Here is a 57,165-nt window from a genome sequence, read left to right on the forward strand (position 1 = left end):
CAGGTCCACCACCACGACATCCGAGAGAAGGTTCTGCACGGGGTCGAGCGTAGGCGAGGACGCCGCGGCGGGCCGTGACGCGGCTCTCAGGCAGAAGCCTTGCGAGCCGATATCGGGCTGGTGGGGTGGGTTTGCGAACGGCACAGGGAGGCGAGGCGGTGGGTGACGTCGCGGGGGCGTTCCTGCATGAGCATGTGGCCGGCGCCGGGGTAGATCCAGAGGCGCGCGGTGGGGAGTTGGGCGGCCATCCGGTTGGCGTGGCGGGCGGGAAGGAGGCGGTCCCGGGTGCCGTGCATGATCTCGACCGGCAGTTCCTCCAGCACCTTCAGCGCGTCACCGCGGTCGTGCTCGAGCATCGCCTCGAAGAACCCGCCGTACGACGCGCCCGGCACGATCGCCAGGTCCTGCAGGAACAGGTCGACCTCCGCGGGATCGGCCTTCTTCCCGAACACCACCTGCCGCAGAGCCGGCCGCTGCAACTGCGCCGCGACGGCGCCGGCACGACGCGCCACCTCGGCCAGCCGCGTCGCCGACCGCACATCACCGGCCGCCCGGGCCCGCACACCATCCGCCGCCGCCCGCGCGCCGGCCTCCGCAACACGCGCACCAGCCGCGGCGGCACGGGCAGCGGCGCGGCGGTCGATTCGTCGGCCGACCGCGTTCAGCACCCGTGGGGCGACCCGGACCGCAGCCGGGTCGAAGCGAGCGGGGAGGCCGAGGGCACCCTCCGTGAGGTGGCCGGACGTGGTGCTGACCAGGGCCGCGGCGCGGATGCGCGGCCCGAAGATCTCCGGGTGGCGGTCGGCGGCGGCCATCAAGGTCATGCCGCCCATCGAGTGCCCGGCGTACACGACGGGCCCGTCACCGACGACCTCGTCGAGGACCGTGAGCAGGTCGTCGGCGAGCTGCTCCAGCCGCGTGGAACCGGCCGGGGCAGCGTCGGACCGGCCGTGGCCGCGGTGGTCGTACGTGACGACGCGGACGGCGTCCGGCCCGAGGATCCGCGGCAGCTCTTCGACCTGGTTGTGCCAGGAGCGGGTCGAGCATGTCCAGCCGTGCACCAGCAGCACGGTCACCGGCGCGTCGGCCGGCCCGGTCATCTCGACGTTCAGGCGTACTCCGTCCGGGGTGGTGACCCCGGACCGCTCCAGCTGGATCGTCACGCAATCTCCCGTTCTCGATCATCGGCACTGCTCAGGTGGGCCGCTCGGAGACGTCCGCCGCGGGCGCCGCGCCCGACCAGCCAGGCGATCCCGGCCACTTCGAGCAGCCCGACCACGGCGAGCAGCGCGTACCCGGCGTTCCACATCCATCGTGGCACGTCGTCGCGCTCCTCGCGCCGCAGTACCTGCTGCTCGTCGACGAACGAGACGGTCTGCCCGTTCGACACCTGGACGGCAGGTTTCGCGATCGCGGCGTCCTCCGGCGCGTACACCCAGGCGGCGACCATGTCCCGCTGTCCCTGGTGCAGCCGCACCATCGACTTCCACTTCCCGTACATCGGCAACGCGTCCCGCGACCGGTACGTGCCGTCGGCAACCTTCTCCATCGGGTGGTACTCGAGCCCGCCGCCCTGCCAGGCGAGCGCCTCGAACCAGCGTGCCCGGTCGGCGGCGTCGGTGGGCGTGAGCGAGATCGTGACGTACGCCGTCGGCTCGGCCCCCGTGGCCACCCGCTCCAACGACACGACCCCGGTCACGCCCGGATCCGCGGACCGCGGCACGCAGAAGAACACCGTCGCCGCGACCGCCACCAACCCGACGGCGCCGAGCTGATGGGTACGCCGGACCGCGGCGGCGCGGATGTTCCGGATCCCGGTCGCCCGCTCCTCGCCGGCCACCTCGGCGTACCGGGTCGCGAGCCAAGCGCCGACGAGTCCGGCCCCGATCCCGACGGCAACGCCGTACCCGATCGCGGACGGCAGCATCGACGACGGCCAGGCGATCGGCATCCAGACGTGGCTCCAGGCGTACTCCGCGACCACGCCGACGGTCCCGACCAGCAGTCCGGCGACCGCGCCCAGCCGGAAGCGGTTCTTGTTGCCGAGGGCAAACGCCGTGACCTCGACCAGGACCGCCTCGACGACCAGCAGCGGGAAGTGCCCGACGATCTGCCCGAGCGGTTCGGCGACCGCGTACGCGATCCCGCCGCGGATCACCAGGTACACGCCGAGGGCAACGAACGTCGACCCCGGCCCACGCCGCGCGCGCAGGATCGTGAACCCCAGCGTGGCCCCGAACGCGATCAGGATCGGCTGCAGGATCAACGGGAACTGCGGTACGCCGTAGTTGAACTCGGTGCTGAACAGGTCCCAGGCGATCAGCAACGCCCCGACCGACACCATCTCCTGGAAGACCCGCCGCTTGTTCGGCCCGACGAGCTGCTCGACCTCGGCGATCGCGAGCAGCCGCGCGAAGATCGAGAACACCACGCCGCCGATCATCAACAGGTGCGTCGGACCCCAGAGCGTGACGTCCTCGCCGAACAGCCGGTGCCAGACGTCGTCGAGCGGGAACCCGACCAGCGCGAACGTCCCGCAGACCGTGACCAGCGCCGCGCTGCACGGGATCCGCCAGCCCTTGGTGAGCCTGACCGTGCGGGCCGGCACCGGCTTCCCGGCGAGCGCGATCGGCAGGACGCCCGACACGATCACGCCGAGGATGCCGAAGAAGATCGGGTAGTGCGCGGCGGTCCCGAACGGGCCGGTGTCGCGGCCGCGGTCGATGTGGATCGCGATGTCCCACCAGACCCCGAACGCGCAGGCGAGCAGTGAGACCGCATGCAGGTACGGCGTGAGCGCGGCCCATCGGGGGACTCCGTCCAGTCTCCCGATGGTGTCCGCGAGCCTCCCCACCAGGGTCCCGCGGCCGGTGCGTTCGCGCCACAGGAGGACGGCGAGTGCGAGGTACAGGCCGCCGACCACGCCGGTGACGATGGCGATCTGGCCGAACGTCGCGGTACCGGTGGTCGCGAGCGGGATCGCCATGGTGCGGACTCCTTCGGACATAAGGCATGCGCCATGGGGCATGTTACATCCGCTATGTAACGTGAAGTCTGGAAGACTGTCAAGGGTGGACGAGGAGCTCACTGTCGACCAGCTGGCCGCCAAGGTCGGGATGACGGTCCGGAACGTGCGTGCCTACGCCGGGCGCGGACTGATCAGGCCGCCCCGCCTCGTCGGCCGGACCGGGTACTACGGTGCCGATCACGTGGCCCGGCTGACGCTGGTCCGGGAGCTGCTCGACAAGGGGTACACGCTGGCCGCCGTCGAGCGGATGATGGGCGAACTGCCGGACGGCGAGCTCGCGCTCGGCGTGTTCGAGACCCTGGTGAACCCGTGGACCCCGGCCGAGCCGGAGGAGCTCGACGAGCACCAGCTCGCCGAACGGGCCGGCGTACCGCACGATCCGGCGGTGATCGCACAGATCGTCGAGCTCGGCATCGCGGAGCGGCTGGAGGACGGCCGGCTGCGGATCCGGAACCCGGACCTGCTGCGCACCGGCCTCGAGGTGATCAAGCTCGGCGTCCCGATGCAGGCGATCTTCGAGATGCTGCCGAAGCTGTTCGGCCAGGCCGACGCGGTCGCGAAGACGTACGTCGAACTGTTCCGCTCGACCGTCTGGCGCGACTTCACCAACGCCGGCATGCCCGCGGACGGCTGGCCCGACATCCAGCGCACCCTCGAAGGCATCATCCCGCTGGCCGGCCAGGCCCTGGTCGCCGCGTTCCGCGAGGCGATGGCCCGCGAGATCGAGCAGGTCGCCTACGAGGAGCTCGGCCTGAACCCGAACAACCTCCCCTCGACCGGCTAGCAGCCGTTTCCCCGCCGCCGGCCCGGGCACCGGATTGGTCCCCCGCCCTTCCCTGAGGAAAGGTCCGGGGTCGGATAGGTAGTTCTCCGCATGTGTGAACCGTTCCTCATGCGAGAGCGTGTAGCTGTCAGGACGGACCCCAGGCAGGAGGAAGAGGATGCGCCAGATCCAGATCCGTCGGCGGCCGAGCACCAGCACGACCCGGCGGCAGGAACAGAACCGGACTCTCGACCTTCGGACGCCGTCCGGACGCAAGCTCCCGTTCTGAGAGCCCGCGATGAAGCTCCGGCTGCACGTCCACCACGTGCGCCTGAGCGGCGCCTACGAACCGGTGCCGGCTGCCTGAACCAACGGGGAACGAGGTGAGGTCCGGCGGACCGCAGGGGGTTCTCCGGACCTCATTTCTTCGGCAGGTCGCCGAGGTCGGCGTCCCAGTCGTCCTCGTCGTCCGGGAGGATCGCCTCGTTCCGGCGGGCGATCCGGATGAACGCGACGATCAGCAGCACCGGACCGAGAACCATCGCGGTCTCCGGGATCCCGCCCATGTGCAGCGCGATCACGACGCCGTCACCAGCGCGATCCCGCCGGCGGTGAACGCGACCATCGCGGCCAGCATCGGGTACTGCGCCCGCCGCAGCTGCCGGCGCCGGAACAGCGCCGTCGCCCGGTCGTGCGCCGACACCACGCCGAGCACATGCCCCAGCACGATCGCGCCGATCTGGACGCCGGCGATCAGGCCGGTCCCGAGGAACGCGTAGTCGATCCGCGTCCCGCTCGTCCCGAACAGGTCCCAGCCGCGCCCGAACGGGTCGGTCGCGAGCAACCAGCCGTCCTGTCCCTGGAACATCGCGAACGAGAAGTAGTGCGCGACGGCGTACCCGATCGCGATCGGGACGAGCGAGTGCACGAACGCCCCGGGCAGTCCGGCGGCACCGACGGCGCCCGGCCGGATCTGCGCCGCGCCGGTCGTCCGCGCGGCGAGCAGGAAGAGGCATGTGACGATCGCGACCGCGACGATCAGGCCGAGCGTGTAGACCACCAGGTGCTGCGGCCGGTCGAGCTCCGCCGTCCGCTGCGACCACTCCGACCAGCGGGAGATCCCGTCGAAGGCCGTTGACCCGAGCAACAAACACAGCAGTCCGACGAGACCGGGTGCCTGCGGCAAGGTGGCCAGTCCGGCGAGCGGATGACGCAGTACGAGCTTTCCGTTGGCGCGGCCAACCGGACTCAGCCGCGCGAGAACCTCGGCGTACACCTCGAAGCTGTCGCCGATCGCGAACCAGGACGGGCCATAGACGATGCCCGCGGCAACGTTCAGGACGGCGTACCCGGTGACGGCGATCGCGACCACCCGCGGCTCCGAGCCGTCCGGGTAGACCAGCTCCAGCCAAAGGAAACCGGCCAGCCCGGCGACGGCCGGCCAGTACGCGATCCGGCAGGGCAGTTCCCGGTACGACGTACGCCCGATGAGTCCGGCGATCGTCCGCAACGGGTTCGCGAGTCGCCAGATCGGGCCGCAGAGCAGCGAGAGCGGGATGATCCCGACCCAGATCCAGACGTACAACCACGTCGGCGCCGGCCCCGGATCACCGCGCCAGGCGGCGCCGAGCAGGATCGCGAGCGCGGCGATCCCCACGACCTTGAGCAGGATGCGAACGACCCGGCCGTCGACGATCCGGGACAGCGCGACGAGCGGCGCGCCCGCGGTCCCCTCGAACCGCGGGCGCGACCAGAACGCGGCGAGCGCGAAGAACGACACCGCGACCGCGGCGCCGGCGGAGTAGATCGCCAGCCACAGCGGCACCGGCAGGTCCCCTCGACCGCCGATCCCGTGCAGCGCCAGCAACTGGACCACCACGCGGCGCGCCTCCGATCATCGAACCGATCGAATGTAACACGCGCGATGTCACATAGCGAGCGTCTGATACTCCGTGGCATCGAACCGCCGGGTGAGCTGCCGGAACCGGAACGTGAACGACGGCCAGAGCGTGGTGTTCCGCCCCTCCGAGTCCAGGTACCAGCTGCTGCAGCCGCCGCGCGTCCAGACCGTGTTCCGCATCGACGACCGGACGCCGTCGACGAACGCGCGCTGCACGTCCCGCCGGACCTCGACCTGCTTCAGGCCCTGCGCGTCCATGGTCCGCAGCGCATCGACGATGTACGCGATCTGGGACTCGATCATGAACACCATCGAGCTGTGCCCGAGGCCGGTGTTCGGCCCGATCAGCATGAAGAAGTTCGGGAAGCCGTTGATCGCCGTCCCCAGGTGCGCCTCCATGCCGTCGGACCAGGCGTCCCGCAACGAGGCGCCGTCGCGGCCGTGCACCATGTCCATCACCGGCAGGTCGGTCACCTTGAAGCCGGTGCCGTAGATGATGGTGTCGACCTCGTGCTTCACGCCGTCGGTGGTGACCACGCCGGTCGAGGTCACCTCCGCGATCCCGTTGGTGACCACCTCGACGTTCGGCCGCGCGACCGCCGGGTAGTAGTCGTCGGAGATCAGCACACGCTTGCAGCCGAGGGTGAAGTCGGGGGTGAGCTTGGCGCGCAGCAGCGGGTCGCGGACCTGGTGGGCGAGGTGCTTCTCGGCGACCTTCTGCGCCTGCTTCATGATCGCCGGCAGCTTCGCGAACCCGAGCACCATCGACTCGCGACCCCAGTAGATGCCGGCCCGGACCGCCTTCTGTACCAGCGGGAACCGCCGGTACACCGCCTTCTCGGCTGCCGAGATCTTCCGGTCCGGCCGCGGCATCACCCACGGCGGCGTCCGCTGGAACAGGTGCAGCTCCTCGACCTCGGGCTGGATCGCCGGCACGAACTGGATCGCCGACGCGCCGGTACCGATCACGGCGACCTTGCGGCCGCTCAGGTCCAGGTCGTGGTTCCAGCGGGCGGAATGGAAGACCTCACCCTCGAAGTCCTCGATCCCGGGCAGCTTGGGGTACGACGGCTCGGCGAGCGGGCCCATCCCGGACAGCAAGACGTCCGCGGTGAAAGTGCCCTGGCTCGTCGTGACCTGCCACTTGCCGTCCACCCAGTCGGCGGTCTCGACCGCGTGGCCGAAGCGGATGTGCGGGCGGACGCCGAACGCGTCGGTGACCTTCCGCAGGTAGTCCTCGATCTCGGGCTGCGGCGAGAACGTCGACGACCACTCCGGGTTCGGCGCGAACGAGAACGAGTAGAGGTGCGAGGGTACGTCGCACCGGCAGCCCGGGTAGGTGTTGTCCCGCCAGGTGCCGCCGACGTCGTCCGCGCGCTCCAGGACGACGAAGTCGTCGTACCCGGCCTGCTTCAGCCGGACGGCCATCCCGATCCCCGCGAATCCGGTACCGACCACCACGATCCGGTGCTGCTCGCTCATCTCCGGCCTCCGCTCGATATTGAACTTACTCCCAGTAAGTTACTCGGAGTCAGTTAGACTGCGCAAGTGACGTCCACCACCGCACCCAAGCGCCGCCGTGACCGGGCCGCCCGCGAGCGGGAGATCCTCGAGGCGGCGGAGCGGATCTTCGGGGAGCGCGGCTACCAGGGCACGTCGATGGACGACGTCGCCGCCCAGGTCGGGGTGTCGAAGCCGCTCATCTACCAGTACTACGGCTCGAAGGACGGCCTGTTCCTCGCCTGCCTGGCACGCCTGCGCGGGCAACTGCTGGACACCGTCGCCGACGCGGTGATGGCGGCCGCGGACGCCGAGGACGCGCTGTACGCCGGCTTCCTGGCCTGGTTCCGGTTCCTCGACGAGCATCCGCAGGCGTGGTCGGTGCTGGTCGACGAGGGAATGCTGAGCGCGGGCCCGGCCGCCGCGGCCACCGACGAGGTGCGCGCGGCGTTCATCGAGCTGATCGCGACGATGGTCCGGATGAACGTCCCGGCGGACCGCCCGGCCGACGACGACGAGATCCAGATTGTTGCCCAGAGCATCTCCGGCGCCACCGAGCGGCTGGCGATCTGGCGGACCCGGAGCGCGCATCCGCCGACACCCGAGAAAGTCGCCCGTACCCTCCAGGACCTGCTCTGGCAGGGCCTGCAGACCCTCAGGTCCAGCTGATGCGGATCGAGTCGTACGCCGTCGTCCCCGAGGAGCTGCGGCGCCAGGTAGCCGCGCTCCAGGACGAGGCCTGGCCGGGTGATCCCGCCGACGGACCGGTCCACGATCCCGCCCTCGACCCGGTGTCGATGCTGCTCGTAGACGAGGGCGTGGTGATTGCCGCGCTCGACATCCTGCGCAAAGAGATTCAGCACGCCGGAGACACCTTCCGGGCCGGCGGCCTGAGCACGGTCGTCACCCGCGCGGCCCTCCGCGGCCGGGGTCACGGGCATCGCCTGGTCACCGCCGCCCGCGCCGCGATGATCGAGCTGCGGCTGGACCTCGGCATCTTCACCTGCGACGCGGAATTGTTCCCGTTCTACGAGTCGGCCGGCTGGCAGCAGCTGCCCGGCACCGTCCTGATCGGTGGTACGCCCAACGATCCGTTCCCGAGTGATCAGCCGGGGTTCGACAAGGTCACCGTCGGCGCGTTCTTCACCCCACGCGCCGATCCGGCCGCGTTCCGGCAGACGCGGATCGCGCTCTACCCGGGGCAGATCGACAAGCTCTGGTAGCTCAGAGGATGTCGTACGGTTCGAGGGTCGGGCCAACGGTCGAGCGGCCCTCGACGAGCGTGGGCTGGACGTAGTGGATGCCCGGCGTGGTGGTGCCGCCGATGGCCTGCAGGAGGCGTTCGGCGGCGCGTTCGCCGACCACGCTCAGGTCCGGGTCGAAGGTGCTGAGCGGGTGGTCCGGGCGCATCACGCCGGCCAGCCGGTTGTCGTACCCGATGATCGCGATGTCGTCGGGGACCCGGACGCCGTGCCGGTGGAAGGTCGCGAACAGACCGATCGCGATCTCGTCGTTCGCCGCGAAGATCGCGTCCACCGGCTGCCCGCCGGCCATGCTGTCGAGGATCCGCTCCCCCGCGTCCTTGCCCCAGCGCTGCAGGTAGCTGCCGTACAGCGGGCCGCCCATCGCGATCGGCATCCCGGCCGACCGCATCGCCTCGGTGAACCCCTCGACCCGCGCGTCCACGGCCGGCTCGTGCACGGCCGCGGTGACGTGCGCGATGTTCCGGCGGCCGAGCCCGATCAGGTACTCCGCGGCCGCCCGCCCGGCGCCGCGGTTGTCCGGCGCGACCACGTAGTCGGTCTCCGGCGTCGCGGACGAGGACGCGAACACCACCGGTACGGCGAAGTCCTCGGACAGCACCAGGCTGGCCCGGTTCGGGTCGTCGCCCACCACCAGCAGACCGTCGATCCGGCGCGACCGGAGCCGCTTCAGGTAGTCGTTCAGGACCCGGGGCGTACCCTGCGCGTCGAGCGTGACGGTGGCGATGTTCTCCCGGCCGAGGTAGTTGGTGGCGCCCATGATCAGCGGCATGCTGAACCGGCCCAGCGCGGACTCGGCGAGGACGCCGACGATGAAGCTCTTGCCGGTGACGAACGACCGGGCGAGCATGTCCGGCTGGAACTGCAGCCGCTCCGCGGTCTCGATCACCCGCGCGCGGGTCTCCGCGGACACCCGGCCGACCCCGTTCAGCGCCCGCGACGCCGTGGTCAGCGAGACGCCCGCGACCCGCGCGACGTCGCTCATGCTGGCCCGCTTCGGCATCGTTCCTCCCGTCGACTCGTCTCGAAGCCTGAGTGTAAACAGTTGCGCATAATCGGCCCCTGACCGGGGAGAATCGGTCGCGAAAATACTTGCGCACACGGACTGGAGCAGCGATGCCGGACCTACCACCCCTCGGGCCTGAGGTCGTCGAGGAGTTCACCCGCACGATCTACGGCCGGACGCCCGACGGCGGCAAGCTCACCGAGGTGATGCTGCAGGCCGGCGAGGACGGCGTACTCGACGGCGCCGCGGACCGGCTCCGGTACCGCGCCACCGTCGCGTGCCCGCTCGGCGACCTCGAGTTCGACACCCTCCTGCACCTCCCCTCCGGCGCGACCGCCGCGCCGGTCGTGGTGATCCTGAACTTCGACGGCAACGAGGAGACCTTGACCGGTTTCCCGTACCGGAAGATCGCCGAGGCCGGGTACGCCGTACTCACCGCGCACTACCAGCAGATCGAGCCGGACGACCCGAACCCGCCGGCGCCCGGCGTCCGCGGGCTGTTCCCCGGGGACACCTGGGGCGCAGTCGCAGCTTGGGCGTGGGGGCTGTCCCGGCTGCTCGACATCGCGGCGACCGTCGACAGGATCGACCCGAGGCGGGCGGTCGCGCTCGGCCATTCCCGGCTGGGCAAGGCCGCACTGTGGGCCGGCGTACAGGACGAGCGTTTCGGACTGACCGTCTCGAACGACTCCGGCTGCTGCGGCGCCGCGCTCTTCCGGCATCCGGGCGGCGAGGACATCGAGGCGATCACCCGGAGGTTCCCGCACTGGTTCGTCCCGTCGTTCGCGCAGTACGCCGGGAAAGAGGACGAGCTGCCCGTGGACCAGCACCAACTGCTGGCGAGCATCGCGCCGCGCCGGGTACTGGTGCTGAGCGCGGAGGACGACGCCTGGGCCGACCCGGACGGCGAGCGGCTGGCGATGGAGGCCGCGCGACCGGCGTTCGGGCCGGGTGGGATCGGGTACCACATCCGGCCGGGTGGGCACGCGTTGCTCGAAGAGGACTGGTTGCAGGCGCTCGCCTTCTGAGCGGCCGCCCTCCTGGGCGGGAGGGCGGCCCACCGGCGGTCAGTTCTGCTGCAGGGACAGGTAGAACACGTCCTCGTTCTCGGTCTGGTTGAGCGCCTTCACCGTCGCGTCCGGGTCGATGATCGGGACCTCGACCTGGACCTGGTTCTGGCCGATCGTCTTCCACTGCAGCGGCGTACGGTTGCCGTAGAGGTCGACGCGGTCCAGCGACTTCACGTTGCCCACGTTCCGGAACGTGACGGTCATCGTCGGCTCGCCGAAGTTCAGGTGGATCGTGTCACCGGTGTTCGGGTCCTCGAAGATGTCGGCCTGGTTCTGCCGCTTCAGGTCGATCGCGAGCACGACGTGCTTGTCGTCCAGGCGGAAGCCGTTCGCGGTGGACAGCATCTCGTTCAGCTCCGGCTTCAGCTCCGGGGTGGTGGAGAAGTTGTCGTACGTCTCGGCCTTCGTACCGCGGAGCAGGCTCGCCAGTGTCGTCAGCGTCTTGCCCTTCGGGCTGAGATTGCTGCCGGTTCGCAGCGTCCGGTTGTAGCCGAACGCGTTCGGGTCGTCCGGCGCCCACTCGGCGAAGTACATCAGCTTGAACCGGTCGAGGTTGTTGCCGCCCTTGCTCAGCGCCCAGTGGAACGCTCGCGGGTAGACGTCCGCGACGAACTTGTCCTCGGTGGTGAAGCCGAGCTCGGTCTGCCAGACGGACGGGTCCTTGACGCCGCGCTTCTGCGCCGCCGCGTAGATCGTCTGCATGGTGCCGATCGGCATGTAGTGCATGTCGAAGACGTCGATGCCCTGCCACGCGTGGTACTTGTCCAGCAGCGCGATGTACTCGCTCAGCGGGGCGCCGCAGATCCAGCCGCCGTACACGGCCTTGACGCCGTTGTCGTGCAGCACCTGGACGGCCGGCAGGTGGACGTCGGTCATGTACTGGTCCATGCCGCCCTCCCAGAACCCGGAGCCGGGGTACGCCTCGTTCCAGATCTGGTAGTACGTGATGCCGAGCGGCTTCAGGGTGTCGACCGCGAGCTTGACGTAGTGCTTCCAGTCGTCCGGGTTCTGCGGCGGCGTACGGCCGATGTTGGTCTGCACGTCCTTGGACGACAGCACCTTGCCGCCTTGCGTGATGGTCAGGTGCCGCGTGAACTGGCCGTTGTTCTCCGACGTCACGGCGCCGTACTCGTAGGTCTTGCCGTGGAAGTCGTACGAGTACCCGGTGCGGTTCGCGGCCCAGTCGGCCGTGTACGAGAGCACCGGCAGGATCGTGATGCCGTGCGACTTCGCGAGCTTGAACTGACGCACGTACTCCGCGATCGCGGCCTGGTTGACCTGGCCCTTCGCCGGCTCGATCGAGCCCCAGCTGAAGTCCATCCGGTCCCATTGCATGCCGGCGACGAGACCGGTCTGGCTGCCCTGGTTCTCGCCCGCGAACGCGCGGAACGGCTCGCTCAGGACGAATGGCAGGTCGGCGACGACGCTCGGCGCATCACCCGTCGCGCCGGCGATCGCCTTGACGTCGATGTCCGCGGTGATCGCGATCGGGCCGGTGTACGGCTGCGCGGTGGTCGACGTACTCGGGTCGCTGCCGTCGGTGGTGTAGGTGATGCACGCGTCCGGGGTGGCGCTCGCCAGCTGGACGTTGGTGCCCTTGGTGACCGAACCGGGGCCTGGCGTCGCGGTGACCTGAGCCGTCTCCGGTGCCAGTTCGGTGGTGATCGAGGCCTTCAGCTTGCCGGGCACCCACCAGGTGGCGACCCCATCGCTGACGAACAGGATGTCGTCACCCTTCGCGGCGACCAGGTTCAGATCGAACGTGGTCGCGGTTCCTGTGTACGTATACAACTCGGTGAACGGGCCGCTGACCTTGGCCGGGTCGCCGTCGTGGGCGAGCAGCACCCGGAACCGGCCGCCCGGCGAGGTGAACGAGCCGCGGACGTGCACGGTCTTGCCGTCGGCGTTGCCGGCGACCGTGTACGTCTCCGCGATCGAGCGGTAGTCGGTACCGATCGAGCCGTCGGCCTTCACGAACCAGGCATGCTCGGGCTTCTTCACGTCGGCGGCCCACTCGTCGGCCGCGAACGCGCCGGAGCCGCCCTTGTTCAGCAGGCCGGTGGCGTTGCCGTCGATCGACTGGTACGACCAGCGGCCGGGCGCGACCACGTTCGTGTCCAGCCGGTAGTCGGCGACGTTGTCGGTGGTCGGGTTGGCCGCCGCGGGCGTGCAGCCGATCGGCGGGGCAGCCGCGGCGGCCGCCTGCACGCTCGCCGGGTCGCTGAGCGAAAACGCTTGCACGGTCGGTGGGGTAGCGATTGCGCAGAGCACCACTAGGGCGAGCCCTGCCGAGAGCGGACGAATCTTCACGAGGACTCCGTCGTTCGAGCGTGATTCACGCGTGAACAGGTGATGATCGGGGACGGTAGAGCCGTCGAGACAACCTTGTCAACGGGGTAGGCCGAGCTCTTGACGGCGCCCTCCCGACGGCGCAACCTAGGTGCGCACACGATTGCGCAACTGACCCTCGTCCGCACCCCGAGGAGTTTCCGCATGCCCGAACCCACCCCGATCTCCCGCCGGCTCCTGCTCGGCGCCGCCGGCGCCACCTCGATCGCCCTCGCCGCCGGCCTGACCACCGCGACCGCCTTCGCCGGCGACTCACCCAACGCCTCCCCGGACGGCACCTCACTGCCGCCGGCCACGTCGTTCACCGACAACGGCGGCAACGTCTGGACGCTGTCCGGCGGCGTCATCTACCGCAACGGCAGCACCGTTGGGAACACCTACAACGTGACGGTCGTACTCTGGTACGGCGGCATGGTCTACCACAGCGGCACCGGCGGCCAGTGGTACGTCGTACTCAACGACGTTTGGCGCCCGTGCAACGACCCACGCCTGTCCCTCTACGCCCCACCCGGCCTGATGTACGGCGTCAACGGCCACTACGACACGGCGCTCTCACCGGCCACCATCGCGGACCGGATGTCCGGCCTCGGCGCGACCGTCTTCCGGGTCAACACCGGCGGCAGCTCGAACACGATCGCCGCGGCCGCGAACATCGCGAGCTACCTGAACGGCGTCGGCAAGAAGACCTTCCCGGTCATCGACGCCGGCCTCCGCGACGGCGCCGGAAACCTTGCCTACGGCAATGAATCGGACGCGTACTACGCGGCGCGCGCGATCGGTACGCAGGTGGCTCAGGCCTGCGCACCGCACGGCGTCACGATGTACGAGTGCGGCAACGAGCTCACCCGGGACCCGTACATCATCCTGCCCGACCACAAAGCCGACGCCGGCACCAAGGTGATCGACTTCAACAACGCCAACTGGCCGATCATGCGCGGCTTCATGAAAGGCCTCATCGACGGCGTGAAGACGGCCCAGCCGAGCGCCCTGTGCGGCATCAACTTCTGCAACTCCGACGTCGCCGCCGCGGACGCCCTCTGGGACGGCATGCAGCCCGACGGCACCGGCGGCTACCCGCAGATCCGCTGGGACCTGACCACCTGGCACAACTACGAGGGCGACGGCGACATCTTCCACATCGGCACGGACGGCGCCGGGCCGTCGTTCAACCTGCCGGTGTACGTGAAAGCACGCTTCGGCAAGCCGTTCGTGATGAGCGAGTGGAACTCCGACCCCAACCAGGGCACGACCCACCGAGCGTCGTACATCCAAACCCAGCTCGCCGAATTCCAAGCAGCCCGCACCACCGAAGGCTTCCTGTCCTCAATGATCTACGAACTGGACGGCGGCACCCAATGGGGCCTGACCGAAGCCGACGGCACACCACTCAACCCGCCCTACACCGCCTTCCAGAGCTTCGTCTCGTCACACCCAGACGCCTAGAGCCCCTTACAAAAAAGGCCTCCTTTGAAAACTGTCGGAGGCGTTGTCTAGGCTTCTCTCCATGGACATCCTCGAGGGTCGGCAGGTGATTGCCCTAGGCAACCACGACCTCCTGCCCGCCCTCGACGCCCTCAACACCGAGATCCTCCGCCTGGAATCCCTCCGCCTCCAAGTCATCGCCCGCATCGAAGAGTCCGGCCTCCCCCAGGAGTTGGGCGCCCGAGACACGGTCGAGCTCCTCACCTTCCGCCACCACCGCAACCGCCCCGAAGCCTGGCGTGACGTCCGCCTGGCCCGCACCCTCCCCAAGTACAAGACCGTCCAAGCAGCCCTCGATACCCTCCAAACCGCCCACGCATCGGCGATCGTCACCGAACTGGAACGCGTCCGTACCCGCGTCCCGGTAGAAGACCTCGACATCGCCGAAACCCAACTCGTCGGGCTAGCGGCCCACCTCACCCCGAACGAGCTCCGCACCGCCGCCAAACAACTCTGCAACCTCCTCGACTCCGACGGCCCCGAACCCGAAGAGCAAAAGGCCTACCAGCGCGAGTCCCTCACCCTGACGGCTGCCGAGAACGGCGTGAAGTTCCGCGGCTACCTCGCCAACGAAAACGCAGAACGATTGCGCACCGTCATCCACACCGGCGCCCGCCCCCACAAAACCACCGACGGCGAACACGACCCCCGCCCCCGCGACAAACGCCAAGCCGACGCCCTCACCACCGCACTGACGGTCGCCACCAACGCCTGGGACACCGCCACCCCAGGCCACGGCGCCAAAGCCAACATCACCATCACCATCGACCTCGACGACCTCCGCACCACCACCGCGAACACCACCGCGAACACAACCGCGAACGCCGCCGGCCAAACCCACCAGCCCAGCCGAACCAACCGACCCGGCGGAACCGACCGAACCGGTGGAACCAGCCAGCCCGGCGGAACCGACCGACCCGACCGAACCGGCGGAACCGGCCAGCCCGGCGGAACCGGCCAGCCCGGCGGAACCGGCCAGCCCGGCGGAACCGGTCAGCCCGGCGGAACCGGCGGAACCGGCCAGAGCGCGGGGACCGGTCGGATGGTCTACGGCGACGACCTGTCCGCCGCCACCGTCCGCCGTCTGGCCTGCGACGCAGGCATCATCCCCCTCGTCCTCGGCTCCAACTCCGAACCCTTGGACGTCGGCCGCCGCGAACGCCTCGTCACCCGACCCATCCGCCACGCCCTCAACGCCCGCGACCGCGGCTGTGTCGTCTGCGCGGCACCACCGGTGATGTGCGACGCCCACCACCTGACCTCCTGGCTCGACGGAGGCCCCACCACCCTCACCAACCTGGCGTTGCTGTGCCGCCGCCACCACATAGACCTCCACGCCGGCCGCTGGCACCTCACCATCACCAACGGCAAAGTCCACGTAGCCCGCCCCACCTGGGCCACGCCAACCACCACTCACCCAACCGAGTCCCACCCCACCCAGCCCCAACCCCAACCCACCAAGCCCCACCTCGCCCAGACCCAACCCACCAGGCCCCAGCCCGCCGGCCCCACACATCCAGCAGCCACGACCCACGGCACACCTCCGCCCGCACCAGTGTCACCGGGTGCGGAACCCGCACGCCCGCATCACCTCGACACCACCCCACCCCCACCACCCAACCCGTGGGGCTACACAGACCCGCCCACCCAACGCCGCAGCCGTTGGAAGGCCGACGAAGCAACCCTCACAGCCGCCGCCCACTTCGCCGTCTGGGGCACCCACACCCCCACCACAGATCGCACCAAAGCCCCAGCCACCGACCCCGCCACCGGCCCGCCCTCCTTCGCCACCATCTGACCGCCCCCGGTCCCCCGCCAGTCCGCAATCAACTCGCGGACCGCCTCCCCCTGCCCACCCCCAGTCACCCCACCAACCACCCACCGTCTTCCACCAAATCCCCCACCCACCCGCCGCGTACGCTGACCCCCATGACCGCGAGCGAGGACACAACCCAGCAGCCAGTAGACCCGGCCGTAGTAGCCGAGCTAGGCCGCCTCCGCGACAGCATCGACAACATCGACGCCGCGGTAGTCCACATGCTCGCCGAACGCTTCAAGTGCACCCAGCAAGTAGGCCGCCTAAAGGCCGACCACGCCCTCCCACCCGCCGACCCGGCCCGCGAGTCCCGCCAGATAGCCCGCCTCCGCGAACTGGCCGAAAACGCCAAACTCGACCCAGCCTTCGCCGAAAAGTTCCTCAACTTCATCATCAGCGAAGTAATCCACCACCACGAACAACTAGCCAACGCCCCCAAGCCCTAACCACCCGCCCCACGCCCACCGTCTCCACCGCGGGTTGGGCTCCCGCCGAGGCATGACCCCAAGCCGCCCGCGCCACGAGCCCAAGCCGCCGCCCCCAAGCCCTGAGCAGCCACCCACCCCGCCGGGCCCCACCCGCCCGCCAGGCCCACCCCGCGAAGCCGCGCCGCCACCGCAATGCCCCGCCCTTCGCAACCCTCAATTCCCTAGTCCGCGAACAATTCGTGGATCGCCGCCTCCTGCTCATCCGACAGATTCGACCGAATGAGCCGCGCCCGAAGCCCGGTCGCCCGGAAGGTCTCCCGCACCTTCTCCGTCATCTCATCACTGGACAACAGGAACAACGCCGAAGTCCCCGGCGTCACCTCGTCCCGCACACTCTTGATGAACTCGTCATCGATCCCCACATCCCGCAACGACCCCGCCAACGCCCCCGTGGCCGCCCCGATAGCGACCCCCGCCACCGGCCCCAAAAAGATCGTCCCGAACAGCAACCCCCAAAACATCCCACCCACGGCCCCCGCTCCACTCATCCCCCGCAGTTGCCGAGTCCGAGGCCGCCGCCCCTCCGGCTGCCACGACACGGAAGCCGCATCATGCACCCGAATCACCCCATCCTTGGCCAACCCCTCCAACGTCCCGATCGCCTGATTGGCCCCATCCCAACTCCCAAACTTCCACACCGTCAAAGTCCCCATAACCCACTCCTCTCCCCCCAACCCGTACTCCCCCAATCCCCACCCCGCCACCCCCAACCACACATCCACCCCACCCAACCCAAAGGAGCACCCACCAAGCCGACATCAGGCAGCCGTCCTTCGCGGATGCACCCACCCCCACCTCGGGCACCACAACCTCCGCACAGCACCACCTTCCGCCCAGCGCAACAGCAGCACGCCCGCCGGCATATCCCCTGCCTGCGCCATCACCTGCACACCGCACCACCTCCCGCGCACCCGCCGAAGGCGGCAACAGGCAGCCGGCGTGGAGCGTTGGCCTTTGGGGGTGGGGGTGAGGGGGACCCTGAGGAATGGGGTCGGGGGGTGGGCTGACTTATGTCATGGGTGGGTTGTGACGGGTGGTCCAGGTGGGTGGGAGGTGGGTTCGGGATGCTTTTGGTATGACGACAACGACTGCGGTCAGCCTGCGGGGTGTGACCAAGAGGTATGCGGACGTGCAGGCCGTCGCCGGGGTGGATCTGGATATCCGGGCCGGTGAGGTGGTGGCGCTGCTGGGGCCCAACGGGGCGGGGAAGTCGACGACGATCGAGATGCTGCTCGGGTTGGTGCGGCCGGATCAGGGGACCGTGCAGGTGTACGGGGGTACGCCGACGGACGCGATCGCGAAGGGGCAGGTCGGGGTGATGCTGCAGAGTGGCGGCATCATCGAGGACGCGAAGGTGGGCGAGCTGCTGAACCTGGTGGCGGGCCTGCACAAGGACCCGATGCCGGTGCAGGAGGCCCTCGAGCGGGCGGGGATCGCGGACCTGACGGGCCGGACGATGAAGGGCCTGTCCGGCGGGCAGAAGCAGCGGGTGCGGTTCGCGATGGCGATCATCCCGCAGCCGGATCTGATCGTGCTGGACGAGCCGACGACCGGGATGGATGTCGAGTCCCGGCGGGACTTCTGGGCGTCGATGCACGCCGAGACGGCCCGTGGGCGGACGGTGCTGTTCGCGACCCATTACCTGGAGGAGGCGGACTCGTACGCCGATCGCGTGGTGCTGATGCGGAACGGCAAGGTCGTTGCCGACGGCACCGCTGCGCAGATCAAGGCGAGCGTTTCCGGTCGTACGATCCGCGCGACCGTTCCCGGTGCCGACCTGGCCGCCCTCGCGGCGCTGCCCGGCGTACGGAATGTGGAGACGCGCGGCGAGGTGGTGCTGCTGCAGTGTGCGGACTCCGACGGCACGCTGCGGTACCTGCTGGACAACACGAAGGCGCACGACATCGAGGTGACCTCGGCGGACCTCGAGGACGCCGTACTCGCGATCACCGACCAGGACAAGGCACAGGAGACGCTGACATGAACCGGGACTATCTGATCTTCGACATCCGCCGCACCCTGCGGAACCGCCGGGTGATGATCTTCTCGATCCTGATGCCGGTGGTGCTGTTCCTGATCTTCGGGCTGACGATCCCGAAGGAAGCCACCGAGGGCGGGATCTCCGCGATCGCGTACGTGATGGTGAGTATGGCGATGTTTGGCTCGATGTCGGCGGCGATGAGCAGCGGCGGCGTGATCGCGGCCGAGCGCGACGGCGGCTGGAACCGGACGCTGCGGCTGACGCCGTTGAAGCCGCAGGCGTACGTCGTCAACAAGGTGATCCTGAGCCTGCTGCTGGCGATCCCGCCGCTGCTCGTGGTGTTCCTGTTCGGGATGACGATGGGCCACGTGCACCTGAGCGTGACGCAGTGGGTGACGGTCGCGCTGGTGTCCTGGCTCGGCGCCCTGCCGTTCGCGGCGATCGGCCTGGTGATCGGCTACATCGCGAAGCCGGACAGCGTGCAGCCGATCACCGGTCTGAGCACGATGCTGATCGCAGCGTTCGGCGGGCTCTGGCTGCCGGTCGACCAGATGCCGAAGGCGATGAAGTACGTCGCTGAGCTGACGCCGGCGTACTGGACCGGGCAGACGTCGCGGAGCGCCCTCGCCCAGACCGGGCTGGACACCCACGCGCTGCTCGTGGTGATCGGCTGGACCGTCGTCCTCGGGTTCATCGGCCTGCGCCGGTTCCGGGCCGACACCGCCCGCGCCTGAGCCGGAGCGGGTCCCGAAGGTTTACCGTGACGACCGTGAAGACGAATCCGACGATCCTCGACGGGGTGGCGACCCGGGTCGGCAGAGGCCCGGGCCGCTGGGGCTGGGTGGCCGGCGCGATCTGGCTGTTCTACCTGTCGCAGCCGCTGCAGAGCGTCGCCGACAAGCAGCACGGCGTCGTCCGGATCGTCGGGTTCCTCACGGTGCTGCTGTTCGCGGCCAGCTATCTCGGGTTCTTCGGGCTGGTCCGCTGGGCCGTCAAGCACGGGGACCTGCTGCCCTGGCAGCGCTTCGGGTACCTGGCCGTGATGCTCGTTCTGTGCCTGCTGATGATCCCGACCGCTGGGCAGACCGCGCTCACCGGGCTGGTGTACATCGCGGCCTGCGGGATGATGCTGCTGGAGCTCCCGGCCGGGGTCGCGCTGGTCCTGACCTTGCTGGCCGGGGCGGAGATCTCGATGCGGATCGTGCCGGGCTGGAGCGACGACGGCAGCTACGGGTTCGCGATCTTCCTCGGCGCGCTCGCGGTGTTCGGGATGCGGCGGGCGATCCAGCGCAGTATCGAACTGGACGCCGCCCGCCGGGACATGGCCGAGCTGGCCGTCCAGGAGGAACGGAACCGGTTCGCCCGGGACCTGCACGACATCCTCGGCCACTCGCTGACCGTGATCACGGTGAAGGCCGAGCTGGCCGGCAAGCTGATCGCGGCGAACCCGGACCGGGCGGCGACCGAGGTCGCGGACGTCGAGAGTCTGGCCCGGGCGGCGCTGGCCGACGTACGGGCGGCAGTCGCCGGGTACCGCGAGCTCAGCCTGGCCGGTGAACTGGTGTCCGCGAAGGCGGCGTTGCAGGCCGCCGGGGTGAAGGCGGACCTGCCGACGACGGTCGACGAGGTACCGGAGGGCAACCGGGAGCTGTTCGCCTGGGTGGTCCGCGAGGGCGTCACGAACGTCGTCCGGCACTCGGGCGCGAAGCGGTGCACGATCAAGCTCGGCGCCGCCGAGATCGAGGTCCTCGACGACGGCAAGGGCCCGACGCCCGGCGGCGGTGCGTCCGGCCACGGGCTGATCGGATTGCGGGAGCGCGCCGACCAGGCAGACGCCGCCGTACAGGTTGGTCAGGCGCCCGGCGGCGGCTTCCGGCTGGCCGTCAAGGTCGGAATGTGAGGATGTCCGGGTGAGCATTCGACTGCTGATCGCCGACGACCAGGCGCTGGTCCGCGGCGCCCTCGCCGCCCTCCTCGACCTGGAGCCCGACCTGGACGTGGTGGCCGAGGTCGGTCGCGGCGACGAGGTGCTCGACGCCGCGAAGACCTCGCGGCCCGACGTCGCGCTGCTCGACGTCGAGATGCCCGGCCTGGACGGGATCGAGGCGGCCGCGGCGCTGCGGACCGCCGTACCGGGGGTGCGGGTGCTGATGGTGACCACGTTCGGCCGGCCCGGGTACCTGCGGCGCGCGATGGAGGCGGGCGCGGCCGGGTTCGTCGTGAAGGACACGCCCGCGACGCAACTGGCGGACGCGGTACGGCGGGTGCACCAGGGGCTCCGCGTGGTCGACCCGTCGCTGGCGGCGGAGACGCTGGTGGCCGGGACGAGTCCGTTGACCGGTCGCGAGTCCGACGTACTGCGGGCCGCCCGGGACGGCGGGACCGTCGCCGACATCGCGAAGGAACTGCACCTGTCCGAAGGCACCGTCCGCAACCATCTGTCCTCGGCGATCGGGAAGACCGGCGCCCGGACCCGCGCCGAGGCCGCGCGGATCGCGCTCGACAACGGGTGGTTGTAGCCGGTCCCTACCACTAGGGTTTGTCCTAGGGGAGGAGACTGAGATGTCTGTGAGCGATTTCAGTGTCCGGGGGCGGTTGGCGGACACCGGTGAGGGGATCACGCCGGACGAGTTGCAACTGGCGGCGCGGAACCACGCGATGCCGCTGGAGGGTCTGCGGTACGACGTGACGCCGCCCGGGCTGCACTACGTCCTCGTGCACTACGACATCCCGGCGACGGATGCCGGGGACTGGCGGCTCGACCTGGACGGGTGCGTCGAGGAGCCGTTGTCGTTCGGGCTGACCGAGCTGCGCGCGATGGGCCGGCGGACGATCCGGGTCACGCTCGAGTGCGCCGGGAACGGCCGCGCGACGCTGCAGCCGCGACCGATCAGCCAGCCGTGGTTGTCGGAGGCGGTCGGCACCGCGGAATGGACCGGCGTCCTGCTGGCGGATCTGCTGCGGGCCGCCGGGCTGCGCGAGGGCGCGGTGGACGTGGTTTTCACCGGCGCGGACCACGGGGTGGAGCGCGGCGTCGAGCAGGACTACCAGCGGTCGCTGACGGTCGCGGAGGCGCTCGACTCCGGCGCGATCGTCGCCTGGGAGATGAACGGTACGCCGTTGCCGCCGCAGCACGGGTATCCGCTGCGGCTCGTCGTACCGGGGTGGTACGGGATGGCGAGCGTGAAGTGGCTGCGGTCGATCGAGGTGATCGACCACGCGTTCGACGGGTTCCAGAACGCGGTCGCGTACCGGTACCGGACCGCGGCGGACGAGCCTGGACTGCCGGTGACCCGGATCGCGCCGCGGGCGCTGCTGGTGCCGCCCGGGTTCCCGGACTTCATGAGCCGCCACCGATTCGTTGCCGCAGGCTCCGTTCCGTTGTTCGGCCGGGCCTGGTCCGGGTGGGCGCCGATCGAACGCGTCGAGGTCAGCACGGACGCCGGCGTGAACTGGCACCCCGCCAGACTGGATGCCCCCGGCAACGACGAGTTCGCCTGGCGGGCGTTCGCGTACGACTGGGAGGCGACACCGGGCGAACACGTGCTGACGGTGCGTTCGTACGACGCCAGCGGCCGCGAACAACCCATCGAGGCCGAGTGGAACCGCGGCGGCTTCGCGAACAACACCGCCCAGCGCATCACCGTCCTGGTCACCTGAGCGCACCGCGTGTCGCTCGCGAATTCCGCCGTACCGCCGTCACATCCTGGAGTTGGGTACACGGTCCTCACTCCAGGAGTGTGACGGTGAACGACAACCAGCTGCACGCACGCATCTTCCGCACCACGGACGAGTGGTACGCCGACGTCGACGACCAACTCGACCCCCAGCCGGACAACCCCCTCTGGCACGGCACCTACACCACCCAACCAGCCGCCCTGCAAGCCGCCTGCGCCCACCTCGCGGTTCACAGGAACAGGAACGCCATCAAGCCGGCGGCGAACAGCGCCGCCACCACGAACAACGGGTAGATGTACCAGGCAACATGCCAGTCGGCGTCCGCGGCGAGCACATTCGACGGATCGCCGGGGTCGACGATCACGCCGATCCGATCGCCCTTGCGGGGCAACGGATCGAGCTGATCGGCACCGTCGATCTCGACCTTCGATCCGTCGCGGGGGTGGGCGACGGCGATCGTGACGTCGCGGTTCTTCGACCACTTGTCGACGCTCACCGACAGCACCACCGCCTGCTCGACCGGGGTGTGCTCGGCGATCCGCTGGTCGTGGCGAGCATCGGCGATGCCGAACGGCGCGATGCTGAGCCCGCCGAGAACCAGCGTGCCGCCGACGGCCACGCGCAGCAGGCCCAGTACGCCGAGCCCGGCCAGCCAGCGCGGGCGGCCGGGGCCGGTGGAGCTGTGGCGGCCGGTGCCTGGCGGGTCGGGGTGGAGGCGGCGGCGGGCGGCGGCCTCGCGGGCCCGGGCGAGGGCTCGGGAGCGGGCTCGTTCGCGACGGGCGAGGGTACGGCGGGTCGGCTGCTCGAGGCGGTTCCACCACGCGAACCGCTCGACCAGCCAGCGGGCGGGGTAGCAGGCGCCGCCCGCGATCATGCCGCAGACGAGCGGGTTGTCGTACAGGAAGCTGGGGCGGGTCAGCCAGCCGACGAAGTACAAACCGGCGCCGGTGGCGACGAAGAACAGCAACAGCAGGACCAACTGCCGGCCGTGCAGATCGTCGTCGCTCACCCGGACATCATGCGGGATTTCACTCCGGTTCGTTGTGTGAGTTTCCGCCCACTCGGTACGGGGTGGTGATGCCTTCGTACATGAGGTGGGTCATCAGGCCTTGGGAGGCGTGGGGGAGGTTGTGGCAGTGGTCCATCCAGAGGCCTGGGTTGTTGGCTACGAAGGCTATTTCGTAGGTTTCCTTGTTGCCCACCTCGAGGGTGTCGGTCCACCACGGGGCGCCGGTGGCAGCTACGCCGTTGCGGGAGAGGACGACGGCGTGGTGGCCGTGGAGGTGCATGGGGTGGGCCTGGCCGCTGGTGTTGGAGATCTTCATCCGGACGACGTCACCCTCGGCGACCATGAACATCGGGACGTCGGGGAACTTGTGGCCGTTGATCGTCCACCACAGGCCGGGTTTGCCGTCCAGGAAGCCGGCGGTGCGGCCGATGCGGTAGTCGAAGTTGCGGTTCGCTGTGGCAGGGTCGAAGCCGAGCGGCGCGGGCGTGCCGTACTTCAGCAGGTCGACGGTGTCGCCGGGCAGGTTCCCGCTCGGCGGGTCGGTGCCTGCGGGGGCGATGCCGAGCGACAGCGCCGACGCACCCGCCACCAACCGGAGACCGCCCGCGGGGACGACGGCTTCGAGGTCCACCCGGCCGCCCGCGGGTAGTGCGTAGGCGGCAGTCGTGGGAGTGGGTCCGTGGACGTCGTTTCCGTCGACCGCGACGACCTTGTCCGGCGTGCCGAGCAGCCCGACTCGGAGGACCGTGTTGTCGGTGTTGATCACCCGCACGCGCGCCGTCGTACCGGCCGGGAGATCCACCCGTGCCGTCCCCGTGCGCCCGTTGATCGTGCGTTTGCCGTCGTACGTGTGGATCGTCGCGAGCACCTCACTGCGCGAAACCTGGGTGGCCGGGGCGATCACGATCGGGCCGAACAGCCCGCCCTTCACCTCGTCGCTCGACACCTGGTGCGAGTGGTACCAGTACGTCCCGGCCTGCTCCGCCTTGAAGCGGTACACATGCTTCCCGCCCACCGGTACCGCGTCCTGCGTGACCCCGGCGACGCCGTCCTCGGCGTTCGGTACGTCGATCCCGTGCCAGTGCAGCGTGGCACCGTCCTTCACGGACTCGTTCATGAACGTGACCTGCACCAGGTCGCCGACCTTCGCCCGGATCAGCGGGCCGGGCGACGTGCCGTTCACGGTGTACCCGTCGACGGTCTCGCCGGACGCGAGCTTGTACGTCTGCTTGCGCGCAACCAGCGTCACGTTCACGTCCGGCGTACCGGTCTTCGGGCCGGTCAGGTCGGCGACGCTCATCCCACCGTGGTGCATGTGATCCATCGAGCTCGGCCCGCCGCCGTAGTCGGCGTACCCCATCTCGGCCGGGTTGTACTCCCCCGGGACCAGGCTGGTCGCCCAGAGGTAGCCCAGCGGTACGAGTACCGCGAGGACCACCCCGAGGGCGACCAGTCGACCCCACCGACGTTTCCGGACCTCAGGCACTGGTCACGGATTCCTTCGGTACGGCGGCCCGCCGGGCGCCGGCGCTCGCGATCCCCGCGATCACCAGGCCGTTGATCCCGTGCAGCACTCCCAGCGCCGGTATGCCGAACGACACCACCGCGAGCACGAACTGCACGACCACGAGGCCGACGACGATCCCGGCCAGCACCCGGCCGCGCGGTACGTCGGTCAGGAACGACACGATCAGGAACACCAGCGCGAGCAGGCCGATCACCGAACCGGCGATGCTGTGGTACGCCTCGCCGAAGTTGCTGTAGTCGGCACCGATCGACGCGCCGTCGTTGGCGTCCTTCGCGATCGTGAAGCCGGACAGCGCGATCGACGCGATCTGCAGCACGACCGCGATCGCGATCGTCAGGCCGACGATCCGGTACACGTTCCTCATGCCCGGCGCTCCATCCGCCGCTTCCGGATCACGAACACCGCGGCCACGATCAACGCGATCGGCAGGATCGGCGGGTGCCCACCGCCGAACACGCAACCGATGGACGCGAGTACGCCGAGCACACCCAGCGCGATCAGCAACGGCAACGGCACCCGGCTGATGAACCCTCGCGAAGCCCACGGCGGCCGCCCACCAGGACCAGGAGCGGATTCAGCAGCAGAGTTCTGAGGTGCGGTCCACGGCGGCTTGCTCCAACCCCACGGACCGGCCCAGTTCTCACCGTCACCGGCGGTCGGCTGCTGCTGACCAGGCAGGTCCGCGAACAGCTCTCCGAGATCTGCCTCGGTTTTGGCTTTGAGGGCCTGCTCGACGCGATCGGAGTGCTCCTCCGCGGTCAGCCGGCCGGCTTCGTAATGTTCGCCGAGGCGCCGGACGGCGTCCTCGCGTTCACGGTCGCCGATGCGGATCGGTCCGCCCGGCCTCTCCTCGTTCATGACTCTCCCTGATGGTCGAAGGTTCTCCGATGCCACCAAGGTTGTCGTTCCGGCCCCCCGATCCGCGTCGCCTCAGCGGCGACACCTCCGCTACCCCCGGAGGAGCACACTGCACCGCTCGACGCAGTACGGCGTACTCCCCCGGGCGTAGTCGCACCCAGGGTCAACCCTTAGCTGTTGACCGACAGGATCTGGTTGACGTCCTTGTTCGCCTTCGCCAGCGACGACGGCGCCGCCTCGAACGACATCACCGCGTCCATCGCCGGCGTCATCACCGCGGTCACGTCCGCGGCGTTCGGGTTCGCCGGGTACGGGAAGACATCCCCGGCCTCGACCGGCTCCAGGAACGGCGTGACGTCCCACCCGGTCTTCGCGAACGCCGCCTTCGCGGCCGGCATGCTCGCCGCGACCGCCGGGAACACCACGCCTGCCTTGGCGACGATGTCCTGCGCGGTCTGCGATCCGAGGAACTTCACCCACGCCCACGACGCCTCGCGCCGGGTCGTCCCCGCCCAGATGGTGTCGGCGAGCCCGTTCATCATCGACATCCGCTTGCCGACCGGCCCGATCGGCAGCCGCGCCAGCTTCGTCTTCACCTGCTTCAGCGTGCCGTACGTGCCGAGCATCCAGGACCCGTTCGGCGTGATCGCGTACTTCCCCGCGCCGAACGAGGTCGTCACGTCGACCCCGGACTTCGCCTGCGCGTACGTCGGCATCAGGCCCTTGGTGATCAGCCCGCGCCACCACCCGATCGTGTCGGTGAACTTCGGGTCGCCGTAGAAGAACTTGGTCCCCCACGGTTCGCCTTCGGAGTACTTCCAGCCGTTGGTCGCGGCGTACCAGCTCCAGCTGGTCTGCCCGTCACCACCGCCGGCGTCGGCGTACCCGAGTCCGTAGACCTTCACGTTGCCCTTGTCGAACCCGGGCTGGTCACCGCGGCGGCCCTTGGAGTCGACGGTGAGTCGCCGGACGATCTGCTCGAACGTGCCGCCGTCCTGCGGGTTCCACGTCATCGAGTTGAGCTGCTCGGTACTGATCCCGGCGGCCTCGGTCAGCGCGCTGTTGTAGAAGTACACCTCGGTGTCCCAGTCCTTCGGCAACCCGTACCGCTTGCCGTCGGCACCGATCCACCGATCCGCCAGGCCCTTCTGGTAGATGTCCAGGTCCACCTTGTCCCGGGACACGAACTCGTCGATCGGCAGCACCTGCCCCTTGGCCGCGAACAGCGGGTACTTCGACGAGTGCCCGGTGAACACGTCCGGCGCGGTGTCCGAGATGAACCCGGTGACCAGCTTCGACCAGTAGTCGTTCCAGCCGTACTGCTCGATCGTCACGGAGTACTGCGGGTTCTGTTGGTGGAAGACCTTCGCGCACTCGGTGTACATCGGCAGCTGCGCGGAGTCCCACAACCAGTAGATGATCTCGCCGTCGCCGCGCGCGGTGGCCCCGTTGTTGCAGGCGGCAACGGCCGGGACGGCGAGCGACGCGAGTCCTGCCTTCAGCAGGGTCCTTCGGGATAGGTTCATTTGATCCCCGAGAAGCCGATGGAGTTCGTGATCCGCTTGGCGAACGCCAGGAACAGGATGATCATCGGCAGCGCCGCGATCAGCGTCGCCGCCATCAGCCCGGCCCAGTCCGGACCGCCCTGCGGCGTCTGCGAACGGAACACGCCCAGCGCGACCGTCAGCACCCGGACGTTCTCCTGCTGCCCGACGAGCAGCGGCCAGAAGTAGTCGTTCCAGGAGTTGATGTAGGTCAGGATCGCCAGCGTCGCGATCGGCGCACCGCTCATCGGGATGATCAGCCCGAAGAAGATCCGCCGGTGCCCGGCGCCGTCGATCATCGCCGCCTCTTCCAGTTCCCGGTTGATACCGAGGAAGAACTGCCGGAGGAAGAAGATCGCGAACGGCGTCATGAACGCCCCCGGAAGGATGATGCCGGCGAAGCTGTTCAGCAGCCCGAGGTTCTTGATCAGGACGAAGTTCGGCAGCGTGGTGAAGATCGGCGGCACCATCAGCGCGGCCAGGAACAACGCGAACACCTTGTCCCGCCCGGGCCAGCGCAGCCGGGCGAACGCGTACGCCGCCATCGCGCTGAAGAACACCTGGCACACCGTCGTGACCGTTGCCACGACCAACGAGTTCCGCAGGTACAGCCAGAAGTTCACCGCCGCGCCGGAACCACCCTGTGCCTGCGCCTCCTCGATCGACGCCAGCCCGAGGACCCGCTTGAACGCACCGAGCGTGGTCTCCACGGGCAGCAACGAATGCGGGTGCCCCGGCAGCTGCGTGTTGTCGGAGAACGCCGTCCGCAGCATCCAGTAGAACGGGAAGAGCGTCACGATCAGCAGGATGAACAGCATGACCCAGGCAACGGTCCTGCCGACACCGAGTCGCCTCATGCGAGATCACTCTCCTTCGCCCGCAGCAGCCGCAACTGCACCAGCGACACCACGGCAAGGATCGCGAACAGCACCAACGCCATCGCGGACGCGTACCCGAAGTCGAACCGGGTGAACGCGCGCTCGTAGATGTAGTAGTAGATGACCCGCGTCGCGTTGATCGGACCACCCTGAGTCGTCACCGCGACCGTGTCGAAGATCTGGAACGACCCGATCATGGTGACCACCAGGACCATCACCAGAACGGGCCGCAGCAGCGGCAGCGTGATCCGCCAGAACGTCTTCCACTCGGTGGATCCGTCCACCTCCGCGGCCTCGTAGACGTACGACGGAATCGTCTGGAGTCCGGCGAACACCAGCAGCGCCGTGTACCCCATGTGCCGCCAGACGTTGATGCCGGCAACGGTCGGGATCGCCCAGTGCGAGTCGCCGAAGAACGCCACCGGGTCGACCCCGAACCAGCCGAGGAACGTGTTCACGACACCGACCTGCACGTCGAGCATCCAGTACCAGACCAGCGCCACGACCACGTTCGCCACCAGGTACGGCGCCAGGATGATCGCCCGGACCGTGATCGACTTGGTCAGCCGGTACATCAGCATCGCGATCCCGACCGCCAGCACGGTCTGCAGGCCGATGTTGATCACGACGTACTCGACCGTGACGACGAGCGCGTTCCAGAAGAAGCTGTCGTGGATCATCCGCTCGTAGTTGGCCAGCCCGTTGAACTTGGGCGGTGTAAGGAGGCTGTACTGGGTGAAGCTCAGGTACGCGCCGCGGAGCGTCGGCCAGATGTAGAAGACCACGAAACCGACCGTGGCCGGGGCGAGGAAGATCATCGCGACCTTGAGGTCTCCCAGGCTGCGCCTCTTCCCCGGCGGCGCGGCCTGTCCCCCGTGACTCGGCGCTGATCTAGGTGGTGCGTTGGTAGTGGTCACGGGGGATCTCCTTCTGTTGGTCGCGATCGGGCGGGCTTACCCGATCGCCGTCACGTCCAGCAAGATCGCGCTCTCGGGCCATTGCGCGGGCATCAGCACACCGACCGAGGCGAGGGCGGCGCCGTTCAGCTCCACGCTTCCACCGTCGGCCGACCACCCCGCGGACCGCGACTCGGCCCCGGGTGTCGCGACCAAGCCGGCGCGGTACGTCGTCTGCGGGTCGAGTCCGGGCAGCCGCACCCGGCCGACCGCCGAGGTCACCGACTGCGCGACCTGGACGACGCCGAACACGCCGCGGGAACCGTCCTGTGCCACGACGCCGTGCACGAGCACGTCCTCGGGACCGCGGTCCGCGCGGACCACGCGCCCGGTGTGCAGCAACGGCCGCAGCTCCTTGTGCAGGGCGACCCAGCCCTTCAGCTCTTCACGCTCGGCGACCGACGCCGAGGCGATGTCCCACTCGATCCCGAAGTGCCCGAACAGCGCGGTGATCGCGCGGAACGACAGCGTCTGGGTCCGGCCGGTGGTGTGCGCCCGCGGCGGGCCGACGTGGCAGCCGATCAGCTCCGGCGGCAGCAGCAACTGCGTGTACCGCTGGATCGTCTGACGCTCGAGCGCGTCGTTGCTGTCGCTGCCCCAGACCCGATCGGTGCGCTCCAGGATGCCGAGGTCGACACGCGCGCCACCGGACGAGCAGGACTCGATCTCCAGGCCCGGGTGCCGGCGCTTCAGCTCGTCGATCAGCCGGTACACGGCCGCGGTCTGCTCGTGGATGCCCGCCGTACCGGTGTGCTGGTTGCCGCCGTCGACGAAGTCGCGGTTGTGGTCCCACTTCAGGTACGCGATGTCGTACTCGCCGAGGATGCTGTCCAGCCGCTCGAGGATGTATTCGTACGCCTCCGGGATACCGAGGTTCAGGCCCTGCTGGTTGCGTGCGGTCGGCGGCATCCGGTTGCCGGTGGCAAGGATCCAGTCGGGGTGCTTGCGGGCCAGGTCGGAGTCCGGGTTCACCATCTCCGGCTCCACCCAGAGCCCGAACTGCAGCCCGAGACCGCGGACGTGGTCGACCAGCGGGTGCAGGCCGTTCGGCCAGATGCCCTCGTCGACGTACCAGTCGCCGAGCCCGGCGTGGTCGTCGCGGCGGCCGCGGAACCAGCCGTCGTCGAGCACGAACCGCTCGGCCCCGACCTCGGCGGCCGCGTCCGCGAGCGACTTCAGCTTCGCCAGGTCGAGGTCGAAGTACACGGCCTCCCAGGTGTTCAGTACGACGGGACGCTCGGTCGTCGGGTGCTGCGGACGGGCGCGCAGGTAGTCGTGGAACCGGTGCGACACCTGGTCGAGGCCGACGCCGTACGAGCCGTAGATCCACGGGGTGCTGTAGGTGCTTCGCGGCTGGAGGCGGCCCTCGCCGGGGAGGAGCAGTTCCCCGCCGCCGATCACGCCGTACCCGGTCATGCCACGCTCGGCGTACGAGCGGTGGTTGCCGCTCCAGGCGGTGTGCACGCCCCAGACCTCGCCGGTGCGGAAGCCGAAGCTCTCGGTGCCGGCCAGCAGCAGCAGCGTGGCGTCGGCGCCGGTGCGGCCGCGGCGGTTGTCGCGGATGTGCGCGCCCTGCGTGAACGCGTGCCGCTGCGGGTGCCGCTCGCCGATGTGCCGGCCGGTCAGGTCGAGCAGCTCGGTCGCCTCGGTCGGTACCGGCAGTGCGAGGAACAGGCCGTCGACGGTGTACGGCGACGTCCCGGTGTTGGTCAGGTCGGCCTTGGTCTTCACCAGGCCGGAGTCGGTGAGCTCGATCGTGAGCTTCAGCTCGAGCCCGGCATCGGCCGCCTCGACCTGGACGACGTTGCCGGTCTGCGCGACGTTCGTCAGGCGGAAGCTCGCAGAGAAGTCCTGGCCGTCGCGGTGCCCGTTCAGCCCCGGCAGGCCGAACCAGCCGGCCGAGTACTCCGGCACGATCGCGACCGGGCGGTCCTCGTTCAGCCCGCTGCCGCTCTGGACGGCTCCGGCGCCGCGGCGCAGTTCCAGCAGAGCGTTCCCGGTCAGCTCGCCCAGGTCCGCGCCCCAGTGCAGCACGGACGGCAGTCCCGGACCGGAACAGTCCAGCACCAGGCTGACCCCCGCCGCCCGGAGCTGCAGAATCTCGATGTTCGCCACTGTTGATTCACTCTGCTTTCTGATTGATTTCAGGACGGAACTATTTCCCTTGCTGAGCCCGTTGTCAATGCTTCACGAAGTTAAGTAAATAGGCTAAGCCCGTCTACAACGAAGGAACAGAGGGAATTCAGCGCCCCAGCCCCACCCAAACCGCCAACTCGTGCAGCCCAGCCTCCACCGACGGGCGATCCGGCAACTTGCTCACTGCCACCGCCTCGTCGAGTACGCCGTGCAACCGCGCCACGTCGTCCGCGAGCAGCTCGCCACTCGGCCCGTCGAACCCGCGGTAGTGGTGCGCATGCCACTTGGTGATGCAGCCGTCGGCGAGCGCGACGAGCTGTTCGTGTTCCCGCGTACTGCGGACGACGAGCGGCGACAGCACCTGCTCGATGACGTAGCCGTTGCGGCGCCGCATCAGGCGGGCGAACTTGGCCAGGTCGTGGGTGACCAGGTCGACCTCGGCCCCGTTCTCGAACCAGGTTCGGCGTAGTCGAGCTGCCGTATGTCACGCGTCATCGAGGCTTCTCCTTCGTACCGATCGCAGCCAGTTGTCGACGGTTGCCACGTCTGGCGTCGCCGGGAGCACCGTGTGCCGCAGGGCCTGGTCGAGGTCGGCGTGTAGTTGCAGGCGCCAGCGTTCCACCTCGTCCCACGGAACCTCGCCGTGCCGGATGGCGAGCAGGCGTTCCCGGTGTGGGCCGACGTCGACGACGAGGGTTGCTTCCAGCAACAGTTCGCGGGCCGACAGCAACAGCCGGATCAGGTGCATGACGTGCTTCCACTTCGGCGTACCGTCACGGCGGAAGTCCGTCTCGAGCTTCTTGAACTGACTGAGTACGTAGCCGGAGTACGTCTGGTAGGCCACCTGGGACAGGAAGGACCGCCGGAGGTTCGTGAGCTCCTCCCCCAGCGGCGTCTGCCGGACCACCAGCGGTGAGTGCAGGACCTCGAGAAGGTTCGGGTTCGACTTGAGCGCGAGCTCGCAGAACCGCTCGACCTCCCAGGAGAACCACTCCGGCTCAGGACCGTCCACGTGCATCGGCGGCTTCACGAGCGACCAGAACGCCTCCGTCGGCGCCACGTACACCCCACGGGTGTCCGTGTCCGACCCGTCCGTGTCCAGCCCGAACGCCCGCGACCCGACCACGGCCGCGTAGATCGTGTGCTCGCGCACCAGGCGGTCGCCGTCGGGCTGCTCCAGTCCGAGCGCCTCGTCCTGGTACGCCGTCCGAAGACTGAGCTGATCCCGCCGCACGACGGTCTCGCGCCCGTCGACGAGCCGCACCGTGTACCGCCCGTCCGCGGTGATTCCCGCCACCGTCCCGGTCGCCCCGCGCTGCGCCGTACCACCCCGATCGTCGGGCCCCGCGACCCGCACGACCACCTGCGTGCCGACCGGCAACTGCGGACCAGGCGTGGACATGGGCCCCATCCTGCCCGACCGCCGGACCTCCGCCACTCAGCAAACAACCCGCTCCACCCCCTCGGCCGGCTTGACACAGCAGTGACAGCGCGCAAACGCGCCAGTACGCTGTGTCTACCCAGCATTGTTACCGGGAAGTATCTGGTCGGTGGTCAACCGATCACCTAACTCCGGCGAGAGAGGCCTTCCGGTGGTTGGAACCAGAGGTCGTCGAGTGTCCGCAGCAGTTCTCCTACTCTCCTTGACCGGCCTAGGGCTGGTCGCTCCCCCGGCGCACGCCGACGGTCCCGGGTCGGGGACGCCCTACGTCGTGACCGTTGGGGACTCCTACATCTCGGGCGAGGCCGGCCGTTGGGCCGGGAGCTCGAACGACTCCGAGGCACCGGCCGACGCGCTCGGTGCGACCGCGTACTACGACAACGCCGCCCACACCGCCGAGCAGATCCCGCGCTGCCACCGCAGCCAGTCGGCCGAGGCGTACGTCGGCGGCGGCGTCGGCGGGCTGAACCTGGCCTGCTCCGGCGCTCGCACCACGACCGGCACCGGCGACTACTTCAAGCCGGGCCTGGACTTCTACGACGACGGCGCCGGGCATCTCGGGCAGGCGAAGATGCTGCAGCAGTTCGCGGCGACCCACAACGTCAAGCAGGTCGTGGTCTCGATCGGCGGCAACGACTTCAACTTCGCGTCGATCGTCAGCCAGTGCGTGCAGGACTTCCTGCTGTCGCCGTCCTGGAACCCGGACTACTGCAAGGACGACTCGTCGGTCGTCGCGAACTTCACAACCTCGAACATCACCGCGGTCCGGGCCAAGATCGTCACCGCGTTCCAGAACCTGCGCACCGCGATGCGCAACGCCGGGTACGGCGACACATCGTGGAACCTCGTCGTACAGACGTATCCGTCGCCGATCCCGTCCGCCAGCGGGTTCCGGTACAGCCAGAGCGGCTACACCCGGCAGAGCACCGGCGGCTGCGGCTTCTGGAACGCCGACGCCGACTGGGCGAACAGCACCGCGCTCGTCACGATCAACAACACCGTCCGGGACGCCATCGGCCAGTCCGGCCTCGGCAACACCCGGCTGCTCGAACTCCAGTCCGCGTTCAACGGCCGCCGGCTGTGCGAAAAGGGCGTCGGCCTGTACGAGGAGGTCGGCCTGAGCTCCTGGAAGCAGCCGGCCGCCGTCGACAGGACCGAGTGGATCAACCAGATCCGCACCGTCACCACCGTCGGCTCGAACTACTACATCCAGGAGTCCCTGCACCCGAACTACTGGGCCCAGCTCGCACTCCGCAACTGCGTCCGCCAGACCTACACCCAGAATCGCGGCGGTACCTGCACGATCGCCGGCACCGGCCTGGTCAACGGCGAACCACAGATGGCCCTCGGCTAGACAAGCGCCGGCCGCCGCACCTTCACGCGGTGCGGCGGCCGGTTCTGTTCTTCAGGTCAGCTCAGGTTGAGGCCCGTGTCGTCCACGACGAACGAGGTCTGCAGCGAGACGTCCTCGCTGCCACTGAAGCTGATCGTCACCGTCTGGCCGGCGAACGACGACAGGTTGAACGACTTGAGCGAGTAACCGCTCGCCTTGTTCAGGTTCGAGTACGTCGCCAGCGTCGTCGAGCCCGCCTTCACCGTGAGCGTGTCGTACGCGGTCGAAGTGGTGGTCTCCGCCGAGTCGACGTGCAGGTAGAAGGAGAACGTCGCCGAGCACCCGGCCGGGATCGTCACCGACTGGCTGAGCGTGTCGGTGTGCGTCTGGCCGTAGCCGTCCATCCACGCCTTCCAGGAACCGCTGTGCGCGGGCTGGGAGGTGGTGTTGTCGACCACGCCGGTCGACGCCGTCCACGGGGCCGCCGTACCGGTCTCGAAGCCCGGGTTGCCGAGCTTCTGGCCGGAGCAGCTGCCGGTGCCGCCGCTCACGGTGATCGTGAACTGCGCGGAACCCGAACCACCCGCGCTCGCGGTCGCCGTCGCGGTGACGTTGAACGTGCCGCTCGCGGTCGGCGTACCGGACACCGTGCCGGTCGACGAGCCGATCGTGACACCGGCGGGCAGGCCGGTCGCGGACCAGGTGTACGGCGAGGTGCCGCCGGACGCGGTCAGCGTGAACGGCGTCAGCGCCGTGTTGACCGTACCGGTCTTGTTGCCCGGGTTGCTGACCGTGACACCGCCGGTGGCGGAGCAGGTCGGGTCACCCGACTGTGCCGGTACGCTCACCGCGTCCCACGCCGCCTTGACCGAGTTGAACTCGGCGCAGCTGCCCGGGTACAGGTTCTTCGCGGCGGTCAGCGTCCAGGTGCGGTACTTCAGGTACGACGCGCTGCTGGTCTTCATCAGCATCGCGTTGTACATGATCTTGATGGCCTTCTGGATGCCCAGCCCGGCCACCGACGAGCTGTTGCAGGTCGGGACGTTCGGCGAACCGCCGCTGCCCTGCGAGAGCAGGGTGAACCAGTGGTTGCCCGGGCCGGCGGCCGCGTGCACCTCGGTGGTCGGGATCGAGCTCGAGTAGCAGTTCGGGTCGCCGAGCGCCGACGGGTTGTACATGTTCCGGATCGGGCCGCTGCCGACCAGGTTGATCTGCTCGCCGACCAGGAAGTCCGGCGTGTCGTACGGCGAGGGCTCGTTCGCGTACCACTCGGTCGCCGCACCGAACGTGTCCGCGACGAACTCCTGGGTGCCGTTGCCGGAGATCCCGCCCGGCGTGTGGTCGTCGATGCCGTGACCCATCTCGTGCGCCACCACGTCGATCGAGCCGATCCACTGGTTCGCGGAGTTGTGGCCGATCTGCACCTGCGAGCCGTCGTAGTACGCGTTCTCGTCGGCCAGTCCGACCCGGATCGGCCAGGCGCCGCCGGAACCGTCCATACCGTTGCGGCCGAGCCAGTCGGTGAGCATCTTCTTCTCGGTCTGCGCGGCGAACAGCGCGTCGACGCAGCCCGTCTCCTTGACCGTGGCGGTCCCGTTGCCCCAGTTGTCGTCCGGACCGGTGAACGTGGTGTTGTTCGCCGCGTCCTGGCAGGACAGGTTGGTGGTGTTCGGGTCCTTCATCGAGTACGTGCTGCCGGACAGCGTGGTGTCCAGGTGCACCGGGTTCGGGCCGTTCCAGGCCGACGTACCGTTGCCGAACATCACGTGCTCCTTGGTACCGAGCACCTTGCCGGTCTGCGCGTCGACGTACACCGACAGGCTCGACGGCTCCTTGCCGTTGCTGCCGCTCACCCGCGACTCCCAGGCGAGCTTCGGGGTGCCGTTCAGCGCGTACACCGCGAGCGTCGGCGTGGTCGAGGACTTGACCACCTTCAGCTGCTTGTTCGCGGACTGCTTCGCGGCGGCGGCCGACACCTTCGCGGTCGTCGACAGGTCCGGTACGGCGGTGGTCTGGGCGACCGAGGTGGACTTCACGGCCCCCCTGCTGTCGGTCACGACGACGAAGTCGCCGCCGACCACGGGCAGACCCTTGTACGAGCGCTCGTACGGGACGTACTGCAGCCCGGACTGGTCCGAGATCACCGGCTTCGCGGTGAATTTGTCGTCCTTCGAGGCGTGCAGGGCGCTCGGCCGGCCGGCCACCAGCGAGGACGCGGAGCCGGCGGCGAACGCCTTCGACTGCGCAGCTGACGGACGGGGCGGCGGGGCCGCACTCGGGGCGGCGCCTGCGGCCGACGTACCGAGTCCGGCGAGTGCTGCCGCGGCGAGGCTGGTAACCCCGAGACTGGCTATTGCCAGTTTGGCGGCAGGCTTGCGGGAACGCTGAGACATGGTGGTCCCTTCGCGAAAGGTGCTGGGCGGGTTGCGCGCTGAGCCGGACTGCAGGGGGTGCACCACGCCGCCTGGAACCTCCGGCCGCTTCATTCGGGAGCTGCCTCGGACAGTCCCCTTCCATTCGATCCCGATGAATCGCGCGGCGAGACACTATGTCCGGCGCCCGGGGCGAGCAAGGCGCTGTCGTGCCGTTGGCACGCCGATGACAACTGACCGCGTTGTCATCGCTACCAAGCGCTGACATGGGCCCCGCGAAGCTGAGAATCATCACGGCCCGCCCGGTCTCCGACGCACACAGTCGTCAAGTTGCGCAGTCAGCGAACTGCTGGTGTCCTGGGGCAGGTGTGAATGGCAGAATCGCGCAGACGAGCCGGCTGCCGCGGGGTGCGACGCCTCGCGCGGCGCCGACGGATCGCGACCAGGACGACGCCGCTGGGGAGCAAGTGGAAACCGAATTCGTGCTGTCCCTGGGCGACCAGCGCTGGCCACTGCCCCCCACCGCCACCACCGTCACCATCGGCCGCGCCTCGAACGCCGACATCCGCCTCCAGGCCGACGACCAGATCTCCCGCATCCACGCCCGCCTGACCCGCGAGTCCACCACCTGGACCCTCCACGACGCCTCCCGCAACGGCACCGGCCTCAACGGCCACCGCCTGACCGCCCCCACCCCCCTCAACCCCGGCGACCGAATCCACATCGGCCGCTCGATCCTCACCTTCCACACCATCCCCCAATCCCCCACAACCCCACCCCCAGCACCCCCCACCCACGCCGCCCCCGCACCCGCCGCCGCCGCGCCCGCGGCCTCCGCCTCCGGACCGGCCGCCGCCTCCGTGGCCGCCCTCTCCGGACCTGCCGCCTCCCCAGCCGAGCCAGCCCCGTCTGGCGCCTTCCCCGCGCAGACGGACGACAACCCGCCCGTTCACGCAGGCGGACACCCGTTCTCAACGGACACCCCCGCGTCACAACCCAGCCTGCACGCGGACGACCACCCCGCGGGCGATCCCTCCGACGCACCTCCGAACGACCACTCCGCGGGCGCCCAGACCAACAGCCCGTTCACGCCGACCGGCTCACCTGCGAATGAGCGGTCCGGCGTACCAGCAGACGACTACCCGGCGGGTGGATACACGGCACACGCCCCGGGCGGGAACCCGTTCGCGGCGGGCGGATCGGCGGCAGGTGAGCGGTCCGGCGTACCGGCAGACAGCTACCCGATGGAGGCTGGCGGCGACGGCTCCGGCGTACACGCGGGCGTCTACCCAGCGGGTGATGCAGACGAGAACCCGTTCACAGCAGGCGGCGCCGCTGCAGCTGACGGATCCGCTGAACGAGCAGGCGACTACCCGGCGGGTGGCTACCCGGCACACGCCCCGGGCGACAACCCGCTCACGGCAGGCGGATCGGCTGCGGGTGACGGATCCGCGGTACGAGCGGACGACTACCCGGCGGGTGGATACCCGGCGCACGCTGCGGGCGGGAACCCGTTCGCGGCGGGCGGTGCGGCTTCGGCTGACGGATCCGGCGTGCGGGCAGACGACTATCCCGGGTACGACGCTGGTGGCGAGGGCTCCGCGGGCGGCTACTCGGCAGGCGAGGCGGGTGGGAACCCGTTCGCGGCAGGTGGCTCGGCTGTGGGTGAAGGCTCCGGCGTACCGGCTGACGGCTACTCGGCTGGTGATGAGGTCGGGCACGGGCCTGTTGGGCTTGTGCCTGGGTTTGAGGGGCGGGATGGGGCGCCTTGGGCGGCTTATCCGTCGGCGGACAATCCGGAGCCGGTGCGGTCCCCGTGGGAGGTTTCGGGGCAGATCGATCAGTCGGAGTCCAACTGGAACGAGTCGGACAGTTGGCCCGGGCCGACCGATCGGCGGGCTCCAGCCGGTGATCGCCGCGGCGATGGTTTCGCCAACCAGCAAGTGGAAGGGCAGCAGGCCGGCGGGTTGCAGGCCGGCCAGGAGGCTGAAGGGGACCTGCCCGGGCAGGAGCTGGGTGGGCGGTCTGGGCAAGAGGCGGATGGGCGGTCCCCGGGGCGGGGTGTTCGGCAGGGTGATGGGGATCCTGAGGCGGTGGGGACCGTTCGGTTGCCTCGGGTTTTGGTGGTGGCGGGTGGGATTGTTGTTGTCGGGCTGGTGGTCAATCTGGTGGCGAGTTTCTTCTCCACCGGACCGGGCGGCATGCTCCGGTGGCTGATCGCGCCGAGTATTGCGCTGGTGGCCGGCATGGTGCTCGCGTTGATCGACGCGGCCGCGCCCAAACCGCAGCGCCCGGGACGCTTCGACGTCTCGGTGTTGATCGCGATCGGCGTCGTCCTTGTCGGCATCGGCGTCGGTGGGTTCGCACTCACCGCGGGGACGGAGTACGTCGCCGGCTACCTGACCGGCAACGAATCCGGTGCCGACCGCCTGGTGAAGCCCGTCGCGAAGTCCGGGTCGGGCATCACCGTCACCGTCGAGAACGTCACCTACACCAGCCACTTCACCCGCATCGAGGTCCAGGTCGCGAACCGCGGCAAGCAGGCGTTCTCGATCCCGATCGACGGTACGACGTTCACCGCCGCCGACGGCACCGCCCTGCGCGCCGACCCGGGGAAGAGTTCCTGGCCGAGCCGGATCGACGCGGGTGGCAGCGAGCACGGGACGATCACGTTCAAGGGCAAACTGCCGGACAGCGCGACGCAGGCGGCGCTCACGTTCAAGTCGGGCAGTACGACGTTCACGGTCTCCGGAGTGACCCTCAGCAAGTAACATCGAAAATCGATGTATAGTCGGGTCCGTGAGTGATCTGGACGTCGACCGGCTGACCACGGTCATCGAGGACTTCAACACGATCTTCATCCGGCTGCCGTCCGTGCGCCGGCTCAACTTCTCCGCCCTGTCGGTCCTGCACACCCTCGACCGCAACGGCCCACTCCGCCTCACCGCGCTGCTCGCGACCGAGCAACTCAAGCAACCCGCGCTCACCAGCCTGGTCGCGAAGCTCGAGCAGGACGGCCTGCTGCAGCGCGCCCCCGACCCGACCGACGGCCGCGCGAGCCTGCTCTCGCTGACCCGCGACGGCCGGCAGATCGTGCATTCCCGGCACGCGAACCGCGTCGCCGAGCTGACCGCGCTCGTGGACCGCCTGACGCCGGCCGAGCGCGCCGTACTCGCCGGCTCGATCGACGTACTCCACCGGCTGACCGAAATCGCAGAGGACCCCCGATGATCCCGACCCCGATCGCCGTCTCCGACGAGGTGCTCGACGACCTCCGCCGCCGTCTCCGCGCGACCAAGTGGCCCCGCGACGCGGGCAACGACGACGGCTTCTACGGCGTACGCCGTACCCGGCTGCAACCACTGGTCGAGTACTGGGCCGACGGCTACGACTGGCGCGCCGCCGAGCGCGCGATCAACTCCTACGACCACTTCCGCGTCGACGTCGGCGACGTACCGGTGCACTTCCTGCGCCGGCCGGGCGTCGGGCCGGATCCGGTGCCGTTGATCCTCAGCCACGGGTGGCCGTGGACGTTCTGGCACTGGTCGAAGGTGATCGACCGGCTCGCGGACCCGGCGGCGTACGGCGGTGATCCAGCCGACGCGTTCGAGGTGATCGTGCCGTCGCTGCCGGGGTTCGGGTACTCGACGCCGACGCCGCCGGACATGAACTACTGGAAGATCGCCGACGTCTGGCACGAGCTGATGACCGGCGTCCTCGGGTTCGGAAAGTACGCCGCGGCCGGGTGCGACGTCGGCGCGCTGATCAGCGGGCAACTCGGGCACAAGTACGCCGACGAGCTGTACGGGATCCACATCGGGTCGGCGCTGAAGCTGACGCTGTTCAACGGCGACCGCGGCTGGGACCTGAGCGGCGGGAACCCGATCCCGGAAGGACTTCCGCCGGAGATCCACGACCGGATCGTCGAGATCGAGCGCCGATTCGCGGCGCATCTCGCGGCGCACGTCCTGCACCCGAGCAGCCTCGGCTACGGTCTCGCGGACTCGCCGGTCGGGATGCTCGGATGGATCATGGAACGCTGGCTGAGCTGGGCGGGGAGCGAGGACGCGTTCACCGACGACGAACTGCTCACGCACGCGACGATCTTCTGGACCGGGAACGCGATCGACACGTCGATCCGCACGTACGCGAACAACAACCGCTACCCGTGGACCCCGTCACACGACCGCACGCCGGTCATCGAGGCCCCGACCGGCATCACGTTCGTCGGCCACGAGGACCCGCCCGGCGTCCACACCCCGGACGAACGCGTCCAGCACTTCCTCGCCGGCGATCGCGCACCTTGGTACAACCACACCAACATCACCGCACACCCGACCGGCGGCCACTTCATACCGTGGGAGCTGCCAACGGAATGGACCGACGACCTACGACGGACGTTCCGCCCGCTGCGTTAGGTATGCCGCCGTGACCGCGTCCGCCGGGAGGTAGGTCTCGACCGCGACCTCCTCCAGCGTGACATCGAACGCCGTACCGAACGTGGTGACCGCGGTCAGGAAGGACAGCTCGACACCGCGGCGCCGGAGCTGGATCGGGAGCGCGATCTCGGCCGGATCGGGCAGCGCGGGTACGACGGGGCCGTGGGCAACGAGTTCGTCGTACAGCTCGGTGTTGTCCGCCCGGTCTCCACGAAGCTCACGTGCCGCGCCGACACGTCCGCCTGGATCGCCAGCTCCAGCTGGCTCAGCTTTCGCCGCCGACGCCATTCCCGCAGCAACTCCCCGACCGGCCTGTCCACGTCCGGAAGGCTAACGGCTGCGGCGGACCAGGTACTGGCGGAGTTGGCGGGCGACCTCGTCCGGGGCGGTCTCGTCGGGGGCGTTGTGGTCGAGGCCGGGGAGGATCGAGTACTCCGCGTTCGGGAGGATCTTCGCCAGTTGCGGCAGGACGCCGGTCAGGTACGCCGGGGTCTTGGTGCCGCCGAGCAGCAGCGTCGGGGCCGCGATCCGGGCGTACCGGCTGCCGTCGGAGTCGAGCCGGGCGATCTCGTTGAGCTCGGCCGGCGTCAGCGGCATCAGGTCCCGTTCCTCGCGGCCGTACAACAGCAGCACGGAGATTGCCCACAGCAACGGGGTCGCCCGGAACGGCAGCAGCTGGGCGCCTTTCAGGAACGTCGTCATCGCGGACACGAACCGCCCGTCGGCGACCTTCCGGTTGAACGCCTCGATCCAGCTCAGGTCGAACGACCCGTCCAGGCTGACCCCCGGCTCGTACACGACCAGCGCGTCCAGCGCCTGCCGCAACCCGACGTGCAGCGCGATCAGCCCGCCGTAGCTGTGCCCGAACACCACCCGTGCCCCGGTCCGCTCCAGCACCCCGAGTACGTCGTCGGCCTCGGCCTCGACGCTGTACGACGTACCCCGGGCCGCGCTCTCCCCGCGCCCGCGCCGCTCGACGACGTGCACCGTGTGCGCCCCGGCCAACGCCCGCGCCAGTGCCTCGTAATGATGCGCCCGCCGATTGGTCCCCGGCACCACGACCACCCCCGGCCCGGCCCCGAAGCTCTCGACCGCGACCCCACCCATCACCTCGATCTCACCCACCCCAACAGCATGCCAAACCGCGCTGGCACCGCCCTGACACGCACCTGGCACGCCGGGCGGCGCAGGAACGAAAGTGCCCCAGGGGGTTCCGTGGGCGGGCGGGAGATTCGAGAATGGCGCCAATTGGGTGGGGTCATCTTCCTGAGGGGGCACGGGTGACCAAGATTCTGGTGATTGACGACGAGCCGGATCTGATCCGGCTCGTGCGGCGGGTGCTCGAGGCCGAGGGGTACCAGGTGTGCGGGGCGACGGGCGGGCTGGAGGGGCTGCGGCTGGCGCTGGAGCAGCGGCCGGCGTTGGTCGTGCTCGATCTGGTGATGCCAGGGATGGACGGTGCGGCGGTGCTGGCGGCGTTGCTGGCACAGGATCCGGGGTTCCGGGTGCTGATCCTGTCTGCGACCACAGACGTCCAGCTGCGGATCGGGTGCCTGGAGCAGGGGGCGGTGGACTTCCTGGCGAAGCCGTTCGCGATCCGGGAGCTGATCGCGCGGGTCCACGCCCGGCTCGGCGAGGACGCGTCGAACCGGCGGGCGAACCAGTTGCAGGTCGGCGACCTGGTGCTCGACCTGGAGGCGCGGCACCTGCTGGTCGACGGGCGGCCGACGGCGTTGCCGAAGCGCGAGTTCCTGCTGCTGCGGTACCTGATGCGCAATCCCGACGTCGTCTGCTCGCGGCAGGAGCTGCTGTCCGAGGTCTGGGGGTACGACTTCGATCCGTCCACCAATGTCGTCGACGTCTGCGTCGGCCGGCTGCGATCCAAGATCCGGCCCGAGCTGATCGTGACGGTGCGCAATGTCGGCTATCAGCTCCAGAGCGCCTGAGACCACCCGCGTAGATCAGGCGGTGTGCTTGAGGAGTGCCGGTACGACGGTCGGCCAGCTGCTCCGCGGCAGTCCCTGGCCGATGCCGGGCAGGGTGAGCAGGGTCGCGTTCGGGATCTCGGCCGCCAGGGCGACGCCGTTCTGGTGCGGGAAGAACGGGTCCTCGTCGCCGTGGATCACCAGCGTCTTCGCGGTGATTTCCGGGAGACGTTCGCGCCAACGCGGCCGGCAGTCGATCGCGGCGAACGCGGTCCCGAGGTGGCTCGCGCGTTGTGCCGCCGCCGACTTCCGGGCCCGGTCGAACATCCGTCCCGCCGTCGTCCGTACGTCGTCCTCGTCGAACCCCCGGGAACCCGCGAGCAGCCGCGCAGACCCGGTCATGTACTCGACCACGCTGGCCCGGTCGGTCCAGTCCGGCATCGGGCGTCCGAACAGCTGCCCCATCACCGCCTGGTCGTGGTCCGCCAGATCGGCGTCGACCGGGCCGGGCGCGACCGCTCGGGTGGACACCAGCGTCAGCGAGGCGACCTCGTGCTCCAGGGCGAGCAGTTGCGCGACGAATCCGCCGACCCCCATCCCCACCACATGCGCCGGCCCGTCGATAGCCCCGCCGCGTCGGCGACCAGGTCCCGCAGGTCGTACTTCGGCGCGTCGGGGTCGTCGTACGCCGATCGGCCGGTGTCGCGCAGGTCGTAGCGCACGACGTACCGCCCGGTAAGCTGGTCAACCAGCTCGTCGGGCCAGTGCAACCCGATCAGCAGGACCGGTGGATCCGCCGGGTCTCCGAAGGTCTCCACCCACAAGTCGACATCGTTGACGTCTCGCAGCATGCCTTCTCCTCTCGTCTACCCCACCGACGAACGGTTCCGGGCGGGACAGACATCACCGGAGCAGATAGGTCCCCGCGGGTCCGGCAACGGTCGCCTCCAGCGCAGGCGGTCCTGTTGTAACGATCAAGCTGATACCGAGCGCCTCGATCACCGCGGTGACGTCGGCCGGCTTCGGATGCGTCGCCTGGAACCCCAGCAGCTCGACGGTCGGCGCCCCGGTGGTCGCCGGATGCCGCGTCGTCCCCCAGTCGATCAGGAACGGCACGATCCCGTCGTACGGCGGCGGATCGAGCGTCGCGACCTGCCAGCTCAACGCCGTACCCGCCGGCGTCACCCGCCCGACCGTCCGCACCGCGCCGAAGTCCACGCCCGCCATCCGCGCGCCCCACACCGCCTCCTCGACCGACGGCGGCCGCACACACCACGTCACCAGCCGCGGCCGCACCAACCGGTCCACCCCGAACGGCGCCGACCCCAACGGCTTCGGGTTGTCGACGTCCGGCCCGACGATCTCCAGGTACGACGCCGGCCCCAAGGCGACCAACTGGTTCCGCGTCCCGAGCTCCACGTGCCGCCCACCGTCGACCGGCCGGATCCCGGTCGCCGCCGCGAACTCCTCCACCGTCGCCCGAAGGTCCGGCGTCCCGAACACCAGATGATCCATCCTCGGCTCCACCGCAGGACTCAGCACCCTTCCGACACTACCAAGCGTGACCATCGGTACGGGTCACTCACCCGGCCCGTTCCGGTACCCGGTCGGCGAGACGCCGTACCGGCCGCGGAACCGCCGGGACAGGTGGAACTCGTCGGCGAAACCGATCCGCCGGGCGATCTCCCGGCAGGTCAAGTTGGTCGCCCGCAACAGGGTCGCCGCCAGCTCGAGCCGCCGATCGTTGCGGAAGGCAAGCGGTGACCGGCCGTACCGTTCCCGGAACACCCGCCGGAACCGGTCGTACCCGAGATCGAGCCGCGCCGCCACGTCGCGCATCTCCAGCCGGACCGGCAGGTCCTCGCCGAGCAGCCGCGCGGCCCGGTCCCAGCGCGCGGTCTCGTCGTCGACCGGTGCGGCCAGCGCCCCGGACAGCCAGCTCGCCAGCGCCCAGATCTGCTGCTCGGCCCCCGACCGCGGCGGCGCACTCCGGAGCAGCAACGCCAGGTCATCCGGCCGGACCCCACGCGGCAGCGGCCGCGGTCCCGAGCGGGTCAGCCGCCCGGTCTGCCGCAGCAGCTCGAACGCCGGCCCGTCGACGACCGCGAACCATTCGCTCCATCGTTCGCCGGGACGAGTGCCGTACCAATGCTGCTCACCGGGCAGTACGACGGTCAGCGACGGCGCGACGATCGGCTCGGTCCGCAGGTCGGCGTACCGGTAGAAGCCGGTACCGGCGGTGACCAGCGAGATGACCGTCCCCGGCAACGCGTGCAGAGGCCCCGGCACCAACGGCTCGGCATCGCAGACCTCCCCGGCCAAGAGCACCCGGCCGAACGGCGTCGGGTCCTGGTCCGACATCGTGATCCGCTGGTAGCCGTCGGGCATGCGGCTCACCCTCCGCGCCAGAACGTGCATCGAACAGCCACCGCAGGCATTCCGGCGACCGCTGCGGATTTGCCAGAGTGATCATCATGACGCACACGGAGAGTTCGCCCCAGCTGGTCACCGACGAACAGGTCGCGCAGTACGCCGACGAGGGGTACTTCGTTCTGGAGAAGGTGATCGGCGCCGCGGACCTCGAGCTGTTGCGCAGCGCCGCGCAGTTCTCCATCGACCGCCTGGATTCCGCGATGGACGCCGAGGGCGTCGACCGGATCGGCATCAATGCCAAGGGCAAGCGGTACTTCAGCAACATGGTCTACCAGCAACGGCCGGAGCTGCGGAGCTTCATCTTCGGCCCGGTCATGGAGCAGATCTGCCGCCGGGTGCTCGGCGACAACGCCTTCCTGTTCTGGGAGCAGTACGTGATCAAGGCCGGCGATCCCGACACGACGTTCGCGTGGCACCAGGACTCGGGGTACGTCCACGAGAACCACACGCCGTACCTGACCTGCTGGATCGCGCTGGACGACGTCACCGAGGAGAACGGATCGGTGTACCTGCTGCCGTACAGCCGCTCGGGCATCCGGTCGTACGTCAAGCACATCCCGATCGAGACCGGCGACCAGGTCTGCTACTTCGGGTCCGATCCCGGGATGCCGGTGATCGTCCCGGCCGGGTCGATCGTGTGCTTCTCCAGCACGGTCATCCACCGCAGCGGGGCGAACCTGACCGATCGGCTGCGCCGGGTCTACCTGCTGCAGTACTCCCCCGAGGTGATCATGAACGGCGACGGGACCGCGCCGCACGGCTCGTTCGAACCGTTCCTGGCCGACGGCCACGTCGCCGCTCACTCCTGACCTCAGCCGCGCGCGGTCGCGAACGGGTTCGGGATGGCGTCGAGCAGCATCCGGGTGTACTCGTCCCTGGGCGAACGGATCACGTCCAGGGAGGCGCCCTGCTCGACCACCTTGCCCTCGTTCAGCACGACCACTTCGTCGCAGAGCATCCGGGCGCTGAGCAGGTCGTGGGTGATGTAGAGGATCCCGACGGAGCGCTCGTGCACCAGCTTGTCGAACAGTTCCAGTACTTCGGCCCGGATCGACACGTCGAGACTGGAGATCGGCTCGTCGGCGACGATCAGCTCGGGCTCGACCGCCAGCGCGCGGGCGATCACGACCCGCTGCCGTTGCCCGCCGGACAGCTCGTGCGGGTACCGGTTGAGGAACCGCTCGCCCGGCGACAGCGCGACCGTTTCCAGCAGGTCGACGATGCGGTCCCGGAGCTCGGATCCGCGCAGGTGCCGGAAGTTGATCAGCGGCCGGGCGAGCGTGGCGCCGAGCGTCTTCGTCGGGTTCAGCGCGGAGTACGGATCCTGGAACACCATCTGCACGCTGCTGCGGTAGCTGCGCAACCGGCGGCCCCGCATCCGTGCGACGACCTGGTCGCCGTCGGCGCCGTGGAAGGTGATCCGGCCCGAGGTCGGTGCGTCGACGCCCGTGATCATCCGGGCGATCGTCGACTTGCCGCTGCCGCTCTGCCCGACCAGGGCGGTCACCCCGCCGCGGTGCAGGACGAGGCTCGCGCCGGTCACCGCCTCGGTCCGGACCGCACGCAGTCCTTGGCGGCGGACGTACGTCTTGGACACGTCCTCGAGCGTGACCAGCGGCCGGTTCCGGATCGCTTCCCGCGAGTCGGCGGCCGACTTCACGAACTGCGGGCCGGCGAACGTACGGACCGCCGGCCCGACGGCCGCCCCTTCCTCGGCCACACCTCGCTGAATCGCAGCGACGTGACATGCAGCCAGGCCGTCCCCGATCGCCAGCTCGACCGGTTCGACCTCGGTACAGCGGTCGATCCGCTCCGGACAGCGCGCCGCGAACGCGCACCCGTCCGGCCGGTGCGCGAGATCCGGCGGCCGGCCCGGAACGTACGTGATCCGTACCGTCTCCGCGCGCGGATCGCCGTACGACCCCAGCAACCCCTTCGTGTACGGGTGCAGCGGGTCGCGGATCAGCTCCCGGGTCGCCTGCTGCTCCGCGAGCTTCCCGGCGTACATCACCATGATCCGGTCGGACAGGTCGAGCACGGTCCCGAGGTCGTGGCTGATGAACAGCACCGCGAAGCCGAGCTCCGCCTGCAGCCGCCGGACGTTCTCCAGGATGCTGTGCTGAACGACGACGTCGAGTCCGGTCGTCGGCTCGTCCAGTACGACGAGCCGCGGCCCGATCGCGAGCGCCAGCGCCAGGTTGACCCGCTGCCGCATCCCGCCGGACAGCTCGTGCGGGAACGCGGTCATGAACTTCGGGTCGATCAGGACCATGTCGAACAGGGTCCTGATCCGCTCGGTCAGCTCCGCGCCGCGCAGCTCGGTGTGGTATTCGATGACGTCGGCGAACTGCGCCTCGATCCGGGTCACCGGGTTCAGCGCGTTCATGCTGCTCTGGAAGACCGTCGAGATCTCCCGCCAGCGGTACTTGCGCAGGTCGCCCTGGCTGAGGCCCGCGATGTCGGTGCCGTCGAAGGTGATCGAGCCGCCGGTGATCCGGGCCGGCGGCTCCAGCAGCCGCAGAACCGCCGTACCGACCGTGGTCTTGCCGGAGCCGGACTCGCCGATCAGGCCGACGAACTCGCCGTCGTCGATGGTGAAGCTGAGCCCGCTGACCGCGTCGACGGCGGGCCGCTGCCTGGGTTCGTAGCGGACGGACAGATCGCGTACGTCGAGGAGCGCCATGGCTCAGTCCTCCCTGAGATGCGGATTGCTGAGCAGGTCGATGCCGAAGTTGATGAAGGCCATCGACGTGATGAGGATCGCCAGCACCAGACCCGGTACGAAGACCCAGACGAACAGGCCCTGCGAGATCGCGCCGGCCGCATCGGCCTGGTAGAGGATCGTCCCCCAGGACACCGAGTCGCTGCTGCCCAGCCCGAGCACCGCGAGCCCGGCCTCGGCGCCGATCGCACCGGTGGCCGCACCAACGAACGCGGCGGCGACCAGCGAGGTCATGTTCGGCAGGATCTCGGCGAAGATGATCCGGAACGCGCCGTCGCCGGAGAACTTCGCCGCGGTGACGAAGTCCCGGTTCCGCAGCGTGATGATCTGGGCCCGCTTCGCCCGCGCGGCCCCCGCCCACGAGGTGAACGCGATCACCCCGACGATCAACGGGATGCCCCGGGTGCTGGAATACGCGACCAGCGTGATGATCAACGGCAGCACCGGGATCACCAGCGCGGTGTTGGTGAGGAACGACAGGACGTCGTCGACGACGGTGCCCTCGGCGTACCCGGAGACCATCCCGATCAGCAGCGCGATCGCGGTCGCCAGCAGTCCGCCGAGCAACCCGACGATCAGCGAGACCCGGCTGCCGAAGATCACCTGCGAGAACACGTCGACGCCGGCCACGTTGGTGCCGAGCAGGTGCTGCGCCGACGGCCCGGTCAACGGGGTGAACGAGCCGTCGGTCGGCCCGTACGGCGCGATCACCGGCGCGAGCAGCGCGACCACGGTGTAAATCGCCACCACGACGATCCCGACCCGGGCCTTCTTGCTGCTCCACACGATCCGGTACCAGCGGTCGGCGACGTCCGGTGCTGCGGCGACACTGCTCATGCGGCTGCCCTCCTGGCTCGCGGATCAAGGACGCCGTACAGCAGGTCGGCGATCAGATTGGCCACCAACGTCGCTACCGCGGTCAGCAACATCAGGCCCTGCAACAGCGGGTAGTCCTTGATACCGACGGCCTCGCCCATCAGCCGGCCGAGGCCGGGATAGTCGAAGACGGTCTCCACCAGGATCGTGCCGCCGAGGACGCCGCCGAGCGCCAGCGCGAAGCCGGTCACGCTCGGCAGCAGCGCGTTCCGGGCGGCGTACCGCAACGCGACCGTCCGGTCCGGCAGGCCCTTGGCGCGGGCGAGCCGGATGTAGTCCTCGCCGAGGTTCATGATCATCGTGTTCCGCATCCCGAGCACCCAGCCGATCGGCGTCACGATCATCAACGTCAACGCCGGCAGGAACGCGTGCGACACCGCGTCGTACACGAAGGCCCCGTTGAAACCCGGCGTCGACGCCTCGTAGCCGCCGGCCGTCGGGAACCAGCCGAGGCCGTAGCCCAGCCCGTAGATCAGCAACAGCGCGATCCAGAACGGCTGCAGGGTCCCGACGAACGTGGAGATCACCGTCACCCCGGTGTCGAAGCGGCTGTTCCGCCGCCAGGCCGCGAAGGCGCCGAGCAGTACGCCGATCACGAACGACAGCACCTGGACCGTTCCCACCAGGATGACGGTCCACCAGAACGCCTTGCCGATCACGTCGGTCACGGAGTACGGGAAGTACCGGTACGAGATGCCGAGGTTGCCGTGGGCAAGCTGTCCGAGGTAGTTCCAGTACTGGTCGACCAGCGAGCCGGTCGGGGCGCCGAGCAGGTCGCGCATCGCCTCCACCTGCGCGCGGTTCAGCTGCGCGTTCTTCCCGGCGAGGTTCTGCACCATCAACTCGGCGGGATCCCCCGGCTGCAGCCGGGGGATCAAGAAGTTCAGCGTCACCACTGCCCACAGGGTGAGGACGAAGAAGCCGAGCTTCCGCGTGAAGTACCGCATCGGGCTACTTCGCCGGGGCTGCGGTCAGGTGCGTGATCCACACCAGCGGCTGGTCCTGCGGGTTCGCGTACGGGTCCTCGGCGGACGGCCAGCCGACGGCGTGGTCGGTACGGTAGATCGCGCGCGCCGGCGCGTACAGGATCGGCAGGACCGGATAGTCGGTCATCATCGCGTTCACCAGCACGCCGACCTGGATCTTGGTCGCCGCCTCGTCGGTCGCGGCCGCCATCGCACCGATCGCCTTGTCCACGGCCGGGTTGGTGTAGCGCCCGACGTTCCCCTTGATCGTGGTCTTGTCCGGGATTTCCGCCGTCGAGACGGTCGCGCCCATCCCGTGCGCGTAGTCGCAGCCGGCGCCCATGTAGTTGATCATCAGCTGGAAGTTGCCGGACTTCTTCTGCTGGTCGACCGCCTCCGGCGGCATCTTGTTCTCCTTGACGTCCAGCCCGAGCTTGCGGAAGTTGCTGGTCAGCTCGTCGGCCATCGCCTCGTAGTCGATCCAGCCGGCCTGCACCGAGAACGTGATCTGGAGCGGCGAGCCGTCGGGGTTCTGCCGTACGCCGTTGCCGCCCTTCTTGTAGCCGGCCTCGTCGAGCATCTGGTTGGCCTTGGCCTGGTCGAACGGGATCACCGTGCTGTCCGCCGGGTACTGCGCCGGCAGCATGTTGTCCTTGGCCGGCAACGCCAGCCCGGACTGACTGGCCACCTTCATCAGGCCGTACGTCGCCTTCTGGGTCGCGCTCTGCTTGTCCATCCCGTACGCCAGCGCCGCCCGGAACTTGACGTCGGTGAACGGCTTCTTGGTCAGGTTCGGCGCCAGTACGGTGAGGCCGTTCGGCGCGTACCAGACGTGGTTGGTCTTCGGGTCGGCCGCGACGAACGACTTGTCCGGGTTGGGGATCTCGCCGGTGTAGAAGTCCAGCTCGCCGGCCTTCAGCTTGGCCGCCGCCTGGTTGGCGTCGTAGTTGCCCTCCAGGATCAGCTTCTGGACCTTGATCTTGTCGGCCTGCCAGTAGTCCGGCCGGCGTTCGAGCTCCAGCCGCCGCCCGTTGTAGGAGGCGATCTTGAACGGCCCGGTCGAGATCGGGTTCTTCGAGACGTACTTCGCCGGGTCGCCGACCGCTCCGAACTCCTTCTCCGACACGATCTTCTGGCCGATCAGGTACGGGAACTTGGTGGCCGCCGGCCCTGCGAACTCGAACGTCACCTTGTCGCCGGACGCCGTCACCGACGTCGCCTTGGGACCGAACGTGTCGTTCCAGACCCCGGCCAGGTCGATCGCCGGGTACTTCTTGGTCAGGTTGTAGGTGAACGCCACGTCGTTCGCGGTGAACGGCGAACCGTCGCTCCACTTCACGCCCTGGCGAATCGTGAACACCAGCTTGCTCGGGCTCTCCCAGGCGTAGTCCGTCGCCAGCCATGGCTCCACTTTGCAGTCCAGCGAACTCTGCTGCATCAGCGGCTCGAACAGCCAGGTACGGACCGTCTGCTGGGTCGCGAACGGGTTGTAGTTGACCAGACCTCCCATCGACGCGTCGGACTCGGTCGACAGGTTCAGGACCGGGATCGTGCCCGACGCCCCGGCCGCCGTACTCCCCTGCTGCTTCTCACCGGCCACGCGACTGCCGGCACATGCCGGCAACGCCAGCACGCCCACCGCCAGCGTCGCGATGAAGACCCCCCGCCATGACTTCTGCCCCCGTCGGACGCGGAACGAAGTACTTGCCATGACGACACCTCCGTGTGTCAGGTTGCTACCTGGTTCGGATGTTGTTCTTGCTGTTCAGGCCTCACAACCGCAGCTGGCTCTCCGGACGAGCCGCGACGGCAGAACAGTCTCGGGCGCGACGTCCGCACCGTTGACCAGGTCGAGCAACAGCCGGGTCGCTGTTGCTCCGAGCTCGGCCAGCGGCCGGGCGACCGTGGTGAGTCCGGGACTCACCAGGGAACTCATCGGGACGTCGTCGACACCGGTGATCACCAGGTCGTCGGGGACCTTCAGGCCGCGTCCCAGGACGGCCATCATCAGGCCGAGTGCGGTCTCGTCGTTGCCGCACACGGCACCGTCGTACCCACCGGCCAGCACCTCGTCGGCAGCCTGCACGCCGTGGGTCTGCTCGAGGCCGGTGCGGAACTGGGTGCCGGGCCGGAGCCCGAGCTCGGCATGCGCGGACACGAACGCGTCCCAGCGCTCGGTCAGGTCCGGCGAACCCTCGGGGTTGCCGACGAAGATCAGCTTCCGCAGCCCGTGGTCGGACAGCAGGTGGCTGACCAACTCCCGGAACGCCTGCTGGTCGGTCCGGACGACGACCGGCGCCGGATGCGGGTCCGGACCGATCATGACCACCGGATGGCGGGCCGCCAGTTCCTTGATCACGGCCTTCGGGACGGTACCGCCGTGGATGGCCATCCCGTCCACGCGCCGGGCGACGTCGAGCAGTTCGCCGGGCGCCTCCTGCCGCAGGTGGGTGCCGATCACGTGCACGCTCACCTGGCGCGGTACGGCGACGGTCTCGACGCCGTTGATCAGCTCGGCGAAGTACGGACCCGACAGGCCCGGGAACACCACCGCGAGCGCTCCGTGGCGCCGGTTGGCCAGCGCCTCGCCGAGGTGGCTGGGGCGGTATCCGTACTGCTCGATCGCGGCCTGCACCTTCGCCCGGGTGGCCGGCGAGACGCTGCCGACACCCCGGTAGACGCGCGAGACGGTGGCGATCGAAACGCCCGCCAGTTTGGCGATCTCACGCACGCTCATCCGGTCGTCGTTCACGTCGGACCTCCTCGCGGCCAGGTCACCAGTGCCTGGCGGGATGGGATTGTAACCGGTTACAATCCCAATCCGCCAGAGCTTGTCGCCGGAGCGTCACCCGCACCGTTGGAGGTCCTTCGTGAGCGCAGCACCCGAGACCGGCACGCCTATCGCACTCAGGGGCGGCCGGATCGAGATCGACGCGACGCCCGCCCTACTGCTGTCCGGCGAGGTGCACTACTTCCGGCTCCGCCGCGACGAGTGGGCCGACCGGCTGACGCAGGCCCGGGACGCCGGACTCGACACGATCGCCAGCTACATCCCCTGGATCTGGCACGAACTGCCGAACGGCGAGCTCGATCTCACCGGGAAGACGTGCCCGGAGCGGGACCTGGCGGCGTTCGTCGACCTGTGCGACTCGTTCGGCCTGCTGTTCCTCGCGCGGCCCGGGCCGTTCGTGATGGCCGAGCTGAAGAACGAGGGCATCCCGGACCGGATCTACCGCGAGTACCCGGACGCTCGCCCGGCCGGCTGGGGCGGGCCCGCTCTGACCGAGGACCTCGACTACCTGCACCCCGGGTTCCTGGCGGAGGCGAAGCGCTGGCTCGGGGCCGCGTTCGACGTACTGGCGCCGCGGCAGGGACCGGTCGTCGGCGTACAGCTGGACAACGAGGTCGGCATGCTCGCGTGGGTGTCGAACACGCCGCACCTCCCCGACGTGGAGCAGACCCTGGCGTCCCACCACGAGCTCGGTCTATGGTCGCGGAACAACTTCGCGGAGTACCTGCGGCAGCTCGAGTCCTTCGCCCGCGACCGCGGCATCACGGTGCCGTTGCTGGTCAACGTGCACGGCACCGGCGGCGGACGCGGTACGACGTTCCCGATCGGCGTCAGCCAGCTCGCGCAGGCGTACCGGGGACGCGACGGAGTCCTGGCCGGCTCCGACTACTACCTGGGCGAACTGACCGTTCAGAACGTCGCGGATCTCTATCTGTGCAACGCGATTCTCGCCTGCGTGAACGGGCCGGACCAGCCGGCGTCCTCGCTGGAGTTCGAGGTCGGGACCGGTGACTACGGCGACAACCTGGACGGGCTCAGCTCGCCCGAGTCCGGCGTGCACAAGACGCTGATCACGCTCGGCCAGGGCAACCGGCTGATCAACTACTACCTGCTGACCGGCGGCCGGAACCCGGTCGTCGAGGGCGAGCGGAACGACGGCATCCCACGGATCGCGTTCACCGGCGAGCGGCACGGGTTCGCGGCGCCGATCGATCCCGAAGGACGGACGACACCGGCGTACGACGCGCTGGCCGACGCGATCAAGGAGATCCGGGCCCACGAGCCGATCCTCGCGACCGGGCGGCAGCTGACCGACGACCTCGGCTACGGGTTCGTCGCCGATCACTACCTCACCGAGTACGCCCATCCCGAGTCCGCGGACCGGCGCGACCAGGTCGACGACCTCGAACGCCATCGCGGCTTCGGCGCCCGGGACGCGCTCGGCCGGGCGATCGTGCTCGGCGGGTACCACGTCGACGCCGTCGACCTGCAGGCTCTCGCCGACTCGGAGTCGGCGTGGGCCGCCGGTACGACGGCGCCCGCGGCGCCCCGGACGATCGCGCTCGGTACGCCGCGGACGCTCGGGCCGGAGGTTCAGCGCCGGCTCGTCGAACACGTCCGCAACGGCGGCAACCTGTTGCTCACCGGGCTGTTGCCGGATCGCGACCACGACGGCTCGCCGTGCACGATCCTCGCGGAGGCCTTCGGGTTGTCGTCGGCCGGCGTACGCCTCGATCAGCGGGACGGGTCCGGACCGTACTGGCCGACGGTGACCGGGTCCGGCAACTTCTCGCTCGACAGCGACCAACGGGTCAGCTCGGCGCAGTTGCTGGAGGCAACTACCAGTGCCGAGGTGCTGCTCCGCGAGGTCGGATCCGGGCTGCCGTGCGCGGTGCACACCCAACTGGGCGCGGGCTCGCTGATCTTCGTCGGCTGTGCGCTCCCGGCCGCACACCTCGACCACTGGCACGCGTTGTTCGCGAGACTCGGCGTCCGTCCGCGGGTCGGCGTCGACGCCGACCGGGCCGGACTGGTCACCGTGCCGGTCACGTCCGAACACGGCAACCTGCTGATCGCCGTCAACCTCGCGCCGTACCCGATCAGTGCGTCGATCAGCGTCGACGATCAGCAGGTCCAGCCACCAACAACCTTCCCCGCCCGCGGCCACGCGCTGCTGCCGTTCTGAAAGGACTCCGCCCCTATGACTACCTCAACCCCGGCGCCCGACAACTTCCTCTGGGGTGCCGCGACCGCCGGACACCAGATCGAAGGTGGCAACACCAATACCGGCCACTGGGTGCTGGAACATGCCCCCGACACCTGGGCCAAGGAGCCGTCCGGTGACGCGTGCGACTCTTACCACCGGTACGGCGAGGACATCGCACTGCTGGCGGAGGCCGGACTGAAGGCGTACCGGTTCTCGCTCGAATGGTCCCGGATCGAGCCGGCCAAGGGCGAGGTGTCCCGCGCCCAGCTCGACCACTACCGGCGGATGATCGACGCCTGCCGCACAGCCGGCGTCGAGCCGATCGTGACGCTGCAGCACTTCACCGTGCCGCTCTGGCAGCACCAGGAGGGCGGCTGGTACGCCGACGACGCGGTCGACCGGTTCCGCTTCTTCACCGAGACCGCGACCCGGATCCTCGACGACGTCAGCTGGGTCGTCACGATCAACGAGCCGAACATGATGGTCAACCAGACCGAGGCCCGGATCGACACCGAGGTCGGCGTGAACTTCCCGGGGCCGTCGCCGCACGCGTCCCAGGTGATCGCGGACGCGCACCACGCGGCGGTCGACGTACTGCGTGGGCTCGGCCACGTCCAGGCCGGGTGGACGATCGCCAACCAGGTCTACCAGGCGGTCCCGGGCCACGAGAAGGACCGCGACGAGTGGGCGTACTGGCGTGAGGACTTCTTCCTCGAGCAGAGCCGGAACGACGACTTCGTCGGCGTGCAGTCGTATCTGCGGACGATCATCGGGCCGGACGGGCCGGTGCCGTTCGCGGACGGTGTCGAGCGGACCCTCACCGGCTGGGAGTACTACCCGGAGGCCCTCGGCCACGCGCTGCGGCACACCCGCGACGTCACGGGCGGCGTACCCATGCTGGTCACCGAGAACGGGATGGCGACCGCCGACGACACCCGCCGGATCGACTACACCACGGGCGCGCTGAGCGGACTCGCTTCGGCGATCGGCGACGGGTGCGACGTTCGCGGGTACCTGCACTGGTCGCTGCTGGACAACTACGAGTGGGGGTCGTTCGCGCCGACGTTCGGCCTGATCGCGGTCGACCACGAGACGTTCGCCCGGACGCCGAAGCCGAGCCTGGCCTGGCTCGGCGACCTGGCCCGTCGCAACGAACTGCCCCGAGTCCCGGAGCGCCCGGAAGCCGCGGCGAACTTCGCCGCGGCCATCGGAGGCTAGACCAGCCCGAAGCCCTGGGACCGGTAGATGTGATCGGTCTGCTGCTCGGTGAACCGCGCGGCCGTGGTCAGCACCGGATGCTCGAAGAACGACTGGCTGGCGACTGGGAACTCCAGCGGGGTTCCCGCCTCCAGCCAGTGGCTGACATGCATCATCGCGATCATCGGCCGCGGCCGATCGGTGTGGTTCGGCATCCCGGCATGCCACAGCCGTACGTCGCGGATCATCACACTCCCGCGCCGGATCTCCGGCTGCACCGGCGGCGAGATCTCCCGCCGGGCCTCCAACGCGCCCAACGGCACCTCGATGTCCCCGCCGACACCGACCGTGAGATCGCGATGGGTCCCCGGCCAGATCTCGGTGGCACCGTTCTCCGCCGACACGTCGATGGTCGGCACGTTCACCACCAGCTGCGCCGGCGGATGCGCAACCTCCATCGCCTCCGACGGCCACAAGTGCCCGACATCGGCATGCACCGGCTGCCGGGTGTCACTCGGCAACGAGGTGTTCCCGCTGTACATGACGTTACGGATCCCCGGCCCCAGGATCGCCGACGTCACCGCGATCACCCACGGGTTCAGCAGCACGTCCTCGAACAGGTACGGCTCGAACGGCGGCGGATCCTGCTGAATGTTCCCCGCGGTCCAGTTGTACGGCGCATCCGCCCGCGCCCGAAGCAACTCCAGATCACTGACCATCCGCCCATGAAGCACCTCAAGATGCTCCACCGCGACCACCCCCGCCAGCACCACAATCCCATCACTCCGCAGCGCCTCCACCGCACCCCGCACGGCCTCGGCCCGCCCAGCCTCGTCAACCTCGATCGTGATCACGCCGCCCACCCTGACACCCCACCCCACCCACCGGAATGCCCCACCTGGCCAACCGATGAACGTTCTGGCACCGCCCCCGTGGGACAATGCTCCTGGAGATGAGGAGGTCAGAGGTGACAGCTGTTCCGCTGCCGCCCGCCCATCTGCTCACCGTCGGCGAGTACGCGACACTCGGCGAGGACGGAACCGGCCGGTCCGAGCTCATGGAGGGCAACCTTGTGATGTCGCCGAGGCCCAGCCCGGATCACAACATGGCCGGGTTGCGCATCGCCGTGCAGTTGATACCGCAACTGCCGCGCGACCTCGAGGTCATCACCGACGTGGACATCGATCTCGAGCTCGCGCCGCCAGATCAGCCCGGGTTCTCTCGCCGGCCCGA

General features: G+C 69.3%; 54 protein-coding genes (2 of these 54 cut by a window edge). 22 read left to right on the forward strand and 32 right to left on the reverse strand.

Features of this window, described 5'->3' with window-relative positions:
- The 3 genes in view from ACXJJ3_RS13415 to ACXJJ3_RS13425 are tightly spaced (at most 47 nt apart) and all read right to left on the reverse strand, a layout consistent with a single transcriptional unit that may run on beyond the window.
- On the reverse strand, positions 1–39 hold the beginning of the coding sequence (locus ACXJJ3_RS13415) for a CaiB/BaiF CoA transferase family protein (RefSeq protein WP_458170342.1). Its footprint begins 1,110 nt before the window's first position; the window shows 39 of its 1,149 coding nt (coding positions 1–39); it begins with the start codon at positions 37–39; its stop codon lies off the left edge, out of view.
- Positions 40–86: 47 nt separating this feature from the next.
- Positions 87–1,163: an alpha/beta fold hydrolase gene (locus tag ACXJJ3_RS13420; protein ID WP_458170343.1), complete on the reverse strand. Its 1,077-nt coding sequence runs from the start codon at positions 1,161–1,163 to the stop codon at positions 87–89.
- Complete coding sequence (locus ACXJJ3_RS13425; RefSeq protein ID WP_458170344.1) at positions 1,160–2,986, reverse strand: hypothetical protein; 1,827 nt, start codon at positions 2,984–2,986, stop codon at positions 1,160–1,162. The genes ACXJJ3_RS13420 and ACXJJ3_RS13425 overlap by 4 nt, the downstream gene beginning before the upstream one ends.
- A gap of 85 nt (positions 2,987–3,071) precedes the next feature.
- On the opposite strand from ACXJJ3_RS13425, the gene ACXJJ3_RS13430 reads away from it, so the two are divergent.
- A complete protein-coding gene (locus ACXJJ3_RS13430) occupies positions 3,072–3,812 on the forward strand; it encodes a MerR family transcriptional regulator (RefSeq protein ID WP_458170345.1) in 741 nt (246 codons plus the stop codon).
- Positions 3,813–4,210: 398 nt separating this feature from the next.
- On the opposite strand, the gene ACXJJ3_RS13435 is transcribed toward ACXJJ3_RS13430, so the two are convergent.
- Genes ACXJJ3_RS13435 through ACXJJ3_RS13445 form a run of 3 tightly spaced genes read right to left on the reverse strand, consistent with a single transcriptional unit; the run spans position 4,211 to position 7,173 of the window.
- On the reverse strand, positions 4,211–4,372 hold the full coding sequence (locus ACXJJ3_RS13435; protein WP_458170346.1) for a hypothetical protein: 162 nt from the start codon (positions 4,370–4,372) through the stop codon (positions 4,211–4,213).
- A complete protein-coding gene (locus tag ACXJJ3_RS13440; protein ID WP_458170347.1) occupies positions 4,369–5,670 on the reverse strand; it encodes a hypothetical protein in 1,302 nt (433 codons plus the stop codon). Before ACXJJ3_RS13440 ends, ACXJJ3_RS13435 begins: the two co-directional genes overlap by 4 nt.
- Positions 5,671–5,718: 48 nt before the next feature.
- On the reverse strand, positions 5,719–7,173 hold the full coding sequence (locus ACXJJ3_RS13445) for a flavin-containing monooxygenase (protein ID WP_458170348.1): 1,455 nt from the start codon (positions 7,171–7,173) through the stop codon (positions 5,719–5,721).
- Between the two features lie 66 nt (positions 7,174–7,239).
- Between ACXJJ3_RS13445 and ACXJJ3_RS13450 the strand changes: the two genes are divergently transcribed.
- Together ACXJJ3_RS13450 and ACXJJ3_RS13455 are read left to right on the forward strand one after the other, a co-directional pair.
- Positions 7,240–7,860, forward strand: a complete 621-nt coding sequence (locus tag ACXJJ3_RS13450; RefSeq protein WP_458170349.1) for a TetR/AcrR family transcriptional regulator — start codon at positions 7,240–7,242, stop codon at positions 7,858–7,860.
- Positions 7,860–8,414 (forward strand): GNAT family N-acetyltransferase, encoded by a 555-nt coding sequence (locus ACXJJ3_RS13455; protein ID WP_458170350.1) that lies wholly within the window; start codon positions 7,860–7,862, stop codon positions 8,412–8,414. Before ACXJJ3_RS13450 ends, ACXJJ3_RS13455 begins: the two co-directional genes overlap by 1 nt.
- 1 nt (position 8,415) lies before the next feature.
- Here ACXJJ3_RS13455 and ACXJJ3_RS13460 read toward each other — a convergent pair whose 3' ends face one another.
- Positions 8,416–9,456: a LacI family DNA-binding transcriptional regulator gene (locus tag ACXJJ3_RS13460; RefSeq protein WP_458170351.1), complete on the reverse strand. Its 1,041-nt coding sequence runs from the start codon at positions 9,454–9,456 to the stop codon at positions 8,416–8,418.
- A 113-nt stretch (positions 9,457–9,569) separates the two neighbouring features.
- On the opposite strand from ACXJJ3_RS13460, the gene ACXJJ3_RS13465 reads away from it, so the two are divergent.
- Positions 9,570–10,487, forward strand: coding sequence for a glucuronyl esterase domain-containing protein (locus ACXJJ3_RS13465; RefSeq protein WP_458170352.1), 918 nt, complete (start codon positions 9,570–9,572; stop codon positions 10,485–10,487).
- A 39-nt stretch (positions 10,488–10,526) separates the two neighbouring features.
- Here the strand turns inward: ACXJJ3_RS13465 and ACXJJ3_RS13470 are convergent, their stop codons facing one another.
- Positions 10,527–12,770, reverse strand: coding sequence for a chitobiase/beta-hexosaminidase C-terminal domain-containing protein (locus ACXJJ3_RS13470; RefSeq protein WP_458170353.1), 2,244 nt, complete (start codon positions 12,768–12,770; stop codon positions 10,527–10,529).
- Positions 12,771–13,022: 252 nt separating this feature from the next.
- On the opposite strand from ACXJJ3_RS13470, the gene ACXJJ3_RS13475 reads away from it, so the two are divergent.
- The 3 genes from ACXJJ3_RS13475 to ACXJJ3_RS13485 all read left to right on the forward strand — a co-directional run bounded on the left by ACXJJ3_RS13475 (position 13,023) and on the right by ACXJJ3_RS13485 (position 16,622).
- Positions 13,023–14,321 (forward strand): hypothetical protein, encoded by a 1,299-nt coding sequence (locus ACXJJ3_RS13475; protein ID WP_458170354.1) that lies wholly within the window; start codon positions 13,023–13,025, stop codon positions 14,319–14,321.
- A gap of 61 nt (positions 14,322–14,382) precedes the next feature.
- Complete coding sequence (locus tag ACXJJ3_RS13480; RefSeq protein ID WP_458170355.1) at positions 14,383–16,158, forward strand: DUF222 domain-containing protein; 1,776 nt, start codon at positions 14,383–14,385, stop codon at positions 16,156–16,158.
- Between the two features lie 131 nt (positions 16,159–16,289).
- Positions 16,290–16,622, forward strand: coding sequence for a chorismate mutase (locus ACXJJ3_RS13485; protein ID WP_458170356.1), 333 nt, complete (start codon positions 16,290–16,292; stop codon positions 16,620–16,622).
- A gap of 203 nt (positions 16,623–16,825) precedes the next feature.
- Here the strand turns inward: ACXJJ3_RS13485 and ACXJJ3_RS13490 are convergent, their stop codons facing one another.
- On the reverse strand, positions 16,826–17,317 hold the full coding sequence (locus tag ACXJJ3_RS13490) for a DUF1269 domain-containing protein (protein WP_458170357.1): 492 nt from the start codon (positions 17,315–17,317) through the stop codon (positions 16,826–16,828).
- A gap of 422 nt (positions 17,318–17,739) precedes the next feature.
- On the opposite strand from ACXJJ3_RS13490, the gene ACXJJ3_RS13495 reads away from it, so the two are divergent.
- The 6 genes from ACXJJ3_RS13495 to ACXJJ3_RS13520 all read left to right on the forward strand — a co-directional run bounded on the left by ACXJJ3_RS13495 (position 17,740) and on the right by ACXJJ3_RS13520 (position 22,616).
- Positions 17,740–18,648: an ABC transporter ATP-binding protein gene (locus ACXJJ3_RS13495; protein WP_458170358.1), complete on the forward strand. Its 909-nt coding sequence runs from the start codon at positions 17,740–17,742 to the stop codon at positions 18,646–18,648.
- Positions 18,645–19,379 carry an ABC transporter permease gene (locus ACXJJ3_RS13500; RefSeq protein ID WP_344198519.1) on the forward strand — a complete coding sequence of 245 codons (735 nt, stop codon included), beginning with the start codon at positions 18,645–18,647 and terminating at the stop codon, positions 19,377–19,379. Before ACXJJ3_RS13495 ends, ACXJJ3_RS13500 begins: the two co-directional genes overlap by 4 nt.
- Before the next feature lie 35 nt (positions 19,380–19,414).
- The gene (locus ACXJJ3_RS13505; RefSeq protein WP_458170359.1) at positions 19,415–20,545 is read left to right on the forward strand and encodes a sensor histidine kinase; all 1,131 of its coding nucleotides are present in this window, start codon (positions 19,415–19,417) and stop codon (positions 20,543–20,545) included.
- Positions 20,546–20,555: 10 nt separating this feature from the next.
- Positions 20,556–21,164, forward strand: a complete 609-nt coding sequence (locus ACXJJ3_RS13510) for a response regulator (protein ID WP_458170360.1) — start codon at positions 20,556–20,558, stop codon at positions 21,162–21,164.
- Positions 21,165–21,207: 43 nt separating this feature from the next.
- On the forward strand, positions 21,208–22,305 hold the full coding sequence (locus ACXJJ3_RS13515) for a sulfite oxidase (protein ID WP_458170361.1): 1,098 nt from the start codon (positions 21,208–21,210) through the stop codon (positions 22,303–22,305).
- Between the two features lie 86 nt (positions 22,306–22,391).
- Positions 22,392–22,616: a hypothetical protein gene (locus ACXJJ3_RS13520; protein ID WP_458170362.1), complete on the forward strand. Its 225-nt coding sequence runs from the start codon at positions 22,392–22,394 to the stop codon at positions 22,614–22,616.
- On the opposite strand, the gene ACXJJ3_RS13525 is transcribed toward ACXJJ3_RS13520, so the two are convergent.
- The 10 genes from ACXJJ3_RS13525 to ACXJJ3_RS13570 all read right to left on the reverse strand — a co-directional run bounded on the left by ACXJJ3_RS13525 (position 22,553) and on the right by ACXJJ3_RS13570 (position 32,634).
- The gene (locus tag ACXJJ3_RS13525; RefSeq protein WP_458170363.1) at positions 22,553–23,332 is read right to left on the reverse strand and encodes a hypothetical protein; all 780 of its coding nucleotides are present in this window, start codon (positions 23,330–23,332) and stop codon (positions 22,553–22,555) included. The genes ACXJJ3_RS13520 and ACXJJ3_RS13525 overlap by 64 nt on opposite strands.
- A gap of 19 nt (positions 23,333–23,351) precedes the next feature.
- Positions 23,352–24,818: a multicopper oxidase family protein gene (locus tag ACXJJ3_RS13530; RefSeq protein WP_458170364.1), complete on the reverse strand. Its 1,467-nt coding sequence runs from the start codon at positions 24,816–24,818 to the stop codon at positions 23,352–23,354.
- Complete coding sequence (locus tag ACXJJ3_RS13535; protein ID WP_458170365.1) at positions 24,811–25,224, reverse strand: hypothetical protein; 414 nt, start codon at positions 25,222–25,224, stop codon at positions 24,811–24,813. The genes ACXJJ3_RS13530 and ACXJJ3_RS13535 overlap by 8 nt, the downstream gene beginning before the upstream one ends.
- A complete protein-coding gene (locus ACXJJ3_RS13540) occupies positions 25,221–25,718 on the reverse strand; it encodes a DUF1707 SHOCT-like domain-containing protein (protein ID WP_458170366.1) in 498 nt (165 codons plus the stop codon). Before ACXJJ3_RS13540 ends, ACXJJ3_RS13535 begins: the two co-directional genes overlap by 4 nt.
- A gap of 170 nt (positions 25,719–25,888) precedes the next feature.
- Complete coding sequence (locus ACXJJ3_RS13545; RefSeq protein ID WP_458170367.1) at positions 25,889–27,244, reverse strand: ABC transporter substrate-binding protein; 1,356 nt, start codon at positions 27,242–27,244, stop codon at positions 25,889–25,891.
- Positions 27,241–28,119 carry a carbohydrate ABC transporter permease gene (locus tag ACXJJ3_RS13550; RefSeq protein ID WP_458170368.1) on the reverse strand — a complete coding sequence of 293 codons (879 nt, stop codon included), beginning with the start codon at positions 28,117–28,119 and terminating at the stop codon, positions 27,241–27,243. Before ACXJJ3_RS13550 ends, ACXJJ3_RS13545 begins: the two co-directional genes overlap by 4 nt.
- On the reverse strand, positions 28,116–29,057 hold the full coding sequence (locus ACXJJ3_RS13555; RefSeq protein WP_458170369.1) for a carbohydrate ABC transporter permease: 942 nt from the start codon (positions 29,055–29,057) through the stop codon (positions 28,116–28,118). Before ACXJJ3_RS13555 ends, ACXJJ3_RS13550 begins: the two co-directional genes overlap by 4 nt.
- A gap of 36 nt (positions 29,058–29,093) precedes the next feature.
- Positions 29,094–31,211: an alpha-galactosidase gene (locus tag ACXJJ3_RS13560; RefSeq protein WP_458170370.1), complete on the reverse strand. Its 2,118-nt coding sequence runs from the start codon at positions 31,209–31,211 to the stop codon at positions 29,094–29,096.
- A gap of 127 nt (positions 31,212–31,338) precedes the next feature.
- The gene (locus ACXJJ3_RS13565) at positions 31,339–31,662 is read right to left on the reverse strand and encodes a DNA polymerase beta superfamily protein (RefSeq protein WP_458171886.1); all 324 of its coding nucleotides are present in this window, start codon (positions 31,660–31,662) and stop codon (positions 31,339–31,341) included.
- Between the two features lie 54 nt (positions 31,663–31,716).
- The gene (locus tag ACXJJ3_RS13570; RefSeq protein WP_458170371.1) at positions 31,717–32,634 is read right to left on the reverse strand and encodes a nucleotidyltransferase domain-containing protein; all 918 of its coding nucleotides are present in this window, start codon (positions 32,632–32,634) and stop codon (positions 31,717–31,719) included.
- A 241-nt stretch (positions 32,635–32,875) separates the two neighbouring features.
- Between ACXJJ3_RS13570 and ACXJJ3_RS13575 the strand changes: the two genes are divergently transcribed.
- Positions 32,876–34,027 (forward strand): hypothetical protein, encoded by a 1,152-nt coding sequence (locus ACXJJ3_RS13575; RefSeq protein WP_458170372.1) that lies wholly within the window; start codon positions 32,876–32,878, stop codon positions 34,025–34,027.
- A 56-nt stretch (positions 34,028–34,083) separates the two neighbouring features.
- Here the strand turns inward: ACXJJ3_RS13575 and ACXJJ3_RS13580 are convergent, their stop codons facing one another.
- On the reverse strand, positions 34,084–36,399 hold the full coding sequence (locus tag ACXJJ3_RS13580; protein WP_458170373.1) for a M4 family metallopeptidase: 2,316 nt from the start codon (positions 36,397–36,399) through the stop codon (positions 34,084–34,086).
- A gap of 446 nt (positions 36,400–36,845) precedes the next feature.
- On the opposite strand from ACXJJ3_RS13580, the gene ACXJJ3_RS13585 reads away from it, so the two are divergent.
- Genes ACXJJ3_RS13585 through ACXJJ3_RS13595 form a run of 3 tightly spaced genes read left to right on the forward strand, consistent with a single transcriptional unit; the run spans position 36,846 to position 40,796 of the window.
- The gene (locus tag ACXJJ3_RS13585; protein WP_458170374.1) at positions 36,846–39,149 is read left to right on the forward strand and encodes an FHA domain-containing protein; all 2,304 of its coding nucleotides are present in this window, start codon (positions 36,846–36,848) and stop codon (positions 39,147–39,149) included.
- A 28-nt stretch (positions 39,150–39,177) separates the two neighbouring features.
- Positions 39,178–39,609, forward strand: a complete 432-nt coding sequence (locus tag ACXJJ3_RS13590; protein ID WP_458170375.1) for a MarR family winged helix-turn-helix transcriptional regulator — start codon at positions 39,178–39,180, stop codon at positions 39,607–39,609.
- Positions 39,606–40,796: an epoxide hydrolase family protein gene (locus ACXJJ3_RS13595; RefSeq protein WP_458170376.1), complete on the forward strand. Its 1,191-nt coding sequence runs from the start codon at positions 39,606–39,608 to the stop codon at positions 40,794–40,796. Before ACXJJ3_RS13590 ends, ACXJJ3_RS13595 begins: the two co-directional genes overlap by 4 nt.
- Positions 40,797–40,891: 95 nt before the next feature.
- Here the strand turns inward: ACXJJ3_RS13595 and ACXJJ3_RS13600 are convergent, their stop codons facing one another.
- Complete coding sequence (locus ACXJJ3_RS13600) at positions 40,892–41,137, reverse strand: helix-turn-helix domain-containing protein (RefSeq protein WP_458170377.1); 246 nt, start codon at positions 41,135–41,137, stop codon at positions 40,892–40,894.
- A gap of 10 nt (positions 41,138–41,147) precedes the next feature.
- Positions 41,148–41,942 (reverse strand): alpha/beta fold hydrolase, encoded by a 795-nt coding sequence (locus tag ACXJJ3_RS13605; protein ID WP_458170378.1) that lies wholly within the window; start codon positions 41,940–41,942, stop codon positions 41,148–41,150.
- A gap of 155 nt (positions 41,943–42,097) precedes the next feature.
- Here ACXJJ3_RS13605 and ACXJJ3_RS13610 point away from each other — a divergent pair, with 155 nt between their 5' ends.
- Positions 42,098–42,763, forward strand: coding sequence for a response regulator transcription factor (locus ACXJJ3_RS13610; RefSeq protein ID WP_458170379.1), 666 nt, complete (start codon positions 42,098–42,100; stop codon positions 42,761–42,763).
- A gap of 15 nt (positions 42,764–42,778) precedes the next feature.
- Here ACXJJ3_RS13610 and ACXJJ3_RS13615 read toward each other — a convergent pair whose 3' ends face one another.
- The 4 genes from ACXJJ3_RS13615 to ACXJJ3_RS13630 form a co-directional block, all read right to left on the reverse strand.
- Positions 42,779–43,339: an alpha/beta fold hydrolase gene (locus tag ACXJJ3_RS13615; protein ID WP_458170380.1), complete on the reverse strand. Its 561-nt coding sequence runs from the start codon at positions 43,337–43,339 to the stop codon at positions 42,779–42,781.
- Positions 43,279–43,593 (reverse strand): alpha/beta fold hydrolase, encoded by a 315-nt coding sequence (locus ACXJJ3_RS13620; RefSeq protein WP_458170381.1) that lies wholly within the window; start codon positions 43,591–43,593, stop codon positions 43,279–43,281. Before ACXJJ3_RS13620 ends, ACXJJ3_RS13615 begins: the two co-directional genes overlap by 61 nt.
- A gap of 52 nt (positions 43,594–43,645) precedes the next feature.
- Positions 43,646–44,257, reverse strand: coding sequence for a VOC family protein (locus tag ACXJJ3_RS13625; protein WP_458170382.1), 612 nt, complete (start codon positions 44,255–44,257; stop codon positions 43,646–43,648).
- Between the two features lie 63 nt (positions 44,258–44,320).
- Positions 44,321–45,130: an AraC family transcriptional regulator gene (locus ACXJJ3_RS13630; protein ID WP_458170383.1), complete on the reverse strand. Its 810-nt coding sequence runs from the start codon at positions 45,128–45,130 to the stop codon at positions 44,321–44,323.
- 86 nt (positions 45,131–45,216) lie between these two features.
- Here ACXJJ3_RS13630 and ACXJJ3_RS13635 point away from each other — a divergent pair, with 86 nt between their 5' ends.
- The gene (locus ACXJJ3_RS13635) at positions 45,217–45,984 is read left to right on the forward strand and encodes a phytanoyl-CoA dioxygenase family protein (RefSeq protein WP_458170384.1); all 768 of its coding nucleotides are present in this window, start codon (positions 45,217–45,219) and stop codon (positions 45,982–45,984) included.
- A gap of 2 nt (positions 45,985–45,986) precedes the next feature.
- On the opposite strand, the gene ACXJJ3_RS13640 is transcribed toward ACXJJ3_RS13635, so the two are convergent.
- The 5 genes from ACXJJ3_RS13640 to ACXJJ3_RS13660 are packed head-to-tail and all read right to left on the reverse strand — an operon-like array spanning position 45,987 to position 52,490.
- A complete protein-coding gene (locus ACXJJ3_RS13640) occupies positions 45,987–47,858 on the reverse strand; it encodes a dipeptide ABC transporter ATP-binding protein (RefSeq protein WP_458170385.1) in 1,872 nt (623 codons plus the stop codon).
- Positions 47,859–47,861: 3 nt separating this feature from the next.
- Positions 47,862–48,734: an ABC transporter permease gene (locus tag ACXJJ3_RS13645; RefSeq protein ID WP_458170386.1), complete on the reverse strand. Its 873-nt coding sequence runs from the start codon at positions 48,732–48,734 to the stop codon at positions 47,862–47,864.
- Entirely contained in the window at positions 48,731–49,720 is a 990-nt protein-coding gene (locus ACXJJ3_RS13650; RefSeq protein WP_458170387.1) for an ABC transporter permease, read from the reverse strand. Before ACXJJ3_RS13650 ends, ACXJJ3_RS13645 begins: the two co-directional genes overlap by 4 nt.
- Before the next feature lie 4 nt (positions 49,721–49,724).
- Positions 49,725–51,449 (reverse strand): ABC transporter substrate-binding protein, encoded by a 1,725-nt coding sequence (locus tag ACXJJ3_RS13655; RefSeq protein WP_458170388.1) that lies wholly within the window; start codon positions 51,447–51,449, stop codon positions 49,725–49,727.
- Between the two features lie 54 nt (positions 51,450–51,503).
- A complete protein-coding gene (locus tag ACXJJ3_RS13660) occupies positions 51,504–52,490 on the reverse strand; it encodes a LacI family DNA-binding transcriptional regulator (RefSeq protein ID WP_458170389.1) in 987 nt (328 codons plus the stop codon).
- Positions 52,491–52,608: 118 nt separating this feature from the next.
- Between ACXJJ3_RS13660 and ACXJJ3_RS13665 the strand changes: the two genes are divergently transcribed.
- On the forward strand, positions 52,609–54,714 hold the full coding sequence (locus tag ACXJJ3_RS13665) for a beta-galactosidase (protein WP_458170390.1): 2,106 nt from the start codon (positions 52,609–52,611) through the stop codon (positions 54,712–54,714).
- A 15-nt stretch (positions 54,715–54,729) separates the two neighbouring features.
- Positions 54,730–55,953: a glycoside hydrolase family 1 protein gene (locus tag ACXJJ3_RS13670; RefSeq protein WP_458170391.1), complete on the forward strand. Its 1,224-nt coding sequence runs from the start codon at positions 54,730–54,732 to the stop codon at positions 55,951–55,953.
- Here the strand turns inward: ACXJJ3_RS13670 and ACXJJ3_RS13675 are convergent.
- On the reverse strand, positions 55,950–56,786 hold the full coding sequence (locus ACXJJ3_RS13675) for a phytanoyl-CoA dioxygenase family protein (RefSeq protein ID WP_458170392.1): 837 nt from the start codon (positions 56,784–56,786) through the stop codon (positions 55,950–55,952). The genes ACXJJ3_RS13670 and ACXJJ3_RS13675 overlap by 4 nt on opposite strands.
- A 113-nt stretch (positions 56,787–56,899) precedes the next feature.
- Here ACXJJ3_RS13675 and ACXJJ3_RS13680 point away from each other — a divergent pair, with 113 nt between their 5' ends.
- Positions 56,900–57,165, forward strand: partial view of a Uma2 family endonuclease gene (locus ACXJJ3_RS13680; RefSeq protein WP_458170393.1) — the beginning only. Its footprint extends 313 nt past the window's final position; only the first 266 of its 579 coding nucleotides appear in the window; its start codon is at positions 56,900–56,902; the stop codon falls past the right edge of the window.

This window comes from Kribbella sp. WER1 (assembly GCF_054189145.1).

Bases quoted from the DNA above. Each gene is read 5' to 3' on its own strand.
- ACXJJ3_RS13425 (WP_458170344.1), bottom strand. From the start codon at position 2,986: ATGGCGATCCCGCTCGCGACCACCGGTACCGCGACGTTCGGCCAGATC.
- ACXJJ3_RS13445 (WP_458170348.1), bottom strand. From the start codon at position 7,173: ATGAGCGAGCAGCACCGGATCGTGGTGGTCGGTACCGGATTCGCGGGG.
- ACXJJ3_RS13455 (WP_458170350.1), top strand. From the start codon at position 7,860: ATGCGGATCGAGTCGTACGCCGTCGTCCCCGAGGAGCTGCGGCGCCAG.
- ACXJJ3_RS13460 (WP_458170351.1), bottom strand. From the start codon at position 9,456: ATGCCGAAGCGGGCCAGCATGAGCGACGTCGCGCGGGTCGCGGGCGTC.
- ACXJJ3_RS13465 (WP_458170352.1), top strand. From the start codon at position 9,570: ATGCCGGACCTACCACCCCTCGGGCCTGAGGTCGTCGAGGAGTTCACC.
- ACXJJ3_RS13475 (WP_458170354.1), top strand. From the start codon at position 13,023: ATGCCCGAACCCACCCCGATCTCCCGCCGGCTCCTGCTCGGCGCCGCC.
- ACXJJ3_RS13480 (WP_458170355.1), top strand. From the start codon at position 14,383: ATGGACATCCTCGAGGGTCGGCAGGTGATTGCCCTAGGCAACCACGAC.
- ACXJJ3_RS13485 (WP_458170356.1), top strand. From the start codon at position 16,290: ATGACCGCGAGCGAGGACACAACCCAGCAGCCAGTAGACCCGGCCGTA.
- ACXJJ3_RS13490 (WP_458170357.1), bottom strand. From the start codon at position 17,317: ATGGGGACTTTGACGGTGTGGAAGTTTGGGAGTTGGGATGGGGCCAAT.
- ACXJJ3_RS13495 (WP_458170358.1), top strand. From the start codon at position 17,740: ATGACGACAACGACTGCGGTCAGCCTGCGGGGTGTGACCAAGAGGTAT.
- ACXJJ3_RS13500 (WP_344198519.1), top strand. From the start codon at position 18,645: ATGAACCGGGACTATCTGATCTTCGACATCCGCCGCACCCTGCGGAAC.
- ACXJJ3_RS13515 (WP_458170361.1), top strand. From the start codon at position 21,208: ATGTCTGTGAGCGATTTCAGTGTCCGGGGGCGGTTGGCGGACACCGGT.
- ACXJJ3_RS13535 (WP_458170365.1), bottom strand. From the start codon at position 25,224: ATGAGGAACGTGTACCGGATCGTCGGCCTGACGATCGCGATCGCGGTC.
- ACXJJ3_RS13540 (WP_458170366.1), bottom strand. From the start codon at position 25,718: ATGAACGAGGAGAGGCCGGGCGGACCGATCCGCATCGGCGACCGTGAA.
- ACXJJ3_RS13545 (WP_458170367.1), bottom strand. From the start codon at position 27,244: ATGAACCTATCCCGAAGGACCCTGCTGAAGGCAGGACTCGCGTCGCTC.
- ACXJJ3_RS13550 (WP_458170368.1), bottom strand. From the start codon at position 28,119: ATGAGGCGACTCGGTGTCGGCAGGACCGTTGCCTGGGTCATGCTGTTC.
- ACXJJ3_RS13570 (WP_458170371.1), bottom strand. From the start codon at position 32,634: ATGTCCACGCCTGGTCCGCAGTTGCCGGTCGGCACGCAGGTGGTCGTG.
- ACXJJ3_RS13580 (WP_458170373.1), bottom strand. From the start codon at position 36,399: ATGTCTCAGCGTTCCCGCAAGCCTGCCGCCAAACTGGCAATAGCCAGT.
- ACXJJ3_RS13595 (WP_458170376.1), top strand. From the start codon at position 39,606: ATGATCCCGACCCCGATCGCCGTCTCCGACGAGGTGCTCGACGACCTC.
- ACXJJ3_RS13615 (WP_458170380.1), bottom strand. From the start codon at position 43,339: ATGGGGGTCGGCGGATTCGTCGCGCAACTGCTCGCCCTGGAGCACGAG.
- ACXJJ3_RS13620 (WP_458170381.1), bottom strand. From the start codon at position 43,593: ATGCTGCGAGACGTCAACGATGTCGACTTGTGGGTGGAGACCTTCGGA.
- ACXJJ3_RS13625 (WP_458170382.1), bottom strand. From the start codon at position 44,257: ATGGATCATCTGGTGTTCGGGACGCCGGACCTTCGGGCGACGGTGGAG.
- ACXJJ3_RS13630 (WP_458170383.1), bottom strand. From the start codon at position 45,130: ATGCCCGACGGCTACCAGCGGATCACGATGTCGGACCAGGACCCGACG.
- ACXJJ3_RS13635 (WP_458170384.1), top strand. From the start codon at position 45,217: ATGACGCACACGGAGAGTTCGCCCCAGCTGGTCACCGACGAACAGGTC.
- ACXJJ3_RS13640 (WP_458170385.1), bottom strand. From the start codon at position 47,858: ATGGCGCTCCTCGACGTACGCGATCTGTCCGTCCGCTACGAACCCAGG.
- ACXJJ3_RS13645 (WP_458170386.1), bottom strand. From the start codon at position 48,734: ATGAGCAGTGTCGCCGCAGCACCGGACGTCGCCGACCGCTGGTACCGG.
- ACXJJ3_RS13650 (WP_458170387.1), bottom strand. From the start codon at position 49,720: ATGCGGTACTTCACGCGGAAGCTCGGCTTCTTCGTCCTCACCCTGTGG.
- ACXJJ3_RS13655 (WP_458170388.1), bottom strand. From the start codon at position 51,449: ATGGCAAGTACTTCGTTCCGCGTCCGACGGGGGCAGAAGTCATGGCGG.
- ACXJJ3_RS13670 (WP_458170391.1), top strand. From the start codon at position 54,730: ATGACTACCTCAACCCCGGCGCCCGACAACTTCCTCTGGGGTGCCGCG.